This window comes from Shewanella atlantica, assembly GCF_003966265.1.
Lineage (GTDB): Bacteria > Pseudomonadota > Gammaproteobacteria > Enterobacterales > Shewanellaceae > Shewanella > Shewanella atlantica.
Genome location: NZ_RXNV01000018.1, coordinates 1 through 57671, shown reverse-complemented (window position 1 = coordinate 57671; position 57671 = coordinate 1). Strand labels below are relative to the sequence as shown.

The window sequence follows — 57671 nt, the reverse complement described above, 5'->3', positions numbered from 1 at the left end:
GATTTTGTACTTGAAGTGAAATTCAGTTTGAACATCCCCTCCCTGCAATATCCTTTTAAATTGACCTGAAATTGAAGTTAAGCTGATATCTCGCAATAATGATGATTTAAATACATCCTCACTCATCGCAGTTGAAATTATTTTTTCATTATTGACAATATCATTAAGAGATTTAAGGATATTATTCCTTAAATCAGGTTCTAACGATTGAACTGCTGAATAATACTCTTCTGACTGGCCTAAAGAAAAAAAGCCATTTTCTAGCTGTTTAAAGCGTTTAGATAGAAGATCAGCTGACCAGCCTTTATCTTGCTTTATTCGGCCAATCTTGACACTTCCAATATTATGGCTCTCACCATTACTATCAAATACAACTAAGGCAAAGATTGTTTTATAACTAAAATCATCCCAATCAGAGGCTTTTAAATATGCAGTATTAGGCTTCTGGCTTGGACTAGGTACACCGTTAGCTTTTCCCGTATAAAGTTCAAAAGTAATTGCCATGAAAATTCCTTGCCTTTTTAATTAACTTAGTTTTTATCTAACATGCTTGCTGGAAATTGAATATCTAAGTCTTCTACGGATAATTTACCAGAGATTAAGCGCTGTAATAAGTTGTCTTTAGTCGATTTAAGATTTCTATTTTGTGTAATTAAATTCTCTTTTTTTGAGTTAATAGAGTCGATAATATTAAAGAAGGAGGACAATATCTCCTGATTAGGCATAAGTATCTTAACTTTTTTTAATCCTGAAATTGTAAATGCTTGTTGAGACGAACCTATAGTGGTCTCAAGTAAGCTACCCTTACCGCTCGGAGTGTTTATCCAAAAAAATATAAACTTACTATTAATATCAGATTGAGATTTGAACCAAATTAAATTTCCATCTTTAAAATAAAAGCGATCATGTTTTTTCACTAAACATGGAATCCCTAATGTTCCAACAGAAGTAACTAATATGTCATTCTCTTTTGGGGAGCCAAATTTTTCATGTATTTCTAAAAACTTTTCTTCACTTATATATAATGGCGATGATGGTTCAGAACCTTTAGATCTTTCTATCACTTCTTTTGAACGATAAAATGGCACACCAACGTCAACATAATCACTCAAAAAAATACGCTTACTTGATGTAATTTCGACAAGTTGATCCAAACTAATTACATTCCAGTCTTCAGGTATCCCTTTTTCAAAGGTCGCTTTTTTATATCCTGGAAAACGAAAACGAACAAACCATTCACGATAAATTTCTTCAGCCACTTTTACTAGCAACGCAATACGTTTTTTGTTGTTTTCAATTAGATCATCATAAGATGAGAGAATAGCTGCTACTTTCCTTTGTTCATGCAACTCAGGGATTGGAAAGTCGATAGAAAGCAATTTCTCAACACTCATATTATCTTGAGTTGTACCCTGAGAAATCGATTGCATCTGCAACTTAAAGGTATCTAGACAATACTTTATATACTTTAATTCAGCCTTATCAGGATCGGGAATAAAGCCTATGATGCTATCAGGAAAACAGGCTGGATAAGTTAGTATTGCCGTTTCAGCAATATTTGCTGCAATTGTTATGCATAGTGTGTTTACGGGCCATAATTTACTTTGTTCGAGTCCTTTCTCATTATACGTTTGAGTATGCGAGGTTAAATAAAACGGGCTGTGTTTAACGTCACCCGTTTGAATGAATGGATATTCACCTCCATATAATGAGAGGTCATTTCTAGGGCGGTGCTTAGACTTACCTCGGTCTACAGAGCCTAATTCATTAAGCTTAAATTTTTTCATCATCACCCACCAAAGCACTCAAATTTTTTGAAATTAATGTTTGTAGAGCCTCCGCTTCTATTGCTAAGGCGGTAAGCTCATCATTATATTTATTTAAGCACTCTGTAAACTCCTCTTCAGTTCTACCATCTTCTTCAATCACAACCCCTACATAGCGACTTGGATTCAAAGAGTAATCTTGTTCTGCAACTTCTTCCTGACTCGCTAATTTGCATAAGCCTGTTACATCTTCATATTGCGCATTAGGAAAACGATCTTGTAACCAGTGAATGTGTTTGAAATATTGTTCTGCATTTTTCACTTCTTTATGTAACAGTTCCAACGCTTGTTTAAGTTTTTTGGTTTCTTTATCGGTTGTGGTACGTTTGCCCGATACTTTTGATACGTCTACTTTAGCTTTTTCATGTTTACGCACTATTTTATCTAATTGCTTTAAACCAAGGTGCAAAGAAGTAAAGAACGGATCAAATACTTCACGTAACTTATGCTGAGCAATATTAAGCGTTTTTATATCTGCTTTTTTAGTTAACTTACCGTTAGTTTCTTTTAAGTAATTAGCGAAACTCTTTTTTAACTTAGTTAGTGCTTTCCATTCACTGACCAAATCACCAACCGCAGATTTTCCTTGTTTATCATCCAACACTTCAATTAACTGTTCACTGACGGGTTGTATTTGATTGTAGTTCTCTTCGAGTAGTTCAACGCCTTTTTCAAAGTAACTGTCAATTGTGCGGATAAACGCTAAACGGTTACCTTTATGTAGTTTGCTGATGAGTGCAATATTTTGAATTTGCTCTTCATTAAATTCGCGATGAGCACGGTCAATTTGGGTGTAAATGTTTCGAGCATCAATAAATAGTAATTTATCGTCTTGTTTGTTTTTATCAAAAAACCACAAGGTCGCTGGTAAAGTAACGGTATAAAACATATTAGGTGGCAACGTTAGCATGCCATAAATAAGATTTTCTTTAATTAGTGTTTCACGAATACCTGCTTCAGAATGACGAGCATCAGAAGCTGAATTTGCCATTACCAATGCGGCGCGGCCTTTTTCTTTTAATGAAGTCGCGAATAGGTTAATCCACAAGTAATTTCCGTTAGGAACAGTCTCTTTGCCTTCATCACCTTTTTTCTTTTTGGTTTTGTTACGCGGAATACCATAAGTATTAAAACGTGCATCAGCTTCAACCGTTGCTACAGGCACATCGTCAACATTGAATGGTGGGTTCGCCATAACAAAATCAAATTTACCAAAAGAATCATATGGATCTTCAGAATATGTGTTCGCCTGTCTTACATCACCACGTAAGCCATTTACCGCAATATTCATTTTGGCTAGTTTTACGGTATCACCTGTTTTCTCTTGCCCATATACAAAAAGCTGGTTTTCATCATGGTCTTCACCAAGCTCTTCTAATTCAGCTCTGTGGTTCTCAATAAACTGTTGAGATTGTACAAACATACCGCCCGATCCACAGGCAGGATCTAGCACTGTACCTTTGTAAGGCTCGATGACTTCTACCATCAGTTTAACCACTGACGTAGGTGTAAAGAATGCCCCTCCGCCTTGACCTTCGGCTAATGCAAAGTTACCCAGAAAATATTCATAAATTTTACCTAATATATCGCCACTAGCATCACGAGGAATATCAGAAAAGGTTTTCAGTAGTTGAGCCGGTACAGTCGAGTCTGTGCGAGTTAACGGAATGTATTCATCTTTTGGTAATACCCCTTCAAGTTCTGGTTTATACCTTTCAATATCTTCCATCGCTTCTTTTATTCTTTTAGCGACGTTTTCACTTTCTTTAAGTTTTAATAAATAGTCGTAACGTGCGTGTGGAGGTAAATAGAAACCACATTTTTCAACCGCTATTTTATCAATCGACTTTTCACGACGAGTACCAGAAAATTTTGCAAACTCTTCATTAATTTCTTGTTCTTTACTAGCGTAGTTATTATCGGCAAACTTTAAGAAAATAAGCCCTAAAACAGGTGTCGCATATTCTGTCGATTTTAGATCGGTATTAGCTCTTAAGTTATCAGCCGCCGACCAAAGATTTTTCTCTAGTTGTTTTAATTGTTCAGTATTCATATTTTTAATTACTCTTCAAAAAACTCTTCGTCAATCTTCTTCAGGTGTAATACCTGTTCATCTCTGCTGCCGATGTTGTATCGCAACATAAGCTTGGATAATTCTTGGCCATTAATCAGCACGATACGCATACCTAAGTCTCTGGCTGTCTGCTGTGCCGACGATGTGAAGTCTGAGGTAGTGATGAATATCCCTTTCTGAGCTTTTTTAAGGTTTAACGCACCAAAGAAGTCTCGAATATCACTGGCACCAATATTATTACCTTCTGCATACCGTTTGGCTTGGATGTATATCTGATCTACGCCTAGTGGGTCTTGATCTATCACGCCATCAATACCATTATCGCCAGACTTTCCTAATGCATGTGCCGCGCCTTCACCTGTGCCGCCGTATCCCATGGCAAGAAGTAATTGGATCAATAGGTCTTCAAAAAAGGCTGGGGTGACCTTACGTGTACGAGAAAGCAGCTCTGACGTAAGCGCATCATTAATGGTTTTATAAGCTGCATTTAGTGCTTCATCAGGTGTTATCTCACTGGTTGAGTCGTCAGTACCAGAAGGTGTTTTAACCTGAGAGCGAGAAGTGTCATTCTTCTGCTCTTTGAAGGCGATAAACTCATCAAACTGCTTCAAGTAGTGGTTATTGATAACCGCATTAGGGTCTTGCAGCGCTTTAATGCCTCTATCAGAAATGACAAAGTGTGCTCGTCTGGTGACTTCAAGTAGACCTGCTTTAGTAAGGTAAGTACGGGCCCAGCCAATACGATTGTCTAGAATACTTTGTCTGCCACTAGGGAGGGTTTCGCTGCGTTCGTCTTCTGTGAGATTTAATTGGTCGGCAATTTGATTGATGACATCTCTAAGCTTGACCTCTGAGCCATCAGCAGCCTGAGCAATCTCTAAAAAGGGGCGCATGAATTGCTGATAATTTGGGATCATTTAAAACCTTTGTTATAGCTTGTTTTATTTGCAATTTTTTTGAGCTCTATAAACTTAAAAACTCATTTTTATCTTCAAAGCTTCTTAGATATTTTGGGACCCAAGCTGAGGGGGTTAAGAGTATGGTAAAACAAAGAGATAAACAAGAAATCAAGGGGGCTGACATCAAGAAACTGAAGAGCGATAAGTAGAGATTTGGGAGTGAAAGTTAGCTTTTTGTTAACCATAATCACGCATCAAAATATCTTTTAGTTTTCCTGATTGTGATTCAAGCTGCGTAATGAGTCTTTTGTAGCGCTTTCTATATTTGTCTGGTGACGAAGAGAGTGAATCTTGCTCTGACATTTCGACAAACGTCATCCCTTCCAGCTTATCCCAGAAACAGCGAATTTTCTTGTCGTTAAGCCCTGATTCTTTCAGGAAGTCATCAAGCTCTTGTATCGTATCGTGATGAAAGCTTTGCATATTCAAACCCGATGCTGCTATTGAAGAGAGCCAGGCATCCACTTGGTTTGCATCACCACTATAGTGTGTTCTTGCCGCTCTACCAGCCTTTCTCTCTTTGTGTTTTTCACCTTTTTCTAGTTTGGGTTTATTTTTGCCATGACCCCAATAGTACCTCTTCTTTCGGCAGAATGACTTCGTTGCTTCCAAGACGTATTTTTTGACGTAATTCTTGTCCTTTTTAAACTCAAAAAGCTTCCTTTGCCGCTCTTTTACTTTGCTTACCTCATTGGACTGGGCATTCAGCTGGCCAGTTAAAATGCGCTCAATATCTGCGATGCAGCCATAGGTCATGTAATCCAGATCTGCGGCTTCTGGGTATCGACCTATCCTTTGGCCTACCATGTGCCTGATGAGATTCCTATCCCGCCTTGTTACTACATAAAACTCAGCGAGAAGTGCTCCACTGAGCTCTTGCTTTTCATCATTGTCCATTTTGCATCAAAACCTTACTAGTCAGCACCTCGAAGCTTCCCGATTATTAGCGATTTGCACAGCTTTTCAAGCACAGACGTCAAGAAAATCATAATTCATAAAAATAATTTTGTCCGGTACAGCTAAAAAGTCCCCCTAACTATTCGTAAATGAAAAATATTTATGAATGCTTATCAATGATTTATTTATTTAATAGACATAATATATCGATAAATAATGATAAAAATCAATATCTTAACTGTGGTTTTGAGCTTGATTTTTACGACAAATTGCTCATTATTAGATTATTGGAATTTGTTTTATACGGAGTGGATATGGAAAAAGTTGGAATTGAAAAAAGTCATCAGTCTTTTGTTTCTTTGACGGAGGAACAATGGGTAAGAGCTTGAAGATGGTGACCGAAAAGCGGCAGGCAACTTGGTATCGTAAGCACCGAAAAAGTATCGATGACGGGTGCTATGAACCATTCTGGCGAGCTGAAGATGTGCGTTCGTCCGGTATCAAGGTAAAAGTTCGGCACTTCAAGGACCCTAATAGAGTGGTTCACCTGTTGTCGATGAATGAAATGTTCATGTATCAGCTCATTGCATGGGATACCAGTATATCTGAGGTGTATGAACAATTTGCCATTCCTCTTGAAGAGTCTATTGCTATCGCTGATCAGCTAGGGGTTAAGCACCCTGTTTATTTGGATTCAAGGACTCCTATCGTACAAACCGTAGATTTTATCTGTTTGCAAAACGACCAAACCAAGAAATGTATTGCTGTTAAGCAGAAGTCATGGCTGGAAGATCAACGAACCCAAGAAAAGCTGGCAATCCAAGAAGGATATTGCCTTATAAATGATTACGACTTTCAGATTGTTAGTTCCGATGAATTGAAAACCAATCGTTGTCAGAATCTCGAGTTTTTATTCAATCATGCCAATCTTGACCAATTGCTAATCGGCGTTTTTAGGGTTTGGATTTCCAACTTTTTTGGGACTATGGCTGACGATCGGGAGGACCGGGTTGCACACATACTGGAGCGTTCAGCTAAATTGACCGGTATTCCTTATAGGCGAGCAGCACATTTTTTCTTTCATGCAATCTGGGTCAGCTTGCTCGAATTCAACTGGCATCGCCCATTACTGTTAGAAGCATCCGCATCAGATCTGGAGTTAAAACCTAATGACAAATATTGCACCCGCTTACGCGGATAGGCGCTGTGAATTTAAAAATCAAAAAGTGATAGGACCTCATCCGGAATTGGAAGAGACGTTAGTCATTGGGGCGGAGCCCATTGATGAAGATTATTTAGTGATAATGGTTGATGTCGGTATGAATCAAGTGTTCATGATCAACCTAGATAGTACTGCTCGTTTCCCAATCAGTGTGCCTTATGATGAGCTCATGACAACCATTGATGATGGTTTGGTCATCATGGCGGATATGCAACTCGATCCTCGCTTGTTGATGGATGAAGAGAGTCTCAGCCCGGGGTTTAAGAAAAAGGCCAATCAGCGATACAAAGATATATTGCCATTGATATTGGACCTTGAAGCTGTACTGAGATGTAGATATGGAGATAAAGCTTTTAAAAAGGCCTGCAAAGATTCTGGGCGTTCAAAACAATACATCTACGATTCTTTCTATTCGTTTCTTCGCAATGGGTGTCGAAAGTGGGGGTTGGGTATACCTCAAGGAAAGGATGCCAATCATATTCCTAAACAGCGTAAGCTAATGGTCAAACAAGGCTCCTCAAATGAAGACATCCCTCGCGGTAAACTTCTTGATGAGCAAGACTATAAAATTTTCGAAGAAGGTAAGAAGCTCTACCAGAAAACAAGTGGACTCTGCATTCGAAAGGTTCTTCGTCGGTTATGGGAAAAATACTATTGGAGGACGCGTGTAAAGTTATCAGCGCAACAGCGAAGGCTATCTGGAGAAAAGTATGAAATTGAATTGCTTCCTCCTGATGAGCGTCCTACATATTGGCAATTCCATTACTGGTTAAGAAAAGAGTTTGGTGGCTCATTGCCTAAGCGTGACCGTTCACGTGCAAACGCGACCGAATATGCTGCTAATCAGGCCGGACGTCCAGGAGATAGCTTCGTACATGTCACTGCGCCGGGACAATGTTATATGCTCGATGAAACGCCTTTTGATGTGGAAATTGTCTCTATTTTTGACACGACCCGCAGCACTAAGCTGGGAAAGCCCACGTTGTATTTTGTAAGAGATACGTTTTCGTGGGCGATTGTCGGGTTGTATATAACGACACAGAATCCAAGTTATGCGACTGCAAAAGAAGCGCTTTTTAATGCGATTCGTGACAAAAAGGGCTTTTTAGAAGAAATAGGCAGCCCGGTAAAACCTGAAGAGTGGCCAATGCAAGGGGTTCCTCTTAGCCTGCTTGTTGATAATGCCGAATTTCGAAATACTCTGAGCGAAGGGGTTATTACGGACTTACCCGTAACGGTCAAATTTGGCCGTCCAGGGCGGGGAGATGATAAGGGACATGTCGAGTCTCTTTTTCATGCATTTAACAGCTTTTTCAAAGGCGACAGTAAATCACTACAGTCACAAAGTCCACGAGATATCGCGCTACAAACGGCACGCAAGCACGCCTGCCTGACCCTCAATGAACTCTACATAATCGCCAGTGTGTTTATCGTCCATTACAACGATAAACGCCTATCTGAAAACTACCCGATTAACAGGGTCATGGTTAAGGATGGTGTGCGTCCGACGCCGAATCAGCTACATGCCTGGGGAATGACATATCGTCCGGGTGGACTTATTGATATGAGTGAAGATGAGGCGTATCTACGGCTAATGGAGAAGGGGACGGTTTCTGTTCATAAAACTCACATTCTCTTGAAAGAGATAGGTCTTCACTACAACTGTCAGTGGATGATTGCTGAGGGAATACAAGATCGATTACCGAAAAAAAATTCGGCGAAGCCATATAGCTGTCGATACCATCGGGGCTTCTTGGATCATATTTTTATCTGTACACCCGATGGTCTACAAATGGCCACTTTAGATAACAAAGATCAGCGTTTTTCTGGCTTAAGCCTTGCCGAGATAAAGGACCAGAAGGCATGGGAGAAAAAAGATCACGCATTACTGCGAGAAGACGAATTGAATAGCTTAGTCACCGCAGAACGTTTTTTGCGAGATTGGTTGCAGTATGCTGCCTCGCAAAAGCATCCCTCCAGCATGCCAAGTATTTCGACAATTAAAGATAACCGCAAAAATGAATCCATTTTTGATCGAATCCAACAAGCTAATCGGATCGCTCAAGCATTTCAGCACGAACACCTTCAGCCATCAGAGGACCATTTCTCGCAGCTAGAGTCCGAACGAACCGGTACTTTTGGTGCTTGTAGTTTTCCTAGTGATTACTTCGATGATGATGTTGAAAATGCCGAACAAGATGATTTTTACGAGGATGAACCATGAGAAAAATTACCGTAGCCAATGCCCGTTACCGAACCCCTGCATTACCAGAACATCAGCGAAATCCATTGATCTCAGCTATGCCGGATTTGATCAATCCGGCAAGGTTGAGACAGGTACTCACCAGAGTTCCTGTAGTGCCTGAACTTGATGGTATGGATAATAAAAATCGTATGATTTTAGCCAAACGAATTCGAAATATTTTGGTACCAACTAATATCTTTCGAGATTTCTATCACGCACTCTATCACCTGATAATAGTGGGCTATGAGAGTCGTAACCCGCTAGATCCCCAAGTCGTCGAATGGCATTACGATGTTGCAGATCCCACCATCAGTCTAGAAACCTTGGTTGATGAAGATAGGCTGAACCAAAGTGATGTAGATACTACCTGTGAGCATCTGTTTCTGACTGGGTTGTCTGGCGTGGGTAAAAGCGCAATTAAAAACAGCATTTTGGCTACTTGCTTCCCTGATGTGATCATCCATAACAGAGAAGATTTTGATGAAATTCAAATTGTTCAGCTGCATTGCGAAATGCCCCATGATGGATCGCGTGGCACCTTGTTGAAAAACCTAATGGAAGGTTTTGATAATGCCTTGCGAAGTGTTGAGAAAACCAACTTTTTGGAGCAGGTGCAACCAAGCTTGGCGCGAAGTGCCACCATAGGTGCTATGGAGAGCTTTCTCAAATCGTTGTGCGTGAAATATCATGTGGGTGTCATCATTGTTGATGAGTTTCAAAATATAAATGTCGCTTCAGCGCCGGATAAAAACAAGATGCGCCAACTGTTCGATAACATGTCAAACATGTTAAATGTGCCATTTGTCAAAATTGGTACGACGGATTCATTGAGTCTTTTCCAGTCCAAGTTTCGTCATGGTCGCCGCGCAGGTGAAACACTCGAAGTCAGTCCTTATATTCGTATTCCTCAGAAAGTGGAGTCTGATGGAAAGCTACCGACTAAGGCGAATAACAAAGGGCGAGATTGGGATAATCTTGTTCATGCGCTTTTTCCATTCCAGGTTACCAAAAAACCAATTGAGTTTACCGAACGTTGGGATGCGGAGCTTTACCGTTTAAGTTGTGGGATCCCCTACGTGCTATTCACGCTCTGGCAGGAAGCACAGATCGATGCGATACGATCCGGTAGTGAAACGCTTACTATCAAGCGATTGAATTATGTTTTTCAACATCGTTTTAAGCTGATTAAAACAGCACTGAATGCCTTACGAAAACGAAAGATGGGTCAGTTCCAAGATCTGCTCACCATCAATCAGCTATTTGATAAAAATGAAGCGGATGCTGCGATTAAGCAACTAAGTATTTTTGTAGAAAAAGAGAACTTCTCTGGTCCGGCAGCGACTGAAATACTGGATGGTGTAGAGGTGCTGACAGAAGATTTTACCCTGAATCCTACCCAAAAAAGTCGCTTAGCAGCAGTGAAAGCGAAACTGGAACAACGAGCTCAGCCTGTGCTTAAAGGCCAAACCATCGAACATAAGGACTAGAATTATGCAGACAGTCCGCATGTCCTTTGCACCTGGTGAGCATTTGCTCAGTGCTTGGATGAGATACAACCTCAGGCTAGGCTTTGCTCATTTGTCCTTTGATCGCTGTTTACAGTACTGGAAGTTACCCAAGCAGCATTTGAAGTCGCAGCGTGTGTCAGGTGAGGTAACCGATACAATAGTAAGCCAGTTAGCAGGTTCTACTGAAGCACGTAGGTCTTTACTGATGTGCCACACCAATTATCGCTTGTGGCTCCTAAGTGATGATACCGGCATGCTCAATCAAAATCTAAGCGTCTCTACTGGGCGGCCAAACTTAGAAACGAATGTATTGGCATTTCCCGTTGGCTGGCAGTTGTGTTCAGAGTGTGTGGCTGAAAACCGCAGTGTATTGGGCTTTAGCTATTGGCAGCGTGATCACCAGTTGCCCTCAGTCACTCATTGTCTCAAGCATAAGGCACCTTTGCTGACACATGATTCTCTGAGAAAACTTCATAAATTATCGTTGCCTCAGAGCTATTTAAGTCTGCCTTTACATGCAGTTGATGAAGTCTCAGAGCTATTGGAGTGGAGTAGATTTGTTTCCCTTGTGGATAGACTAATTGCTGAAAACTCTACCTTCCCTTCACTTTGGCGAGAGCAAGTGAAAAAAAATCTTGAGTTACCCCATCCGGTAAAGCACACCCACCGTCCAATCTATAAGGCGTTGGGTGAGCAGATGGAAAACTCTTTGGGAGAAGTCTTACTCTGTCATCTATTTAAGGCCTGGAAAGCGCCACAAATGCGTAAACCTAACCTCTTATGGATGACGCTATCAGGTATGAGCTCATCAACACTGCGGCATCCAGTGTACTGGCTGGTGGTCTTGTATTGGCAGCGAGAAAAGCTAGCAGGACTTGGGGCTAGCTAATGAAAGTGCCTGTGCGACATAAAATTCAATCCGATGAAACTTTGTTGAGCTGGGTTGCTAGGTTGAGTCGTACTGGGGCACCGCTGAGGGAAAATGACATTATCAATGATTTGCTGGGTAGGCGGCGTGCTCGGTTGCACCCTTACTTACCGTCATACATTTCCAAACTCGCTAGTGCTATACACATCTCTGAGTGGGAATTACTCAACAACCATACGTTGTATCAATTTTTTAGATTCTTTGGCCTTGATACATTGGGCACTTTACGCGACTCGATGCTATCAGGCGATGCAACCAATACGGTGATATTCGCGGGGTTACCTCATACCAAGATCAGTTTCTTTGATGGACACAAATACTGCCCCATTTGTGTCCGGCTGGGGCGTTACGAATACGGATTTGGCTATTTTAAAATTCATCATCAGATCCCAGGTGTAGAAGCTTGTTCTGAGCATGGATGTGAACTGGTGGGGTTGATGGGTGGTAATTTGGGATATGACAGGCATTTAGTGCTGCCTTCATGTAACGACAGAATGATACTTGCAACAACTAAACAAATTGAGTTTGCTGACTTCGCCAACAAAATTTGGCAAATCACCCAGCACGCTGAGGAGCCCGTTGACTATCACTGGGTGTACCGCTCAGTCCTCAGTTCTCGAGGCTTCATTACGCAGGAACACCACCTTAGATTAGCGCCAATGCTTCAAGAGATGAATGCATATTACGAAGGATACTCATTTGGGCGAACTCTAGGGCTTCCTATTTCGCTTCAGTCATTCGAATTTATTGGGCCGCTGTTGCGGAACAAGACCCACTACCCGTGTCATCCAACCAAACACTTACTCTTTGCATTTTGGTTATTTGATGGTGATGCCAGCTTATATGCCAGTAAGCCAAGTGTTGAGCCTTTAGAAGAACCGCAGATTAAGACTAATTTGGAGCAGACTGCTCACGTGCTATCTCTGCTCAAAGAGGGCATGAGCATGAATCAGATTGAAACGGTCACAGGTAAAAGCCGTAGCTATATACGGCGTGTTGCTGAGCTTAATCACATTCCACATCAAAGCCATGCCACGAAGTATCCTCAGGGTCTTCGACAGCTGGTGGTGCTTCGAGCCAAGCTCGGACAACATCGACAAAAAATAGCGGATTTACTCGGGGTTGGCCTAGGCTATGTGGAACAGATTATATCGAGTACCAAAGGCCTGGTGCCGTGGCGTAAAGCACTTCGGGTCGAAGAAAGGGTGTATCTGGCGACTGAGGTGCTTAAGCGTACACGAGAACAGCATCCAGACTGGCTGCGGAAAGACATTAAAGCCGCTTATTCAGTTGAGTTTTTCTGTCTGTATCATCATGACCGAGCCCTACTTGAGCTGTTATTGCCGCCGAAAACCAAGCCTGTGCCACCAGGGAAAGATTGGGGTAAAGAAGATGCCAGATTGGTGAGCTCAATTCAGGCGCTAGCGCAGGTAGAAACCCTATCACTGAGTCAAATAGATCATGCTATTACTGGTCATGGCTTATTACGCAAATCCATCGATAAGTTACCCATGACTCGTAACTTATTAATTAAGTTAGGGAAGTTCAAGCTCAAAGCAGAGTGATATATAGAGATGTTCGGTTAGCTGTAATGCAGCGATGTGCATGAGATAGAGCGACTACAGATGGAGATTCGATCATGTTTAAACATGCTTATGAAATGTTGGGTGAAGAGAGTGTCACCTTGAAGACCCCGCAATCATCGTTGGACGTGATCGAAGTGCTCCGATCCGGTCTACCAGCCACTACGCTAGATAGCGCAGCGATGCTGCTCTGCACCTCAAAGCGGCAGCTCATTGCTTTACTGGGAATGGAACCGGGTTCTGGGCACTGGCATAGCAAGTTGCTTGATGACCGCCTGTCAGCAAAGCATACCGAACATCTGTTAATGATGATGGAGGTGCTTTATCTGGGGGGACGGTATTTTGGTGAACGTGCTGCGGCTTTGGATTGGCTCAATAAGCCCACCCCAGTCTTTGGTGGGGTAGCCCCCATGAGCTTGTTGGATACAGCAACGGGGATAAGCATCATCACTGACGAACTCAATCGACTCGCGCATGGCATGACTGCCTGATTGCTGAGCCGAATCGCAACATTATGTCTAAGCACGGCATTCTCTTAGTAACTCCCCCGAAAGTCTAGGGTGAACTGGGCTAGGCTTGTAAAAGCCACTCATCAAAACCGGAGGAAACATGCATCAAGCCTGCATTCTCCAGCAACGACTTAACCACCACTTCCCGCAAGTCCGGTTGCTCGATGAACTGTGCATGCAAGACCGCTATGTCTTTCCCTGCTACGGACTCCTCCAGACTCTGGCTGGGCTGGTGGATGCACAAGACGGCTACGTGGAGGTATTCAAAATAGATTATTGCCCTCTAAACGGGATCCCTACGCTCAATCTTATCCTCTCTGGAACGGTAGATATGTTGCTGCTTGATGCGGTGTTTGATCGTTATCAGGCGCTGCTACAGGCCGCTGCGGCTGGCCCCGGGGCTGATTACCAACCATGAGGCTGCTGAGTTGCGGTAACGCCATAAGCGGAGCCTGTCGCACGCAGATATTCACAATGACCTATGCGAATATGTTAAAAAGCCGTTCCCTGAAAGTGACCCGCAGGGGCGGCTTTTTACACATATTTCACTTTGTGCGAAGTAACTATTCCTCTTGAGTAATATGCCAATTCTCAAGTCCTAACACTTTGGGACTTTGTTGTTGTTCTAGATAATTTTCTTTAACTAACTTTTTTAAACCTTGGACAATTAACGCTATATCAGGCTTTCCTAAAAACTCTACCCTTTGGATGAAATCCACTATATCTCCAGTACTAAAGTAATTACTAAAGGGGGGGATTTTAGGTGCTCCTGACGGGTTATGATATTCGTTAACTAATTCAATAATGAATTTAAGTGTTTCTGTGGAGTAGTCGTTCATTTTCATTCCTTAAAGATTGAACGTTAGGGGGGCTGATAAAGTATAGGGGGTGAACACGACTTTCTTTCTACTGCTTGATTGAGTATTAACGGATTTCCGTTTAAGCCACTGTTTTTCATGATTTAATTGATTTACTTTTGTTTCGGCTTGAACTATTGTCTTTGTGTTTATGAAGCACTGAAAAGGTGATAATGATGAAATTAAAAGTGATTATTGAAAGCATAAGGAACTGGTATTTGGGGGAGTGGCGCGCTTATGAAAATGAACCTGGCGATATTGTTATAATGCCTGGTGGGAGACGATATCCACATTGGACAGCTACATTAGCTAGGGTGATAATTGAATTTTTAACAAAGCATGCTAAATGGGGTGGTGCGATTGTTTTATCCGCCTTATTAACTTACTTGTTAAAGAGATTTCTCGGCTAGATAGGGATTATTAAAGCGTAGCGTCACGCCTTGGCGGTGTAGTCCTTCATCCTGCCAGGCACTCCTTTAATTTTTTCTGCGGGATTTCGATGAGGTGCATATTTAAGAGGCCACATACTTTAACAGTGGACTCTACTCCCATATTGGGACTTTTACTTGGCATTGTGCAGAGATGGAAAGAGGGGGAGGCAAGCGAAGCGCCCCCAATAGAAATCGAACTTAAACTGTTTGGGTTACTGTTACACCCAAACTAACTTCGTACATCCGGAATCCTCAACGACTACTGATTGACCATATTTTCAATCTTCGGGTTGCCAATTGTCTAATGCAGACGCCCACATCCACTCTCACACAAGACTGCGCACAATTGGCAGTTATGGTAAATCGGGGAGTTTGGCAGTGGAAATGGCGCTTTGGCGGGGTTGGTGTGTATTAACGGGTATTTTTAATCGTTATCTTGTTGCTTCGGTATCGTTTTAGGGCTGAAAGTTTAATCCGGTTTTTGGTGTGTGGTTGATGACGATGCTGGTAGTTTGAGTTTAAGGGCGATTTGCTACTCAAAGCGCTGTTTATCATAAATTGCTGAGGAGAGTTGAGGTGAGTGAAGTAGGTAAAAAGCGGGTTTATTGTCTGAAGGTGAAGCCGCTCTTTGTTGAAACGCATTATGGTATGTATTACGCGGGGCGTGTCCAGCCGCTGTTTTGCCATTGCGCATTCCATGATGAGTTGGTGTCACTGATATTGAGCTTGAGGGAACGATTGATTGAAGAGGGCTTTCATCAAATTACTCAATGTTTACCAGAGGCGCGGTGGTTCTATGAGTTAAGCCGACGCTATCATCACGAGGTGAAGAGCTTCATTAACGTGACTGAAAAATCGGTGTTCTTGACTGGTTTTCTTTCGCCGTTTGATGAGCCCCATTTCCAGACAACTAAAATACCGATAGCTGAGTTGCTCCTTAATCCTGGTCAATTTAAGCTCGTTGATCCCGTGGTAGATGTTAGCCCGTCGGTAAAAAGTCTCATTGCGGAAATAGAAGCTAAAGATGCTGAACTTGAGCGTCGGCTTGAACAGTCTTATGCGCTGGATAGGCTTGCTGAGGCTATGAGTGAATTGGATGAGGTAACGGCGGTTATTAATGTCGATTTAGATACGCATCAGGATTTACTCAGAAAAGAGGTCGATAGTTTCACCCAGGCTGTTGAACAACTGGAGCAAGAAATAGAAGCGCTCAACATGAGGCTGCTTTATCAATGCCTGAAAATACAAAGCGGAGATTGGGTGTCATCGGATGTGGCAATACCTGGCAAGAAGATCCAGCTGGTGGTTGAGTCGGCCAGTTACTCTGATGGTTGGTTATCTATTCGGGGCACGAACATCACTCAGAAAGGAGAAGTAGGAAAGCGAGTTGAAAGCTTCAGTATAGAGGTGTTGCAGCATGAACATTGAAAGCAAACTGCAACAGCTAAGAAAGGCCAGGAAGCTCAGAGCAATCCTGCCGTTTCACTCAAGGCAAGTTGGTGGCATCGACGTTTCAAAAGAACAGTATTCTGATGTGCAGGCCTTTGTGAAAGTACTCTTTAAGCAGCTAAAAGCCAATAAATTTGATATTCAAGTGACGCATTGGGGCGAGATCTACCTTATTGAGCCAGTGCGGAGTATCCATGTTCTTTTGTCTATCAGCTCAAGAGCGAATGACGATGAGATTGAGCAGGTAAAGCTCGCGCTTAAGTCTAAAGATTATCTGACTAAAGAAGTCGATGGGTTTGCAGAGGAACTGCTTTGCGTGTCATTTTGCGCCTATCGGCCAGGAACAAAGTGGCGTCGCTACCCTCTTGATCTAACCTTGAGGAATTTTGATGAGCTAGTAACTCAAATCATTACAGCAATGAAGTTTAATGTGGCGCAATTATCCACGACAATTAAGCATGAACTGAGCAAAGATATCCATCAAGTGAACTTAGATGATCTGATGGCTTTAATCTGTTATGGCGCGGCAAGGCAAGGGCCTGACTCTCAACTCGCTCACTTAAGTAACAATAACGAGTTGAGATCTCCCACATCCTGCAAGCTGGTGGAGCATCAGTTGACGTTCTATGGATACTATTGCAAGCAACATCAGTTTTTTCTATCTCCGTCGTCTATGAAAATCTTTAGGATATTGCTTCCAGATGCTGGTGACATTGAAGCAGAGTTTGTAGCCTGAACGGCTTGCTTTACTAGGTATGTTGGTAGCATCGACACGTGGATTATCCCATGTCGAAATAATTGTGTTGTGTAAACATGAGGGGATTCTATGAGTCCTGCGTACGGTTACATTGACTAGGCTGTTGAAGCCAATGACAGCTGCGCTTTACTTACTCGTACATGGAGTGGTTATGTTTAATATTACGTTTTATGCTAGAGGGAAATCTATCTTTGACAAAAAAATTAGTGCAAATGAAGTAAAATTAGACTAAGTTTTAGCTCATAAGGATTAGTCCACATTTTCCGCAGACAAATGTTGACCAGGTTTTTTAGGTGGGTAAAATGTAACGCCTAAAATTTGAGGATGATCGTATGGTAGTAGAACTACAAAATAAAAAACAAAAATCAACTAGTAGCGTCTCTTCACCAGCATTTAACGGTAAGGTTGTCGAGTTCGGAACTGCCCGTAAAAAACAAGCGGAAAAAAAGGCACTGGCAAGCATTATGAACAGAGCTAACCGCCTTAATTGGTAGGATTTTTACCTCTTTTACAATATAGTAGAGTTCTTCATTAAATGTTATGGATAACTCTGCACTATGACAAGCAACGTAGCTAAAAAACACTCCTCTCCTGCTAGTAGTGGGCGGCGCTCATCTAGCACCTCCGATAGCATTAAGCTTATATCTGGTCGTCAATCCCAAGAGTTGGTAATTGGTCTATGTGGCCCTATTGGCGCAGGCATAAAAACCCTACGTACAGCTCTTGAAAAACAACTTAAAATTTTAGGCTATCAAGTTGAGCATATTTATGTCAGCAGCTTGATGAATGATATTGATACCGATAAATCTCCAAGTATAACAGGTTCTTACGATAGGTATGTAAAGCGGCAAGATCAGGGTGACAAACTTAGACATCGCTTTTCACATCAAATATTAGCTGAAGCAATAATTAGTAAAATAGCTACGCTAAAGCAACAGATTAAACTTAATTGTGAAATTGAAGAAGATGAACGATTTTCAGGTAAAGTAGCCTACATAGTAGATCAGCTTAAGAATCCTGCTGAAGTTGAGCTTTTACGTCTTGTTTACCAAAATAACTTTTACTTAATTGGTGTTCTTCGACATGAGTCAGAGCGGAAGCGAAATTTGAGGGATGAAAAAATCTCTCCCAAAGATATTGATGACTTGATTCATAGAGATAGAAAGTCAGCTCTAAAAGAAGGTCAGCATACTGAAAAAACTATTTTAGATGCAGATTTTTTTATAAAGAATAACCAAAGTCATATTTCTGAGCTAAATAAAAAAGTTGTCAGAATTTTACACTTAATTCACGGGAAGAATGGTCTTAGCCCATCTCTTTTAGAGAAGGGAATGTACAGCGCCTTTTCCTCTTCGTTGCAATCAGCCTGTCTTTCTCGGCAAGTTGGTGCATCAATTCTAGATATCAAAGGAAATATTGTAGCTACCGGACGAAATGATGTGCCTAAGTCTGGTGGAGGTCTTTACACTTTTGAAGATGATAATTCTGACTATCGATGTATTCATAAGGGGGGGAAGTGTTACAACGATGCACATAAAAATAAAATAAAAGAAGGTATATCACATGAGATAGCTGAAGGAATTATGGCTATTTTAAAGGAGGTAGCTCCAAAAGAAGAGAAGCTAGAACAATTGGTTTCTGAAATTTTTGATAATGGAGCAAGTCAACATATAGCTGATAATATTTTCAAAAACACCTCAGTAGGATCCTTAATTGAATATTCTCGATCTATACACGCAGAAATGGATGCGATTACGTCCTTGGCGCGAACAGGAGACTCTTCAACTTCAGGTAAAATATTATTTACAACTACTTACCCTTGTCATAACTGTGCAAGACATATCGTGGCGTCAGGAATAACTCAAGTTTATTATATTGAGCCATATGAAAAAAGCTTAGCACTAGACCTCCATGATGATGCTATTAATGATGGTGATCACACATCTTCTTTAAAAGTAAATTTCACTCAATTTGAAGGCGTATCACCAAGGCGATATCAGAAGTTTTTCTTTGCTACGGCAGAGCGAAAGTCAGATACAGGTGAAGCCGAAGAGTATGCTACTAAATATAATAATCATGTAGATATACAGTTCATTGATAGCTTCCAAGATTTTGAAGATAGAATAACTCAAGATTTTATACAAAAAACAAAAAAAGTTGATTTAGTTGAACAAAGTTAGAGGTTGGACTGTCCCCAGAACCTAAGGGGCTGGCAGCCTCATTTAGAGGTTGCTTCAGGTTTGATTAAAGACATGTTGAGCTTTGAATCCCTGTGTTGATGAAAAGCTCTTTGTGAGAGTTGAAATGAAGACTATCTCGCCCAACCTAACTCAACCAGAACAAACCATAGTGGTAAGCCCCTAGAACAGTTGGCACTTCACTAGATTCTATGGACTGCCCCGAGTGTTATGGACAAATTTCACCTAAGCTTTTTGCATAGGAGATATGTTTATGAGTGGACAACGATATACCCCAGAATTTAAAGAAGAAGCCGTCAAGCAGGTCATCGTTCGAAACTATGCCGTCACCGATGTAGTGGGGCAATCTAGTATGTAATAAGTTGAACAGACCAAGCCTTTGGATGTTTTCCGGTCATTCGCAAAGACATTCGCTTGGTACATCATTAGCGATCAGAACTGTTGGGTGAAATATGATTTCTGTAACATATCAGATTGATAGTAAGTCAAGTCGAAAAGGATACAAATCAGAAACCGGTGCTTTAAAAGCTATTTGGAAGTGGCTAAAAAAACATAATGGCAAAACAGACATGTCTGCAATTATTTATGTGCCAGGAAGTGAGCCTAGAGTATTCGATGACTGTGAGCAATTACCTTTTAAAGATCCAACGGAGTCTGATTTCTACTCAAGCGGAAAGTGGATGCGGTTACGCTATCAAGCATTTGAAGTATATGGAAATAAATGTGCATGTTGTGGAGCCAATCCTGAAAGCGGAGTAACCCTGCATGTTGACCATATAAAACCGCGTTCGACTCACCCTGAGTTGGAACTAGATATCACTAATTTGCAGGTCTTGTGTGAGCAATGCAATATTGGAAAGCTCAATAAATTTCAAACACAGTGGCGCAAGTCGTAGTGTAACCCTCCCCTAAAATAGCCCCATGCATAAGTTCTCCCGGTACCGGTGACCACTCCCCAGGCACAGGGAAGTGGTGGTGTAAACCTCCCTATTTTGTCCCCCCTGAAAGTGGAGTGGCCATGCATGAGACTATCTAGGGGGAGGTTTACAGTTTAGCTAATTTTGGGCGTCTCAAATGTTAAGAACCAATATTCAAACACTAGAATAAATACACAGAAATGGAGAGGGTATTGATACAAATTAATAGGGAGTAGCTATAAGGTAAAAATTAATGGGACAGGAGTATGCCTTTGTTTCCTATGTAAATCAATGCCTTCTAAACTGGTAAGCTTTCGATGACGATAAAGGAATGTGCGATGTGAGTCACGTTTTGATAAGGGAGAAACTTGTAACTTAACTGTTAATCAATAAGCAGAGAGCTCATTGAAAGCATCAAGTAAGGAGTTTATATGGGCAATAGAGTGATGATACTTACGCTAACAACATGTTTATTCTTTCAAGGATGCGCAACACATGCTGATGTCGACAGAAAAGTTGAATCTGCAAAAGCCGATAATTTTAGGAGTTTGAAAGAGGCTAAAGAATATTATGTTCAACTTGTGAGGACGTACAAGCAGAGCACAAGCGATAAGGTAGAAGCAGCCTTTGATGCTGCTGCTGAAGGAAAGTTAGAGCTTAGTAAAAAATTGGAAGCCGAAGCTAATGATCTAAAGCAGAAGTTAAAGTCAACACAAAGAGAGTTAGAGAAGATTGAAGGCCTAGTTCAGAATAATAGCGGTGATATAAAAATAAATAAAAAAAATATTGATAGCAATAGTGAGGCCTTAGGTGAGGTTAAAGAAAGCCTTGACTCTGTAAAAAGTGAAAGAGCCATTCTGCAATCAGATATTAATCAGCGACACGAAATGAGTGTGCGTATGTCTGAACTACAAAAAAAGGATCTAGACGATGAGCCAGCCAAACTATACTCCGAACTTGATTAATAAATCCCATATTCTTCTTGCTGCAATTTCGACTTTAGCTGCTGTTACAAGTCTTTCCCTAGCTTGGGATAGTATAGCGGAAACGGAGGAGCTGAATATACAAAAGTTGGCTAGGCAAAATATTGCTCTTTCCGAGAGAGTTTCTGCATTAAGCACTTCTAATGACAGGCTCAAGGATACGGTGAATTCTCTTAAAATCAAAATTGATTTTCTTCAGAAAACCCCAGCCACACTACTTAAAGACGTTGACTCATTAGAGGAAAAGGTTAGGTTGATTTGGAATAGTTCACAACAAAACTTTGAGCTAATTAACCGTGTGGACGAGAAGCACTCCAGACAATAATGATCGAGTTCACTTGGTTTGGGCTTTAGCTCATTCCAAGTGAATTGAGTTAATTGCAGTAGTGGACTGCTCCGAGTCATATGGACAAATTTTACTTAAGCTCTTTGTGTGGGTTGAAATGAGGGCTATCTCGCCCAACCTAACTCAACCAGAACAAACCATAAGGATGTAAGTGCTAAATCAGCATCTTTATCAGTAAGTCCACGTGTATTGTGTCTATGTTCTTCATTTGGTTTTCCGCGAGAGTGCAAACGTCTAACAATATCTGCATTTACAGTGATCAGGTCATGACCATCTTTACTAGAGTTACCATCTTTATTCTTATTTCTTCGCTTGGTTATTCCTGCACCTAAATCTAGTGATAAGTCATTTTCTAGTGCTCCAAAAACGATAGAAAGCAGATCTCGACACCTATCTATCGTATCAACAGGACCTAAGCGGTTAGCACTGTTTTCTACCTTTTCGAGTGATTGCCTTAATTGGTTAAGTGCATCACTTGGTACTTGGTTAGGTATTAACTCTGGAATGGTAGTAAAGCTATGTTTAGCTTTAAGAGTTAGTTGAGGACGTCCATTTGCCAAAGTTTCAACTGTTAATATTTGCCAGTATGAAGCAAATGGCTCTTGCCCGAGTTGCACTGTTGGAAGTTCTTTTACACTTCTTAAGTAAGATAGGCTGTCTTGTTGATATCCTACAGCTTCAAGTTTTGGAGCCTGCCCACCATTCCAGCTCTCACTTTTTAGGTCATTCCGAATAAAGTCATGTACGTGCCAGAATTGTGGTTGTGATCCATTCATGCGGTATACACGACCTCGGCGTACCTTTGTTATTGGATCGAAGCTGTCTTCACGAAAAAGATGACCGGAATAGCCGTTGAATTCAGGAAGAAGGTTTTGGATTTCGACACCTATAAACGATATTGGTAGCAGGTTTACAGATCCAATAGCAGGGGTGCCATTATTCGAGTTACCTTCATAGAGTCGACCTGATTGTTTACATATCCCAAGCTCATGCATATACACATCCCTTTCTAAGCATAATTTACATTGTTATTGATATCTTTGTTGAAATGATTGGTGTTAAGCCTTTGTATATTAATATCTTTGTTCTGTCTATCAATCTCGTTGTTTTACAGGCATTCAGGTGAAAAAATTAAGAGTTTGGCTTCGTGAGTTTAAGACCCGATTCAATATATCGGTTTATTTTACTTTGATTTTCGGTACTAACAGTACCTATATTGCAATAAATATAAACCGCTAGGGTTTTAACTAGGAGCATGTTTGTTCGCAAATGGAAGTGTCTGTCCATGAACCTTTTTAAGTCTTTAATCGTGACATGAGGGTTACATCTCCAAAAAGCGTATTCTTTTAGTAACTCCCCCGAAAACCTTGGTAGCTATGGACTAAGCTTAAGCTTTAAATTGATGTATCGAACTTTTTGAGTGCGATAAGTGAAGATTTATAGAGGTTGCCTTAATGACTCAAGTAAAACTAATCAAAACAGCTCAAGACTACGAACAGGCTTTAGCTCGTTTAACGGCGCTAATTGATCTAGATTTTGCATCAAAACTAGAAGACAGAGATGAAATTGAGATGCTTGTTTATGTGATTGATGAGTATGAACAAAGGATATTTCCAATTAACCCTCCGCACGCTATTGAAGCAATAAAATTCAGAATGGAACAAATGGGTCTAAATGAAACCGACCTGATTTATTATATCGGTTCTAAATCTAAGGTTGCTGAAGTGCTTAATGGTACGCGTAACCTTAGTCTCAATACTTATCGAAAGATATGTATTGGCTTAGGTATTTCAGCTGAAATGCTTGAAGAAATTGAAGAGCTCATCGAAGATGAACTTGATGCTAGGCTTGTTGATGAAAGGCGTGGCCAAGCTGAAATTGAGATTGAAATCGACGATCTTTAAACGCTTATCATGAAAGATTCAGAGGTGGCTTTGCAGCATCAGTTAAGTGACACTTCCCCTGTTTATATGTCTAAAATCTACTGAACCACTACACTTAACTAGATGAACGGTTACATATAAACGGTGGTAAGCTACTGTTAAATAAGAATTCACATGAATTCATATATGGTCTATGAATTCACATATGGCCTATGAATTCACATTCACAGCCAATGCACACATAACCGTGTTTTTATGAGCTGCGTCGTAATTGAGCACACGAAATCGTGTTTTTATGTGCTGCGTCGTAGTTGAGCACACAAAATCGTGTTTTTATGTGCTGCGTCGTAGTTGAGCACTCGAAACCGTGTTTTTATGCGCTGCATCGTAGAGTACACAAAACCGTTTTTTCTGTGCATTGTAAGCCACCTCTATAATAGGTCTCACATCCACAGATGTGACCTTAAGTTCAAAAGTTGCAACTTAAGATGTGTGCAGTATTTTTTCATTATAAACATAGGTTTAAGTTTGTCTTCGTTTTAATTCCATCTTGGGGTCTGAATATAGGCCTAAACAATGGGGCCTAGGTGGCAGCTTTGTCTTCGTTTAAATTACACCGATACATAATCCTTTGCTAAGGTCCTTGCTCATACTCTCGGCTATCTTGTTGCTGAGCGCCTGTGGGAGTCTTCCTCCCGAGCCAAGCACTAAAGCGTCGGCTCAGTTAGAGCGTCAGTTAATGGCATTTCATCAAGAGTGGCGCGGCACACCATATCGACTGGGTGGAATGAGCAAGCGGGGCATCGACTGCTCCGCTTTCGTTTATCTGGCCTATAAAGAGTTGTTGGGGGAGACGATAGCAAGAACTACGTCTGAACAATTAAACTCAGGTGCAGAAATATCTAAGGATAGACTCAAGGCGGGGGATCTGGTGTTCTTTAAAACTGGGTGGACGACACGTCATGTAGGCATCTATTTGAGTGATTCTAAATTTTTGCACGCATCGACGAGCCAGGGTGTGATGATTTCGACATTGGAAAACAGCTACTGGAAACGGAAATATTGGTTATCCAGGCGGTTATAACTTAGCTTTTTTGATCTATTAAATACCGGATTAGCTCCCACTTTTAACCCGCTTAAAGATATAATACGCATTAATTATGCTAGTTTAGACTCAACTAATATCCTCCGCTTCGATGCTGTATTGTGAATGAGCATCTGTAGGGGGATCTGCTTATTCGATAGGACTGAAGATGACCAAAGCAAAAATCGGTATTGTGACTGTAAGTGATAGAGCCAGCGCTGGAATTTATGAAGATCTTTCCGGTAAGGCGATTATCGATGTATTAAATGAATACCTCACTTCTGAGTGGGAACCGGTTTATGAAGTCATCCCTGATGAGCAAGATGTCATTGCTGCGACTCTGATTAAGATGGCCGATGAGCAAAACTGTAGTCTTATCGTGACGACTGGCGGTACCGGTCCTGCGAAACGTGATGTGACTCCGGAGGCTACCGAAGAGGTCTGCGATCGCATGATGCCTGGTTTTGGTGAGTTGATGCGTGCCGAGTCATTGAAGTTTGTTCCGACAGCTATCCTGTCTCGCCAGACTGCGGGTCTTCGTGGTGACTCTTTGATTGTTAACCTTCCGGGTAAACCTAAGTCGATTCGCGAATGTCTCGACGCCGTGTTCCCGGCAATCCCGTACTGCATCGATCTGATGGACGGTCCATTCCTCGAGTGCGACGAAGCTGTGATAAAGCCATTCCGCCCGAAGGCTAAGTAAGTTCTGCTTTTTCTGAATTAGAGTTAGTTTGTAGCCTGTATAGCGAGTGTCTCGACGCACTCGTTATGCCCCGCAATCCCATTCAACATCTCGATTTTGAAGATGGAAACAACCAAGTGCTATTTGGGCTTTTTCTTTTTTAACTCATCAGCTCCAAGCTTACATCTACAGTATCTGCTTAAAGATTCATCTCACTTGGCTCTTTAGATACATTTTCGGCCCTTTTTTATAACTTTTCACAAACTTTTAGACGTTATCCCCTCGCAGGTGTTAGTAACATTTTTTTAACTGTTTTATTCTCCTTCGCCAGTAAGTTAACTAGACTTGTTGTTAGTCATAATTGGTTTAATGGTGGAATTGGATGGATTTTTTATCTTCATGGAGCATTAAGCAGAAGCTCACTGCTGTCATGGTTGTTTTCGGTTTAGCGGGTTTGGTGATACTCGTGAATGTCATTATTAATACCGGATTTGTAGAAGACAAATTTAATGAGTATGACCAAGCCGGGGTGAGCAGTCAGAAATATATGCTGTCGATCAGCCGTGATATGAACTACTGTTCGCGTTTATCCAGAAGTATCATGCTCGGCGATGATTTCGAGAAAAACTTCGGCTTATTGGAAACCCGTATTGCAGATATAGACCGCCATTTTGAAGGACTCGAATCTTCATTAAGTCTAATCAGCGAACCAGATGTAAAAGCCAACCTGAGACAGCTGGCCTCAAATTCAAAGCAAGCGACTAAAGCCTTTCTTGAAGATGGACGTCAGCGCATGTCTAAGCTGAGATTGATCGAGCGTACTCCCGATGTGTTACAGGCTGCCTGGGCCTCTTATCGTAAAGGCGCATCTCCATATGCGAATAAGGCGAGAGCGAGCTTTAAAGCGTTAGCTCAGGCCGAAGAGAGTGCAAGGAGTGATACCCAGGAGGTCGCGCTTACCTCTATGGCAGATATGAAACAAGAGTTAATCGCCATTACCCTTATTTCATTCTTTCTGGGTGGCGTGATTTTATTCCTTGTTGCTCGCATGATTTTGAGCTCAGTTAAGACACTAAATCAATCTGTAAATAATATAGAAAAAAACTCAGATCTTACCCAACGTATCGAATGCAATTCAAAAGATGAACTCGGAGAGCTTTCTCTCTCATTTAACCTTATGCTCGATAAGTTTCAAGCCAGTATTAATAGTGTCTCAGACACTTCACAGCAGCTTGCTGAGTCTGCCCAGGGCATGGCTCAGGTAACTTCAGAGACTGCCACTTCTGTGCAAACGCAGCGACATGAGCTGGACATGGTGGCAACGGCGATGAATGAAATGACAGCCACGGTTGTGGAGGTCGCAAAAAATGCTAACGATGCCGCCGATGCCGCCGTTGAAACCGATAACCAGTCCAAAGAAGGTCTGAATGTTGTAACCAATACCGTGGATATGATCGTTGGTTTGGCTGCAGAAATTGAGAGTGCGGCGGAGGTGATACTGGACTTAGAAAAGGACAGTAATCAGATCGGTTCCATTTTAGATGTGATCAAAGGAATTGCCGAGCAGACTAACCTGTTGGCACTCAATGCAGCTATTGAGGCTGCGAGAGCGGGTGAGCAGGGTAGAGGCTTTGCCGTTGTGGCTGACGAGGTGCGTACTTTAGCAAGCAGGACGCAAGCATCGACCGAAGAGATTCAAAAGATGATTGAGAAGTTACAGGGTGGGGCTAAGGTCGCAGTGAATGTCATGTCTGATAGTCGTAAGTATGCCGATGATAGTGTCAGCAATGCTAAATCTGCGGGTGAAGCCCTACAGATGATCACACAGTCTATAGGTAAGATCACCGATATGAATACTCAGATAGCCACGGCCGCCGAGGAGCAAAGTGCGGTATCTGAAGAGATCAATGCCAATATCGTTAATATTAACCATGCTGCAGAAGAGGCTGCACAGGGCGCTAATGCGACTTCCAGCGAGAGTGAGAGGTTGGCCGAAATGGCCAAGCAGTTAGAACTTCTGGTGCAGCAGTTTAAGATTTAACGCCCTGCTTAATACCACTGATTTATCGCCACCTTGTAGCTCCTTGCTTAAAGGTGGCATTTTTCATTAATCCTGCAATAGACGTCTTTTATCTGGTATCTCTAACCCTCAGATTTCGTGCGATTCGAATATTTCTCGACGACCTTTCCCGTAGTCGCCCATACCATCACCCCACCCCATGCAATCAATGAAAATCCGGCCGGAATACAAGCCAATAGAATGAGCTTGAAGTGCTTGCGGTTAAACATCAGTGCCAATATTGCAGGAAGAAACCAGAGGGCAACTACCACAAGCATTAATAGTGATATAAATGCATAATTTTCACTGGCTACAATTTTATCTATAAATTCCATTTCTCTTCCTTCCTTTAGTTACGATTACTATGTTTATAAGCCGAAAACTATTTTCTCGCTCTTGAGTGATTTCTCCATAGCAAATGTCAGTCCCAGTGCGATAACCAGTGTCGTCATTGATGAGAGCAGTAACTGCAGCATAGGGATCTCTCTGCCCTTGATAAAGGCGATTAAAGCCTGCTGCTGGCCGGATACGGGTAACCACTGCAAGGTGTCCGGGGCTATGTTGTAGCTGGCGGCCATCGAAAGCATCATGGGCACTATCAACACTAAGGTCAGATAAGATTGCGCCTCTTTAAATGTCTTAGCCATAAACGAGACAAACAGCTGTAGGCTGGCGGCCATGATAGCTATCGGAAGTCCAATTAAGAGCATTAACAGGATGAAGTTAGTGCTGATTGAAACCGTGAATCCCAGTTCCTGCCAGGGAACGAAGGAGTAGGAGAGCTTAGAGATGATCAGGGTTAACAGGAGTCCCAGCATGGCGAAGATAGTGACGGCCAAGACCTTCGCTAAGACAATATTGCGTGTGGAAACCGGATGGCTTAGCAGCAGCGCCAACGAGTTACGCTCACGTTCGCCGGCACTGGTATCGATGGCCAGGTTCATGCCGGAGATAAATACCGCATAGATCATGGTCATCGTCGCCACGCCTAAGATCACCCCCCCCTTAGAATCCGGCGTCGCCTGATCTTCAACATTGACCTTAATGGGTTGAACCACGCGGGGATCGATACCTCTGGCAATGAGCCTTAAGCTGCCCATTTCGGCGCTGTAGGTCTGCAGGTTCTTCTCCAGACGTCTTATTGAGTTTTGTAGCTTCTCATTTGAATTATCGGCGACCAGCGTCACTTCGGCACTTAACCCCTTCGCCATCTGTGCTGCATAATCATCGCTGAAGATTAAGCGAATATCTTTGACATCAAGACTCTTGTCCTGTTCGTCGCCATGGGTGATCCCCTGACTGGATAGGTATTTAACCAGATCCGGTGCCCGCTCCCCATTTTCAATCTTGATGTTGAGATCTTCCGGGCTCGATATCTGCCCGATTAGCAGCATAAACATGCCACACATCAACAGAGGCGTACCGATTGCGTAATAGAGGCCCGCCATAACGGATCGCTTGTCTCTTGCCGCATCGATTAGCTCTTTTCTGACCATAGTCATTATGTTACTTATCATGCTGCTATTCCTTTACTCGCGCAGATTGGTTGATATGAAAATAGCGCGTATTCCGATGTGCTTTCTGAAAGAGCTATCATGCAGCTATGCCCTCATCTGTGCCGATCAAGTGAATGAAGGCGTCCTCGAGTGAGTCTTTTCCGGTTTGCTCACAAAGCTCATCCGGACTGCCTACTGCGACCACTTTACCTTGGGCCATAACAATAACCTGATCGCACAGGGCGGCGACCTCCTGCATGACATGGCTGGAGAACAGTACGCAGTGTCCATGTGCTTTTAACTCTTTTAGCAGATCTCTGAGTACCCGGGTACTCATGACATCTAAACCTCGGGTCGGCTCATCGAGAATTATGTTGGTTGGCTGGTGGACTATTGCCTGTGCCAGTGCCGTTTTCATTCTCTGGCCTTGAGAGAAGCCTTTACAGCGTCGGTCGGCAATGTCATCCATATGGAGCTGGCTGAGTACTTTAGCCGTGGCGGCTTTGGCATCGACGCGTGATAATCCATTGAGTTCGGCAAAATAACTGACATATTCTCTCGGGCTAAGTCGTTCATAGAGCCCAAACGGATCTGGGAACAGGCCGAGTTGCTGTTTGGCTTCGATAGGAGATTTAGCCACATCGATACCATCGATCTCGGCACTTCCCATGTCGGCCTGCAGTAATCCAAAAACGGTTCTTAAACAGGTGGTTTTTCCTGCACCATTGGGCCCAAGCAGGCCGGTTATCTGGCCATCTTTAGCAATAAAGCTTAAGTCATCCAGGGCTTGCACCTCACCGATACGCTTAGACAGGTTAGCAACCTTAATCATGACTATCTCCTTGCTCTGCTGTATGGCGAGTATCCGCTTGTTTCGTTTCTTTTGGCGCATCGGCTTTATCCGGTATGGCTTCGACCGTACTGGCATTGAGATAAAAGTTACGTCGTACATCTTTGTCGAGACAACTCCTGTCTAACCCTTCCACGCTACCACTATCGACCAGTTGGGCGATAAGGTCGTTACCACAAGATTGGTTAGCCACGCCATGGGTGGCATAAGGCGCGATAAAATGTTTCGCATTGGTGAGCTCTTCCATGGCTAACTCTCCCCAGCTAGGTGGTGTCGCCGGATCTATCTGTCCCGACAGGGCCAGGGTGGGGATATTACTGCTAATCGGTGCAGAGAAACTGGATTCGACAGCAGGCATATTCCAGATGGCACAAGACTTCTCGAAGTTAGTGATCATCTCCTGGCCGAAATAGGTTTGATTAGCTGCATCTCTCTCCTCTTGTGTGAGTCTCTGCCAATCTTCGCCACATACGACGGAGGCGTGCATGCCCATGGCTATGCCCGTACTATCTATTGTGAGGGAATAGAGCCCCATAACGGGTTGGAAGTTACCTTTGGCCGCTTCGCTGATGGCGTGGGGGATCAGCGCACGTACGTTTGGCATATAGAGTGCCATTCGAATAGCGCCCATAAACTTAGAACGCGTCATTGTGAGTTGGGTGGACTCACCGGTTAACGGATCCCGTACCTGACTGATTGCAGGTTTCAAAGTCAGCTCAGCATCTACCTTATGCAGGTCACCTTTGAGGTTCGGAAACTGTTTGCCGCAGAGCTCATTTTCATCACAATTCTGAATGAGTAGCTCGAAGGCCCTGTTGATGGCATTGCCGATAGCGAGCACACTTTGCTGCATGGGTACCACGCCATCTATGGTGACGGTGGATAATACCTGTGGATACTTGCGCATATAGAGTTGTGCCATACGGGTACCGTAAGAGATCCCGTATAGGTGTAGTTTCCGGTAACCAAGGTGCTGGCGGACAGACTCGAAGTCTTCCAACGCATTCAGGCTGCCATACTGGGTTACATCGGCATCGAGTTTATCGAGACAAGCCTGAGTTTCTTTGGTGACATCGAAGTCGGCTTCATTAATGGACAGAGCCTCCTCAAAACCTTCCCCTTCACAATTGAGAACATTCGAACGACCTGTACCGCGCTGATCTATGAGTAAAATATCTCTCTTCTGTCGCACCTTACTAAACATACGACTGAAACCTGCCGCATTATCTATGGCCGATTGTCCCGGCCCTCCGGCAATGGCAAGAAAGGCTTCTGAGTTTGCGCCGTTCTTGATGGCAGGGAGTACAACATAATGAATGTCTATCTGCTTACCGTTTGGCTTAGTGCGATCTTCCGGGACGCTAATAAAACCGCATTTCAGGCGCTCGGCCAGATCGTCGACATAGCAGTGGTTGACTCTACTCTCATCGATTTTTGAATCTTGTTTGGCAAAGACACTGGGGCTTAGAGCCGACAAGCTAATGATTATCATGCCGATAAGGAACTTTAGAGGTGAGGTTGTTGTAATTATGTCGGCCATGCTTATTTCCGACTCGTTCGCCTTTCCATGAAACATGAGACCTAAATCCTTTCTTAAATTTATCATGTAAATGATAAATATATTGTGTATCAATACGTTAATATATTGTCGAAGGCTAATGTTAGAGGCCATAAATGTCAACCCCGGTCAATTACCCCGCTAACCCTTGAAACTGCTTACTGCAAGTGTTTGTGAAGGTCCGATATGGGAACTTCAATAGATATATATGATTCTATGATTGTAGGTAAAGCGCCAGTTTAGTGAAAGTGGCCTCATTATGTAGAGAAGGGTGTAGATAATTAGAGGGGATTACCGCAGAAAGTGAAATTCAGTTGAAACCGCTTATTGTCTCAATAATCGTACTTTATCCTCTATAACTATATGTTAACAAAGGGTAAGGTTACAGGTGTAAGTTCCAGCTTGGTCGCTAAGTTTCTGTAAAACTGTGCGCGGCCTAACAAAGTTTGAGCAATTGCTCTTATTTTTTTGTATTTATTAACGTAAAATACCAAAAAAGAGGAACACCTGTACGCTTAAAAGGCCCTGAATTATGTCACTCGAGCAGTATCATTTAACACGTTTAATCAAGCAGCAGAGCCAGGAACTTGGCGAAGCTATCGCGCTCGAAGGATTCGAAATGGAGGCCCCATGGGATCAGGTGAGTTGGAGTTCATTCGATAGCATCAACTCCAAGGTTGCTCAGGCCTTGATTCAGTTTGGCATTGAGGCTCAGGATCGCACCGTGATTTTGTCACAAAACTGTCCCCAGTGGGCCTGTGCCGATATTGGTAGTCTTAAGAGCCGTGCCGTCGTCGTGCCAATTTACCCGACGAGTACTTTTGAGCAAGCCAGCTATATTGTGAACGATGCAAGGGCTAAGCTGATATTTGCCGGCGATAAAGCACATTATGAGATGGCCTGTCAGCTGGTTCAGCATTGTGAGAGCTTAACCCATATCGTGGTATTCGATAAAAGTGTTGTCCTTCAGGAGTTTGAGAACCATATCTACTTTGATGATCTTCTCACCAAGACTCATACTGATGAAGTTGTCGCCGAACTGGAAAAGCGTACAGATGAAGCCAGTTTGGATGATCTTCTGACACTCATCTATACCTCGGGAACGACGGGTAATCCAAAAGGTGTGATGATGGATTACCGTAATATCGCCTCTATGGTCTACCAACATGACAAGGTGCTGGCATTTACTCCCGGTGATGTCTCCCTGGCCTTCCTGCCGTTGAGCCATGTATTTGAACGTGGTTGGAGCTTCTATGTTTTGAGCCGGGGTGGTCAGAACGTTTATCTGCAAGATCCTATGGCTGTCAAAGAGGCCATCGTCAAGGTTCGTCCCCATACACTATGTGTCGTGCCCAGATTCCTGGAGAAGGTCTATAGTGCGGTGCAGGATAAGGTGATTAAAGCACCGGAACTAAGACAGAAGATGTTTACCTGGGCGATGTCTGTCGGGCACCGTCAATCAGAAGTTGGCCAGGGACGTCATAAAGCGTCACTAGGTTTGAGCTTGCAGTGGAAACTGGCCGACAAGCTGGTCTTCAGCAAACTCAAGCAGGTACTGGGCGGGCGCCTTAAGTTTATGCCATGTGGTGGTGCCGCTTTAGACCCTAACGTCAGCGCCTTTTTCCAGAGTATCGATGTACCCGTACTGTGTGGCTACGGTATGACTGAAACCAATGCGACTATCACCTGTAATACTCTATCTAACCGAGTGCCTGGCTCTAATGGTAAGCCGTTGCCGGATATGGAGATTAAGTTAGGCAAAGATAATGAGATCATGGTTCGCGGTGAAACTGTGATGCGTGGTTATTACAATCGTCCTGAAGATACCGCCGAAGCATTCGAAGATGGCTGGCTAAAAACCGGCGATGCGGGTCGTATCGATGAAGAGGGTAACCTGTTTATCACAGACAGAATCAAAGAGTTGATGAAAACCTCAAATGGTAAGTATATCGCTCCTCAGCGCGTTGAAGGTAAGGTGGGTTGCTGTCCTTTCATCGAACAGGTTGCCATCGTTGCCGATGCGAAAAACTATGTGACCGCCCTGATTGTTCCAGCCTTCGAAGCACTAGAAGAATGGGCGAAAGAGAAGGGCATTCACTACGACTCACCAATGGAGCTGTTGCGTAACAGTCATGTGGTTGAACACTTCGATAATCGTCTTAAGACACTGCAGGCAGATCTGGCTGGTTTTGAGAAGATTAAGAAGTTTACCTTGTTACCCGAAGCTTTCTCAATGGAAGCGGGTCTTATCACTCCGACGATGAAGTTACGTCGTAAGGTGATCTATAACAAGTATGCCCGTGAGATCAATGCGATGTACGCGAGATAACTGTTAGCTCTGTAGGCTGGAGAAATAAAGGGATGTTGAGCATCCCTTTTTTGTACATGGATGTACTAGGAGAGGGTTTATGCTAGAACCTAGGGCCTAGGGCCTAGGGCCTGATATATAGCCGAAAAATTGCATCCCGGCGGGTTCTCGGTTAACGTCTTAGCCAAAATGAAGATCAATAATAACAATAAGGGTATTCAGACGTGTCAGAGACTTTCTTTAGCTTAGAGATCCATCCCCGATTCAATGAAACGGATGCATTAGGGCATATCAATAACACCATCATTCCCGTTTGGAATGAGGCGGCAAGAAAGCCAATATTTGAGATATTTAACCCTACGCTTAATCTGGACAAGTGGGATCTTATCGTTGCCGGATTTACTATCGCTTTTCTCTCGCCGACTAACTATGGCAGCCCTGTCAGCATCAAAACCTGGATAAGTCGTGTCGGTAATAGTAGCTTCGAAGTGACGCAACAGAGTTGGCAGCTGGGTAAGCAAACCTCAGAGACCAAGACGACCATGGTGCATTACGATTACGGCATAGATAAGAGTCAGCCACTTTCTGAGGAGATTAAGCAGCGGCTCTCGGCACTAACTGGCGAGTAGTAATATCTATTACAATCATGGGCTGCGGGGGCGGTAAAAGCTGAAATTACAAAAATTTCTGCACGTACCAGCAGCTTGTCTCGATGACAAACTTTTCTGAATTGGCCCAGCTGAGCCCATGGCGAACCAGCTTCTCGGCTAAGCCCTTATTCCTGAGTTCTGTGGGCACGAAGGTGTGAGTAAAGTTAACCCTGCCGTCAAAAAGCTCATAGGAGAGGCTAGCTTGTGCTTGTCCTACATTAATAACAAATTCATGTTCATCGATGAGGTGAATGATCTCAATGTCATTTGTATTCATAAGCATGCCTTTTTTCTTTGTTTCCCCGGATTAAGCATCCGCCAGTTCATGGGACTTGAGGGCATCGAGGAGTGCGGGTGTCAGCTCTGCTTTCTTACCGGTTTTAAAATTAAACATCACCACCTGCGAGCTGCCTAAGGTCGTTACAGCTTGTTGTGCCTGACTATAGACACTGTAATGCATCATAAAGCGGTCTTGCTTGATGTCACTGATGGATACACCGACGAGTAAGGTGTCAGGGAAGGTGACCGGACGCTTGTAGCGAGCCGTATTTTCACTTATCACCGGACCGATCTGAGTACTTTGAAGCTCATCGAGCAGGTTTATTTGATTGAAAAAATCGATTCGGGCGGTTTCGAAATAGCGGAAGTAAACAACATTATTCACGTGTTGCAGTGCATCCATCTCACCCCAGGCTACCGGTATCTCGGTATAGATTGGGTATTGCTTGATAAAACGTTCCATTTTCAGCCTTTATTCAAACAGTCGTTTAACTTGTGACTCAGCATAGCAGCATGTCATAGTAGCAACAAGCTCATAGACCTTAGACATTAGACATTAGACATTAGATTCGAGATTTGAAATGAAACAGATACTCCTCGCCGCTATGTTGGTGCTTGTTCCGGCTTGTTTTTCCTGTGAAGTGGCTGCCCTCACTCAGCTGCAATTTCTTCCAGCCGAGAATCTTGAAGATAAGCAAGCTCGGGTCATAGTCGAGTCCGTTTCTGAGCAGATGCAGATACTGTTCGATGAGCAGCTTCCTATTAAGCAGAAGTTAACGATTCAGTTTGGTGCAGAAGAGGGGCCCCTGTTCGATCCCGGGAAGGTGCAGATACTGATACCCTACCAGTTTATCACCGAGGTGCTTAAACGCTTCGAAGGGGACAACTATCAGCAAACCGGTGTAACAGCAGTAGAAGCGACGCAAGATGCACTTATGCATACTCTGGCCCATGAATATGGGCATGCTTTTATCTATAGCAACCAGGTGATAGTACTTGGCAAGGAGGAGGACGCCGTCGATTCTCTGGCCACGCTTCTCCTGCTTAACTCTTTTGATGAAGGCGATGAGATAGCCCTGAGCGCCGCCGATCTCTTCGCTCTCGAGGATGAAGATATTGATAATTTCGATGACGATCATTTTTGGGACGAACACAGCTTAGATGCACAGCGCTACTTTGCGACGCTATGTCTTATCTATGGCAGTGATCCTGAAAAGAACCGGGAGATAATCTCGAAAGCACAGCTGGAGATGGAGAGAGATAGCTACTGCGAGGAGGAGTATCTTCGTCAAGCGGAAAACTGGGACAGGCTAAAAGAGCTGTATCGCATCAAGTAAATCTTCATAACTCTCTATTACAAGAAGTCCAGACACAACGAAGATTTAATACCATCCATGGCAAATCTTCATAAGTGTTCCAGACACAAAAAAGGCACTCTCATGGAGTGCCTTTAGCTTATTTAATATGAAAAATCTTAGAGAGTGAGCTCGGCGAAGCTGGAGATCTGCTTAAAGCTGCCGGTACGCTGGCCCTCTTCCCGAACCATCTGCATGGTGCGCATGCCAGCTTCCTCTGCGGCTTTAAGCTCTTCGACGACATCCGAAATAAACAGCACCTGCTTAGGCGCTAAGCTGATGGTGTTGATGATGTTGCAGTAAGCCTGCTTAAACAGCTTATTGCCGGTACGGGTGTCGAAGTGACCGTCGAACTTAGATGTCAGGTCACCAGCATCACTATGACTGAAAAGTAGCTTTTGCGCTTCGGCCGACCCTGATGAGAAACTATAGAGGCGCATATTTTGTTGCTTGATACCTTCGATAGCGTCGATAAAATCAGGGAAAATATGTCCGGTAAATTCACCCTTGGCATAACCTTGCTTCCAGATAAGGCCCTGCAGGGTCTTAAGTGGTGTCGATTTACGGTCTTCGGCAACCCATTGTTGCAGGATCTCTATGACCCGCTCCAGTGAAGCTTCTGGCTCTAACGCGATATCTCTCACGTCACAGATGCAGTTTTCTACCAACACATTGTGTTCATTTTCTTTAAGAAAGTCGGGTAAGGCTTTGGCTGAATAAGGAAAAAGTGTGTCCTTAATAAAGCTAAGGTCGGTTGTCGTACCTGCTGTATCTACAACTATGGCTCTGATACCCATAATGTCTGCTTACTCCACAATATCTTGGCTAAAAATGCATCTGCAAAATTTCAATTCAGATCCTATGCTGAAACGCATAATTTGGCTAGTTAATTATCATCTTCGTTCCAGTTAGATTTGGCGGATATTGATGCTGCAATTGATACGAACACCACCCTATATAGTGCACCTTAGTTGAATTGACTAAAATACAAACAAATACCATACTGCTAAATTGTTTATTACTTCAACGGAAAGGGGTAACAATTATGAAAGGAAGCATTTCAACTTATACATTAGGATTGCTAGTACTGCTGTGCAGTGGAGCCGCATTGGCTAAGCCGGCGGTTCAATCCTTGTCAGCTCAAATCATTCCATGTGATACCTCTGATTGCAGCAAGACATTTCAGGAGTACAAAACATTAGCCCGTTATGGCCACTCCGATGCAATGTATACCCTGGCCGAGCTTTACCGAAACGGTTACGGCACTGAAGTTGATATGCGCTTAGCAACCAAGTGGTATCGGCGCTCCGCAAAGTATGGCAACCCATTTGCCCAGTATAAGGCCGCCATCATCTACCTGCAGGAGAGTGAAAATCAGGATATTGATAAAGCGATGAGGTACCTGAGAGCCGCAGACAGAGAGGGGCTCGATGAAGCAACACATCTGCTCGGCTTGATCTATTTAGAGGGGGAGCTGATAGAGACAGATCGAGTCAAAGCGAAGGAGTACCTGTCCAAGTCATTCGAACATGGCCATAAGGACACCATCAATGTGTTAGCTAATATCAGCCTGATAAAGTTAGATCACAAAGATAAGAATTCCGCCCCAACCAAGCTTTCCGTTTCGCAACCAGCCCCCGTTGGCGAGATGGAGGTCATTGAGGTGAGCGCTCCATCGATGGAGGAGGTGCTCACCTATCATATCACTATGCTGAGGGGGGGGACCCCGGATGCCCGAGGGACGACGGGAACCATGTTAAGAGGGCGAACCTGTTCAGAGATGATATCTTGTAACACCGAATCCGATAGTGAGCGAATTCGAGAGTTTCTGATGTCGACCTGGTAGTAAAGTGCGCTGCACCAACACCAGGGTCATCAAAAGCTTGCTGTGAGGGGCTTTTTCAATGTGATAAGAGGCTGACACCTTGTGTCAGCCTCTTATATTTTCAGGCGCAATAGTCGTGAATTGAGATTGCTTGAAATCAGCGCTTCACTTGCCGGTTTGTAATCATTTTGTGCATGTTGTAGGTTTGTTAAAGGTTTTCAGATAAGAAAGCGGTTATCAAATTAATACAGGGAAGGCCCATGCTCAGAAATACCTTTTATCTTATTGCTTCGTCTATAGCAGGCTTGGTGTTCAGTTTTAACCTCTACGCTCAGGATGACCGGGAGCTCACCCACTTGAGTAAGGTGGAGAAACTGCTCGTCCCATCTAAGCTGCTTAAAGTGCCTGCCGAATTTATCGTTACCTTGCCACCCAGTTACAGCAAGAGCAGTGACAAAGAATACGTGGTGCTGTTGGACTTTCATCCGCGAAGCCAGGCTTACCTTAGCGGTATGCATGACTGGATGAGCCATAACGGTGACTGGCCCTGGCTCGAAACTATTATCGTGACCGCGCCCGATGGCCACAAAGGACTGGGTAAGTTAAAAGAGCAAGCCATCGAAGAGCAGGGCAATGAGCTGCTGCTGGACTTTATGGGGCAAGAGCTGCTCCCGGCAATTGATAACAAGTACCGGACCAATGGATTTCGTATTCTCAATGGTTTCACCGGTAATGCGGGATTAAGCCTCTACACCTTACTTAATCGTCCCGATATGTTTAATGCCTATTTCGCCGCCAGCCCTGTACTGAGCAAAGATTTTGCCTACGTCATCAAGGATGCCCCCAAGAAACTGGCTGGTATGAAAGGCAAGCCTAGGTTTCTGCTGATGAGCACCAGTGACAGCGGCTTCGAGAAGCGACAGCTGGCAAGCTTTGCCGAGATGGAATCAATCATAAAGGCCAATGCTACAGAGGTGCTTGATTACCGTATTAAGCGCTTCGATGGCACTTACTATATGACTCAGCCTATTCTGGCAACCGCCTATGGCATCGAGCTATTGTTCAATGATATCCATCAAGTACTAAAACCAGATTCCGAGATCTCAAGCCAGGGCGCGCAGGCGATACTGGCACACTACCGTTATCTGTCTGAGGAGAAGTATGGCTTCGAGGTCCCCGCCACCGACTCCCTGATAGCTTTAGCGCAGGCAGAAACAGCTAAGGACGGTGAACAGGCTGTAAAGCAAGGCTTAGCCATCTATAAGCTCGCGGTGAAGGCGGCGCCCGATTCTCACACGGCTCACGATGCATTGGCCGGTGCCTATGCCGAGGTGGGTGAGTTCGAGCAGGCCATCAAACATGAGCAACTGGCATTGGATAACACCAAACATCCGTTCTGGACTAAGAAATATTCTGAGAGCCTGGCCGCATTTGAGGCTAAAAAACGGCTTTAAATTGCTTTGCCTGAGCCGAATAGGGGAGTCAGCTCTCCCCTAAAACCCGTTTATCTCTTTTTAAAAGCCTCACTCCCTCTACCATTTAGCCTGACAGTACTTTCAGGATAAATGTTAGAGCAGACATTTTGTCTTTGCGCTAGTAACAGGTTAATATATCACCGATTTTTAAGGACTTTTACTGTTATTAATTTATGGATGCAGTAAACACAAATATAGGGACAGCAATGAAACTCAATTCTCTGTTAACCGCAGGCATGTTACTGGCTGCGTCGACACCTGCTTTTGCCGCCGACGATCTGGGTTTTTACCTGGGTGGTCAAGTTAATCACACCAGTGTAGAAGACAATATTGGTACCTTAGATGAGTCTGCCATAGGGGGCGGCGTCTATGGTGGTTACAACTTCAATGAAAGCTTTGGCATTGAGGCAAGCTTTTTTATGACCGATAGTTTTGTCGATGAGATGGACTTGAGGATAGCGGCGGTGACCATCTCCCCCGTGATTCGACACGCCTTTACCGACAGCGTCACTGGCTATATGAAGGCGGGTTTGGTAGTCAACAAGACTTACAGCAACGATGACGGTGTTGACGACGACTATCGCGGCACAGGTTGGCTGTTTGGCGCCGGTGTGGATGTGACCCTGACAGAGTCTCTGGCGTTACGAGTGTCTTATGAGATGAGTGAAACAGAGCCGGAATACAGCGAGCTGGATAATTATTACGCCGATATCAGCCTGAAACAATTTGGCGTCGGGTTGCATTATAGATTCTGACGCTCTGCCAGCTTGAAGCAACTTTGTGAGGTCACTGCTTTGGATAAGAGGCATGGCCTCAGTAGTCAGTACAGCTTAAGGAGTTAGCAGGAATGGATGAGCTGAAAAGACTAATCTCATGTCGAGGTTATCGAGTCTCAGAAGAGAGTGGAAAACTAAAGGTAAAACTCGGTGGGATATCTAACGAAGTCGTAATCGAGAAAGATATACCCACTGGATTACTTGTCGTTAATACCAGTGAAATGAGAAAGGCATTACTGTACGGACTGATGCTGTTTATGGGGTTGAGTATTCATGAACATTCAAATCATTATGGTAGTGCGATGATAATTTCATTTACTGTCGTTGGTTTACTTGGTGTCGTGCTAACAGAGCTCAAAGTGCAGAAAATAAGAGAGCTGATCTACCAATTTAACAAGAATGAAAGCACTTAATAAGGGACTGAATCCAGGTACAACAAGGCTGGAATAACATCTTCAGCTCCACCTCGCCGACAGCATTTGGTTCATCTACCTAGCAAATCACTAGATTTCTAAATACTAAGCAACGAAGCTCAATCGAAGAGATAGATAACTCAGTGTAAATACGGCTGCGACCTTTGACAGCAAGGATGCTGTCGTAGAGCCTACAGGGATTGTGCTCACAACGATATCCTTATCTAAAAGCCAGTTCAGCATCCATGCTTCTCGTTCGTAACACGAAGCTTCGCTTCACTCACCGTGGCACAGAAGTACCTGCACATCCCCCGCCGGGAGGCGATTGATAACCATGAAGCCATGGTTATCAATCAAGCCTGCTAAATATAAACACCCTTGAGGGTTACGATAAATAACGATGAGTCAGCCTCATCGCTCAGGCTACCTGCTTCTGATAGAGAGAGTTACTGATGGACCAACTGTCCTGCCTTCACTACCTCAAGGCACACACCTACGCCATATGAGTAGGAAAGCTGAGCTGGTGTCGTAATATCCCACAAACAGAAGTCTGCCTGCATCCCTTCGGCTAATACGCCGACATTATCCTCAATTCCCAGCGCCTTGGCGGCATTGCGCGTCATACCCGCAAGCGCCTCCTCTGGCGTCAGGCGAAACAGGGTGCAACCCATGTTGAGCATCAACAGACTCGAGCAGAGTGGCGACGAGCCCGGGTTGTAGTCACTGGCCAGAACCATGGGTACCTTATGTTTACGCAGCAGCTCAATCGGTGGCATCTGAGTTTCACGCAGGAAGTAGAAGGCACCGGGGAGCAGGGTGGCGCAGGTGCCACTTTGACTCAGGGCTTTTACTCCGGCCTCGTCGAGGTATTCGATATGATCCACCGACTTGGCACCGATCCCGGCGGCCATAGCCGATCCTCCCAGGTTAGAGAGTTGCTCCGCGTGAAGCTTAATATCTAGTCCGGCATCTTTCGCCGCAGTGAGTACCCGCTCGGTCTGTTCGACACTGAAGGCGATATTTTCACAGAAGACATCGGCCGCATCGGCAAGGTTTTCCTCGATAACGGCGGGTAGCATCTCGTTTATGACTAAGTCGACATAGCCTTCGGCATCATCTTTGTACTCTGGCGGGATGGCATGGGCACCTAAGAAGGTGGTTTTCACATCGACGTGATGATGTTTGCCCAGCTCGCGGGCGACGCGCAGCAGTTTGAGTTCAGTCTCTGTTTCCAAACCATAACCTGATTTGATCTCGACCGTGGTGACACCTTCTTTCGCCAGGGCGTTGAGACGTTTTCGGCCCAGCTCAAAAAGTTCGCCTTCGCTGGCTTCACGGCAGGCTTTTACGGTAGATATGATGCCACCACCGCTGCGGGCAATCTCTTCGTAACTCGCGCCTTGCAGGCGAAGCTCAAACTCGTTTGCCCGGTTACCTGCGAACACTAAATGGGTATGAGCGTCGATGAGTCCCGGTGTGATCCAGGCGCCTTTTCCTCTGTAAACCGGCGTTGACAGAACATCGAATTCGGGGAGTTCGCAGCGCGGGCCAATCCAGGCAATCCGGCCCGCTTTTACCGCAACGGCTGCATCGGTTATCGCTCCGTAAGGCGCTGATACAGAAGGAGACATAGTCGCTACGTTGACGTCAATCCAGACCTGATCCCAAGACATATTTTTCCCTCACTCTTAACGTGTTCATGTTCGTTCGGAAATAAAAGTTGTGATCCAACTTGTATTTACTTGTATATACAAGCTAGGATTATAGCGGTAATTTTCATCGTTTGAAAAGCGTTATTGGCCAAAGAGAGGTTTCTAGATTCTAGAACCTAGCTCCTGATACCGCAAAAGAAAGAGCAAAGGATTGGTATGGCAACGCCCAAGTTTGCAGAGATAAAGCAGTATATTTTAGCCCGCATCGAATCCGGTGAGTGGGAGGAGCATAGCCGTGTTCCTTCAGAAAACCAGATGGCAGAACTGTTTGAGTGCAGCCGAATGACGGCGCGCCGTGCATTAACGGAGTTGACCGATGATGGTGTGTTAGAGCGCTCTCAAGGCTTGGGCACCTTCGTCGCCGAGCTTAAATCTCAGTCCTCTATGATGGCTATTCGTAACATTGCCGATGAAATTAAAGACAGGGGCCATGGCTACAGCGTTAAACAACTTGAGCTGACTCAAACCGAAGCGACAGCACCGATAGCCATCGCCTTAGGACTGGAGACGGGAAGTCCGGTTTTTTACTCGGTACTGGTACATTGCGAGCAGGGCATACCTCTGCAGCTGGAAGAGCGTTTCGTTAACCCCAAACTGGTACCGGATTACCTGCAGCAAGACTTCACGCTACAGACTCCCCACGAATATTTGTCACAGGTTGCCCCCCTTACCGAGGCGCGTCATACCTTAGAAGCCGTGGTGGCCAACGAACACAATCAAGAGCATTTAGCGATAGAGTCGAGCGAGCCCTGTTTACAGATAATTCGTCGTACCTGGTCGCGAAAGGGCGTAGTAAGTTACGCCAGGCTGATCCATCCGGGGACTCGATTCCGACTAGGTGGTCATCTGACTTTCTAAAAATATATATCGATGGCTTGGTTTCATTTCTGAGCCATTCAAGCAACACAAGTAAAGCAATAAAAATAACAGCAATACGCCTCTCTACTCCCAATGGGGAAAGAGAGGACAAAAATAAGCACCAACAAATTGAAATGAGGTTACGCAAGATGGATAAGAGACACGACCCAAGCCGTCGCATCATAGCGCCACACGGCACAAAGTTAAGCTGTAAGAGCTGGTTAACCGAAGCGCCTATGCGTATGTTGATGAACAATCTGCATCCGGATGTTGCCGAGCGCCCGGAGGATCTGGTGGTCTACGGCGGTATCGGACGAGCGGCCCGCGATTGGGAATGCTACGACAAGATCATCGAAGTGCTGCAGCGTCTGGAAGAGGATGAAACCCTGCTGGTTCAGTCGGGTAAACCCGTTGGTGTATTCAAGACTCACAGTAATGCGCCACGTGTGATCATCGCCAACTCTAACCTCGTACCACACTGGGCAAACTGGGAACACTTCAACGAGCTTGATAAGAAAGGTTTGGCCATGTATGGCCAGATGACAGCGGGCTCCTGGATATATATCGGCTCTCAGGGGATCGTGCAGGGCACTTACGAAACCTTTGCCGCCATGGCGAAGAAGCACTTTGGTGGCTCATCAGAGGGTAAATGGATCCTGACTGGTGGCTTGGGTGGCATGGGTGGTGCTCAACCACTAGCCGGAACTATGGCGGGTTACTCGGTATTGACCTGTGAAGTGGATGAAACCCGTATCGATTTCCGTCTGCGTACTAAGTATGTGGATAAGAAAACAGACTCCCTCGATGAAGCTCTGGCGATGATCGATGAGGCGAACAAGAGTGGTAAGCCTGTGTCTGTGGGTCTGCTTGCTAATGCGGCCGATGTGTTCGCGGAGCTGGTAGAGCGTGGTATCACACCGGATGTGGTGACCGATCAGACATCGGCACACGATCCTCTGAATGGCTACCTGCCACAGAACTGGACTCTGGAATACGCCGCCGAGATGCGTAAGAAAGATGAAGCGGCGGTGGTTAAGGCGGCCAAGCAATCTATGGCAGTACAGGTCAAAGCTATGCTGGCTCTACAAGCCGCAGGCGCCGCGACTACCGATTACGGTAACAATATCCGTCAGATGGCGTTCGAAGAGGGAGTTGAAAACGCGTTCGACTTCCCAGGTTTCGTACCAGCCTATGTACGTCCGCTCTTCTGTGAAGGTATTGGACCGTTTCGCTGGGCTGCACTATCCGGCGATCCTGAAGATATCTATAAGACAGATGCCAAGGTTAAAGAGCTTATTCCGGATAACCCTCAGCTGCATAACTGGCTGGATATGGCCCGTGAACGTATCGCATTTCAGGGATTGCCATCGCGTATCTGTTGGGTTGGCCTGAAAGACCGTGCTCGCTTGGCATTAGCCTTCAACGAAATGGTTAAAAGTGGCGAACTTTCGGCGCCGGTTGTTATCGGTCGTGACCATCTGGACTCCGGCTCTGTTGCCAGCCCTAACCGTGAAACTGAATCTATGCTCGACGGTTCTGATGCGGTTTCAGATTGGCCATTAATGAATGCACTTCTTAATACGGCGAGTGGCGCGACTTGGGTTTCGCTGCACCACGGCGGTGGTGTGGGCATGGGCTTTAGCCAACACTCGGGTGTGGTTATTGTCGCAGACGGTAGTGATGAGGCCGCGGTTCGTTTAGGCCGCGTGCTATGGAATGACCCTGCGACTGGTGTGATGCGTCACGCCGATGCCGGATACGATATCGCTAAGAAATGTGCCAAAGAGCAGAATCTAGATCTGCCGATGCTGGAGAAGTAATTCATGAGTCATTTAGTTTTAAAACCGGGCACCCTGACCCTGTCTCAAATCCGCGAGATCAGCCGCAGCAAGGTAAGCCTTGAGCTTGCCGATAGCGCCATTGCCGACATCAATACCAGTGCCGGCTTAGTTCAGCAAGTGTTGGATGAAGGCCGTACGGTTTATGGCATCAACACCGGCTTCGGTCTGCTGGCTAACACTAAGATCGCGGCCGATGACTTGCAGTTGTTGCAGCGCTCAATCGTGCTGTCACACGCTGCCGGTACCGGCCAATATATGCAAGATGCTACCGTGCGCTTGATGATGGTGCTTAAGATCAACTCGTTGAGTCGTGGTTTTTCGGGTATTCGTCTCGAGGTGATTAACTTTCTTATCGCACTGGTTAACGCCGAAGTTTACCCTTGTGTGCCGGAAAAAGGTTCTGTGGGGGCGTCGGGTGACTTGGCTCCTCTGTCTCATATGTGTCTGCCGTTACTCGGTGAAGGCGAGATGAGCTACAAGGGAGAGATCCTGAGTGCCAAAGAGGGTCTCGAGATAGCCGGTCTTAAGCCTATCGAACTTGCTGCTAAAGAGGGCTTGGCTCTGCTTAACGGTACACAGGCATCGACGGCGTTAGCCTTAGAGGGTTTGTTTAACGCCGAAGATCTATTTGCGGCCAGTTCAGTGGTTGGTGCGATGAGCGTCGAAGCCGCTATGGGCAGTCGAAGCCCGTTCGACCCCCGCATTCATGCGGCCCGTGGTCAGAAAGGGCAGATCGATTCCGCTGCCGTATTCCGTCATATCTTAGGTGAAGAGTCTGAGATCAGCTTGAGCCATGTGGATTGCGAGAAGGTGCAGGACCCATACTCACTGCGTTGTCAGCCACAGGTACTCGGTGCGTGTTTGACTCAAATCCGTCATGCAGCAGAAGTGCTGGGCACAGAAGCGAACGGAGTTACCGATAACCCACTGGTGTTCCAGGATACCGGAGACATCATCTCGGGTGGTAACTTCCACGCCGAGCCGGTGGCTATGGCGGCCGATAACTTGGCGATTGCCATAGCCGAGTTAGGCTCTATTGCGGAGCGTCGTATCGCACTGCTTATCGATTCTAACCTTTCTAAACTACCGCCTTTCTTAGTCGAGAATGGCGGAGTGAACTCAGGCTTCATGATCGCTCAGGTGACCGCCGCGGCATTGGCATCGGAGAATAAGACCTATGCTCATCCGGCGTCTGTCGATAGCTTACCGACATCGGCAAACCAGGAAGACCACGTGTCTATGGCGACGTTCGCGGCGCGCCGTCTGCGTGATATGTCTGAAAATACCCGCGGTGTCTTAGCCGTCGAGTTGCTTGCATCGGCACAGGGGCTGGACTTCCGTCGTCCGCTGCAGCCAAGTACTGCCGTTAGCCAGGCGAAAGCCGAGCTACGTGAGTTGGTGACCTACTACGATAAGGACCGTTTCTTCGGCCCGGATATCGAAGCGGCGACCGACCTGCTTATCACGGCAAGCTTCAACGCTTACCTGCCAGCAGGAATTCTTCCAAGTTTGTAATTAAACTTGATTGAAATTTCTGTGTGCAGGTTTGATTGATTTGAGTTTTTTATCAATCGGCGTGCGGTAATGAAAGGGCCTTAGGGCCCTTTTTTGTTGCCTGCGGCAAGCTTTTATCCTAATACTCCATAGGTCTTAAGTCTTTTGTCTGTGTTGTACCTGGTTGGAGATTACATTAGCTTAGGTTGATGAAATTTGTTAATTATTGGAGTACAGGATGAGTAATCTTGCCTTTCAGGATAGCTATCCGGAGGAGCTGAGCCACTGCTATGGCTGTGGAAAGAATAACTCCCATGGTCATCAATTGAAAAGTTATTGGGATGGTGATGAAACCCGGGCCGTGTTTATGCCGCAAGCCTTTCATACCGCTATCCCGGGGTTTGTCTACGGTGGGCTGATTGCGTCGTTAATCGATTGTCATGGGACCGGTAGCGCATCGGCCGCGGCTTATCGGGAGCAAGGGAGAGAGTTAGGCTCTCTTCCTGAGCAGCGTTTTGTCACCGCCGCACTCAATATCGATTATCTTGCGCCCACGCCTATGGGAGTCGAGCTTGAGCTTCGCGGAGTGATCCGTGAGGTGAAGGCGCGAAAAGTGGTCGTGGATATTACATTGAGTGCCATGGGAAAGGTCTGCGCCAAGGGGCATATGGTGGCTGTAAAGATGCCTGAAACCATGATGAGTTCAGTTGTAGTTAATGAAGATGCATTGAAGGCTATTTGATAGAAGATTCTCTGATAAAAGTCGCCCCCAAATGTGAACATTCAGGGGCGCTTTCTCAGATTAAAAAGATAGAGTAAAGAGGCTGAGTAACAGATATGAGCTAACAAACTGAGCCTGACAGGTAGACTACATGCGTGAGTCCATCTCGCCAATCTTGAGACTCATTAACTCTTTAGTCCACTGAGACTTGTCTATGCCCTCTATCCAGAAGGTCTTACTCTGGCGTTGTTCACCATTACGCAGATAGGTGTTGGCCATTCTGAATATAGCCTTCCATACCTTGACCGTCTCGGTTTTCAGCTGTTTGCCACTGTCATCGAACAGGGTGATATCCATCTCTATCACAACGTAATTTTCTGAGCTGGTACTGGCAAGGTCGAAAGTAAGTCCGAGTCTGTTATCTGCGTCCCACTCACTCTTGAGTAAACTGACTTTAACGCCGGATTTTGCTGTGTGATTTAACAGAGCCGAGTTTTCCATCGCACTCGCTGTTAATGTGTTGGTCGTTACGACCGCAGCAGTCGTTTTAGTTGCCGTCGAGCTAACTTCTGAAGCTGTTTGAGCCGTTACAGAAGCCCCCGTAGATGCAGACTCCTGACTCTCGAGTATGACGTATTCCCAGGTGAAGTCGTCATTCAGGCGGACTGTAGTGCCATTTTCCAGAGTGATTTTAGCGACCTCTTCGGCCATGACCGGAACCGTAAATAACAACAGTGCCAGTGAAGTGTATACCCGCAGTAGTTTATGCATCAGATTGAACCTAATAAAGGAGATGACTCTAGCATATACAAAAGGTGAGCAAATTTCATATAGGGCGAAGGGTTTTAAGATCAATATCGCCCTGAAACTTAGCTTTGATGAGCAATATCTATTTACATCGCATAACCTATGCTGATCACCGCTGATTCGGAGGCTGAGTTATAACCGGCGCCAATCATCAAGCCAAAATCCATCATATATCGTAGACCGATTTCGGCTCCCCAGGAGGTATCGGACTCCTCTTCCCAGACGGGCTCACCATCGACAATGAAGGGAACGATATTATTGGTGTAGTGAGATTCATGGTTATATGAGACTGCGCCGCCATAGAGGCTGAAGTTGCTGGTCAGGCTATAGCTGAGTCCAAAGCGCCACATCGTGTCTTTGGTGTAACCCTCCCCGGGTTCCTTAACATCCATGTCGTCTTTTTGACTGGCGGCATAACCGATATAGTAACCCCAGTTCGCGTAGTCCCTGTCGTAGTGGTAGGGAGCGAAGGTGACGCCGTACATGTTATTTGCCGCAGGAATATAATCCAGGCTGACACTCATTTTAGGCTTAAAGGCGGAATCGGTCTCTGGTGCTAATTGATTCGCCGTTGCCGTTAAGCTGGTGAGAATGAGGCCTGAGGCGAGTAAATATTTTTTCATCTGCAGCATCCGATTTCGACTTTAAAAGCGGATTGTTGTTAAACTTTTAGCCGTAGTCAATCAAGAGTGCTAAAATTTCTTTTAAAATAGATGCTTGTAACTTGATTGTGTCATTTTATGTACTCTATTGTTTCGGCTTGCCAGCGATGATTTAACAAACAAGTATCCTGGCTCCTGTTTTTAAGGAAGGTAATTGTGGATCAAGAATTAAGGTTACAGATCTCTCAGTGGTTATCGGACTGGGGGGTCAACAGCACGCCATCGGACGGTGTTTCCACATCGGTATTGGTTTTTGCCAGCTTGGTGCTGGCAATGATTGCCTACCTGATTGTCAGGAGAGGTGTCGTCCGTACGATGAATATCGTCATCCAGCGCTCTAAAGTGAACTGGGACGATATCTTCATGGGGCACAATGTGTTGGAGAAATTCTCCTATATCGTGCCGGCGCTGGTGCTCGACCTTCTGTTACCCATCGCGCTCACAGAACATCATCTGATGAGCTCTTTGATCGATCGCCTGCTGAGTGTCAGTATCGTTATCATACTTATCCGCGCGGTATATAGCGCTCTGGATGCTTTCAATGAGATCGCCGATGTAAATCTGGTCAGTCGACGGCTTCCCATAAAGAGTTTCGTGCAGCTGTTTAAGTTATTTCTCTTCTTTGTGGCCGTCATAATCTCCATTTCGGTGATTGCGGATCAGTCTCCGGTCTATTTCCTCAGTGGTTTAGGTGTCGCAACCGGTTTAGTTATGTTGGTCTTCAGGGACACCATCTTAGGTTTTGTTGCAGGTATTCAGTTGGCGGCGAATCGTATGGTGAGTACCGGTGATTGGATCCAGATGGATAAATATGGTGCCGATGGAGCGGTCGAAGAGGTCTCTTTGACGACGGTGAAGGTACGTAACTGGGATAAGACAATTACTATGATCCCCGCCTACGCCTTGGTATCTGACGCATTTAAAAATTGGCGCGGCATGTCTGAATCCGGTGGGCGACGCATTAAGCGCTCCGTCTCTATCGACATTCACTCAATTGGCTTCCTGTCTGAAGAGGATAGAGTTCGCCTCAGTAAGATCAATTACCTTAAAGATTACTTTGCGGCTAAGAATGAAGAGTTAGCAGACTTCAACAGTCTGGTTGATGATGCCGACATGCCAGTTAATAGCCGGCATTTAACGAACATCGGTACTTTTAGGGCCTATTTGAAGGAGTTCGTGAGTAATCACGACAAGATCCATAAAGATATGACCTTGCTGGTGCGTCAGTTAGCGCCGACAGCGGAAGGGGTACCGATAGAGATTTATATCTTCACCAACGATACACGCTGGGCATTCTATGAAGGCATTCAGGGGGATATCTTCGATCATGTCTTTGCCATATTACCCGAATTCGGTCTGCGCGCTTTCCAGGGCCCGACGGGCTCAGATATCAGGAGTTTGAAAGCCGATAAATGCTGAAGCTGGGTTGGGGCGCTTTTATGTAGGAGCGGCTTTAGCCGCAGCAGTTAGCTATAAGTTTTAAGTCGTAAGTAAGAGCAAGCTGGTTATGAGCTGTATATTCAGAGCTACCTAAATGGTTTCAGAATACAGCTTTTGGCTACTGCTTTTTCCCGGAACTTATAACTTACAGCTCTCTCAGCCCTGTCTTGAGCTTATCGCTGCTTTTACCCTTCCCTCGTTACCAAGATTGCGGCCAGCGTGATAAAGACGCCACCGCTGGTCCGGTCAAACCAATGCAGTTTATTACTGGTCTTAAGTGTCGGAGCCAGTACGTTGGCCATGCTGGCATAGAGCATAACAAAACTGAAATCGACTACCGCCCAGGTGATTGCAAGGGTCGCTAGCTGTGGTCCTTGAGGGGCTGAAATATCGATAAACTGCGGAAACAGGGCACCAAAAAACAGCAGATCCTTGGGGTTGCTTATTCCGACTAAGAAGGCCTGTTTGAACATCTGCTTAGGGCTGCCCTTGCCCTTGATGTGTTGCAGGTCCAAGCCTTGCGCACTGGCCTTGGTGAGAAGGAGCTTTATGCCCAGAAATATCAGATAGGCTGCACCACAGTATTTTAAGATCGTAAAGCCATACTCGGTTGCGCTCAGCAAGGCGCCGAGACCCGCGGCCGATGCCGCCATTAAGATAAGGGCCGAGGTGACGCTACCTAATGCCGTGGCTAAACTGCGACTCTTGCCATAGTGAATGCCATGACTCATCGATAGTACGGCCATGGTGCCGGGAGCGATGGCAATGAGAAGTACCGCAAAAAAATAGAGCAGCCAGGTATCGAAGATCATAGATTGTATAAAATCGTGGGTGATGACCGCACTATAGCGGCCAGTCGTTTAATAGGCAATCCTGGTGTTTAAAAACTAATCCATATCAGGGTTGAAAGTCGGGTATAACCTTAGTGTGACGCCCTTTAATCCCACGGTAAAACGCAATAATCTGATCCATATCCTGCTGAATATCGTCGGTAGTCGGGACGCCTTGCGGGATGATCACCGTCTTGTTGCCAAAGTCTAACCCTACAGTAATGATGGGAACTCGTGCCTTGCTGGCAATGTGGTAAAACCCGGTTTTCCAACGTTTTACCGGGCTTCTGGTTCCTTCAGGCGCTAACGCCAAACTAAAGTCGGGGTCTGAGTTGAACAGTTGTACCACGGCATCGACTAAATTATTGCTCTTGGTTCGGTCAACCGGTCTGCCGCCGACGGCCTTAAAAAACCATCCCCAAGGCGGCATAAATAGCTGATGTTTACCCAGGAAGTTGACCTTAGCTCCCAATGCGCCACGCGCCAATACGCCTATGATAAAGTCCCAGTTGCTGGTGTGCGGACCCACGATAGCGACAAACTGGCTGTCGGTGGGGAGAGCCCCCGATATAGTCCAGCCGGTTAACTTTAAAACTAATTTGCAAAATTGTTGGAACATATAAAAACTCAATGCTATTTCATGAAGACCACCACAAATGGTGGGAATGTTGTTAATACAGGAGCTGTTAACTACCCTGAACTCTGTTGTTTTTCGACATGTCGAATCCTGCATTTCGAGGTCGTTTGGGTATATAATCAATAATACACCCAATCGTGCACTTTTGGAGAAAAGCATGTTTAAAAAGGGATTTTCAGCTTTATTGATGCTACTTGCGTTTAGCGCTACCGCTGTGCCGACTGATGATATTGCTCAGATATTGTCGATGCAGGAGGATGCCTGGAATCGTGGTGATCTCGATGGCTACATGCAGGGGTATTGGAATAGTGACAAGATGCGTTTCGTCTCGGGGAAGAAGTTTCGCTATGGCTGGGAAGAGACGCTGGCGGCTTATAAGAAAAACTACCCGGATAAGGCGACTCTGGGCACCTTGAAGTTCACCATCAAAGAGACCAAGATGCTCAGCAATTATGCCGCAATCGTAGTTGGGCGTTGGCAGTTAACCCGGGTAAAAGATCAACCTAACGGTGTGTTTACCCTGCTGGTTGAGAAAATTGATGACCGCTGGGTGATCACCCACGACCACACCTCCAACTAGACTTCCCCGTAACAAACAGGGCTTGCATCAATCATTAGTTTTATCTAATATCTTTAGCGATTAGAAAAAACTAATGGAGTAGTGCGCAATGAATCATACCCGCTATCTGGCCTTTCTGGCTATAACCCTCACCATCTCTTCATTCTCGTTGAGTGCCTCTCAGGAGTTACATCGGGAAGCGGTGGGGCTGGTTAAACAGTTTGGTGCCACTTTGAAACCTCAGCTTATACAGGCTATGCAACAGGGAGGGCCAGTGAATGCCGTCGATGTCTGTGCAGCTAAGGCACCTCAGATAGCTTATGAACTCTCCGAGCAATCCGGTTGGAATATCCGTCGGGTCAGCTTGAAGAGTCGTAATGCCAGTGCTGTCGCCGATGCTTGGGAGCAAAAAGTACTGAAGGAGTTTGAATCGCAACTTGTTGCCGGAAAACCGGCGAAAGCGTTAGAATATGAGGAGTTTATTGCCGGAGAGTATCGCTTTATGAAGGCGCAGGTCACGACGCCTCTCTGTCTCAAGTGTCATGGCAGTAATGTCGCTCCTGCTCTGCAGGAGAAGATCGAGATACACTACCCCAATGATCTCGCCTTAGGTTATCAGGCTGGTGACATTCGCGGGGCATTCAGTCTTTCATTTAAGCCTGAGTAGGCTCCACAGTAAACATCTGGCGGCCAAGGTTTCTGCCTTTACCGTCATATCTAACCTCGACGAAGCGAGTCTTGCCCTGCTGATCCTGCAATATGATGCTGGTGGATCGGGTACCGTACTCTTCGTGGCGAATAAATATCGAAGAGAGGAGCCGCTCCCATTCGACGCCTATGCCGGTTTGAGGGAGTTCCATGTCGCTGGCCCTGGTTTCATCCTTCATGATACTGATCAACTCATCAATATCGGGCTCTGCCGATTCGGTGATCAGCTTTTCCAGTGCCAGGCTTCCCCTTGCCATCTTGGGCCAGATATCGTCGAGGGCCCCGTTGCTGATCGAGTGAAAACCTGAGGTTAACAGGGTTGGCTCTTGTGTGACGCTGTTAAAGCAGTAAAGCTCATTCGCATGGCCGAAGACTAAGTTGAAAGGGTTGTAGTTCTCGCTGTGCTCTCTAAGCCAGCTCATTGTGAGCGGCTCATGTCGTTTCAGCGCCTTAACAATCAATTCGCCACGACTTCTCATATTACTCTTTTGCTTCATCGGGTCACGCAGATTGGTCAAGGCTGAAAAATCTCCCTGCCTGTTGATCCCGAGCCAGCTGCCTCCCGCTTCAAGATCTTTACCCGCTAACAGTTCATTACCGGGTTGCCAGAAATGCGCGGGCTCGGTGGGGCGATGATGAAACTCGTCTCTGTTCGCACAGACTATCAAGGGATACTCAGGATGTTGATTCAGAGCAATAAAGAGAATGCACATAGTTAGTCATATCTGACAGAGTGGTAAACCCAAGTTAACTCTGAATACGAATTAATGCTATGGGAAATGATGAAACTCATTTCCCCGCTTCCGCACAGACTATCAAGGGATACTCAGGATGTTGATTCAGAGCAATAAAGAGAATGCACATAGATTTCGGCTTTAGAGGAGAATGGTTACAAGTTAGTCTCTATGCCGTTTAAAAGCTATTAGAAAACCCAGATGTGCTAGTGATAAGTGTGAAGTTATAAGCTGTAAGTAAAATCAATATCGTAAAAGTTTATAGATGGGGTTAGAGGCTCCCCACTGTAGGAGCGGCTTTAGCCGCGAATTTTTCATGGAAAAAGCTGTAAGTAAGAGCAGGCAACTCGCAGCTATCTCTGCTCCGTCTTGAGCTTACAGCTTAACACTTATGACTTAAAACTATCTCAGCCTTAATGCTTGTGCTCATGGGTCTTAGGCTTTAACAACATGATCCTCGCCATAAACTTTCTCGGGCCTAAACGTAATAAACTTGCCGCGAACAGGGTGGCCAGGATTATCAGCGATACCGTATTTATCGGGTCAGGCAGGGTCATCATGGCATGCCATTGAGGCGCTATCATGGCCGTTATCAGTGAGCAGCCAAGTACCAGAGTGATAACGAGCGCCCTGAGTGTCCAGTTCATCAGCTTCAACTGAGCAAGATTAAAGATAGGTGCGGCGATCAGGGCCAACATTACCGCTGGCATACTCCAACCGCTATAGGCTAAGGACAGAGCCAATACCGCGCCGCCTAAGTTACAGAAACGCATTGGCAAAAATAGCACTAGCAGCACGGCAACTTGAATTGCCGGATTAGCCAAGGGCACAGCAGGGTGACCAATTAAGTTGGCGAGAATTAAGCTTAATAGTATCCATGGGGCACTCCGATCAACGAGATGAGCGAAACCGAAGCGCCAGGGCGATTTGGGCAGGGAGAGATGCGGATCGGTAGGCTCAACCTTGGTCAGCGTCAATAACGTTCCGAGAAGCGAGAGGCCGATAAGCTGAAACAGGGCAACCAAAGGGCCCAGTAAGAGCGCGGTAATAATCAGGGCTTCCGGCCCGGCTAATCGCTGTAGCCATCTTTGACCCAGCTCCCTGTTGTGTGGAGATAAGCCGAAATTGAATCTGATGGCGGCAAAGGTATAGCTGAGCAGCAATACAGGTGCCAATGTCAGCATCCAATCACTCAGCTGTTCAGTGCTGTGACTGTGGTGGTGATGTTCGTGTCCGCCAGAGTCCATCATCAGCAATACAAACAGTAGGCCGATACCGAGCAGACTGCCGATCCCGGCATGGTATTCATATCTGCCTTGTTTATCTTCATGACTCTGACCATGGGGTTGGTGCAAGACAACATGAAGAATAGAACCTGTGACAAAGGCCTGCAGGTATACGGTATTATCCAGACTCAAATGAGCCAGTAGTTGCTCGCCGGCGAAGTACCCTACGCTGGTCAACAGCATCATGCAGCCCAGTACCACCATGGCCCAACGTGCTCCAACCTGTGGTTTTAACAGCCACCATATGGCTAATCCAACAGGGAGTCGATGAAGTATGACCCCTAAGGCCAGTAAAATTGAGTTCTCATCTTGCTGAGCCAATACCATGGCTCCGCCGTCTGTGATGGTATGCAGCAGCAGTCCGCCAATCCCGAGAATAAGTGTCAGGTTATGGGTGACTTCAGAATATCGATGGAAGAGTCGTTCACTGGCTGTGGGCCCCCAGAGTCCTATGATGACAAAGATGATGGCAAGAAACCCGCCATGTTCCAGGAGCTCGGGTAAAATATGAACCAGCACTAAGCCGCCTAAGGAGACGAATATAAATCCATCCAGGCCTTTCTGGAGTCCGTTTTCTGCCGTGAAAAAACGATAGAAAATAGGACCTAACAATAGTGCGATACAACTGGCTAAAAGATAGAGCATGATTTCTTAAGAGGAGGCCTTGGAAAAACGACACATAGTATACCAGTCTTGAGACGAATAAGTAGAATTTACACACAGAGCAAAAAAACAGCTTTTTCGGAGTGATTGATGAGCTTGGTCACACGGGGATGACGCCTGTTTTCGTGACTTGTGAACCTGCTGATGAAATTTGTCTATGGAAGTGTTTGTAAAAGGTTATAGAATATAGGGATATATTGTCCTCTCACTAAGCATCTTATATGGATACCTTTTCCGCCGCAGTTATGCTGTTTCTCATCATGGATCCCTTGGGGAATCTACCTATTTTTGCGTCGATACTGCGTCATATTGAGCCCAAGAAACGCCGTCGGGTGCTGATCCGAGAGCTGACATTTGCGCTCGTCATTATGCTGTTATTCCTGTTTGCCGGTGAAGCGATTCTAAACTTCCTGAACTTAAAATCTGAGTCGGTGAGTATTGCCGGTGGTATTATTTTGTTCCTTATTGTTATGACTAACAGTTTTTTATAATAATCCCTCCACTTTTTTACCATCCTGAGCTTCAAAAAACTCCCTTCTAAATATTTTTACCAAATAAGTGTTAACATCTTTACAAGCTGAGAAATATGCCTAAGATAATAATATAACATATAATAATTCAAAGCGAGCTAGTAATGTTGGCGATGGCGATAAAACAACCTCTAGTTACTAAAAAAAAGGAGGAATTAACGGTTCCGCTGATAATGGTAAGTGACGGCTCTGATATTGTTGTTTTGTCTAGTTATGCTCGCTATGCAGCCGACAATGCACACAAATCACTAACTTGGCACGAAGGTTCTGCACGAGCTATCGAACTTCTATTCGCATATAAGTTAGCGACGGAAGGCCAGTTTCTGTCAGTAAGGTCTATGTTTGAACATTTTACTCAATCCTTACTTGATGGCACTCATAAGAATGGAGAGGATAAAACGGGACTGTGGTGGAAGCCTTATTCCGCTATGCAAGTAAGTAGATTTATTTACTATTTAACGTCTTACAGTGAATGGCTTTATGTTGATACTGAGCAAAAAACTGAGTTATTAAATCCCCAAATTGCATCTTCACAATCTGAATACTTGATGAACATGGCAGCATACCATCATCGAAAAAATAATAGCTTTTATAAACATCTTAAAAATGACAAACAAGCAAGCCAAGATGCGAAAACTACCTATTCAGTCAAAGTAAGAAAAAATCGACATAGCAATGCAACTAGCCCAGAGTATTGCTTCCCTTCAGAAATAACGAATGACGTTATTCAAGGATTTACCCTTCCTGGCTCAAGGCCGCATGATCCGATTTATAAACGCTTAGATTTGGCAAAGGTTTTGATCTTTATGTTAATGCGCTTTGGCGGCGTTAGGGTTTCTGAACCCTTTCATTTATATATTAATGATATCCAGCCATATCCAACCGAAGACAAGCAAATGATAATTAAGATTCATCATCCATCTGACAGCGTGGCTCCTGAGAAGTGGGCAGAACAGTGGGTTACAAGAGAGGTTTATCTTCGAGAGAGTTTTGGTTTAACACCGAGACATCTAAAAAAAACGACAGGCTGCTATAAAGCGGGTTGGAAAAACCCTGCACTCCATAAAGTTTCTCATGGGAATCAGAAAACAGAGCTTTTCTTTTATGTCGAATTTCTCAATGCAAGTGAGCGTGAATTATTTTATCACTTGTGGTTCTTGTACCTAAAGAAGCAAAGGCCAAGAAACAATTACTCTCCTTTTGCCTTTTTAAGTAAAAAGACAGGAATGCCACTCACTATGAGTGCTTACGATGCAAAACTTAAAAAGGTGATCAATAAATTGGGATATGAATATTCTAAAGCCGCAGGCACTACGCCCCATGGTTGTCGGCATTTGTTTAAAGCAGAAGCCAAAGCGCGTGGCATTAGTACACAAGTCATTAGAGAGTTGCTTCATCATAAATCGCTGATGAGTCAGGAAGAATACGCAAAACCATCTATAGAGCAAGTACGACAAGTAATGAAAGATAAAGAAAATGAAATGAAGGCAATAACGCAGGCGCAAGATAATCAGCTAATGGAACAGCTTAAATTAGAGGTGGATAATAATGACAACTAAAAAATATTCAACTCTCGCAGAAGCCAGTGCTGCGGCAATTAAGCTACTGAATAGCAGAGGTGTTGAGCTAATAGGCCCAAATTATAAGAAACGCTATAAGGCAGACCCAAGACTGCCATCGAACCCCAGCGCCGCCTATAAAAGCGATTGGGTGGACTGGTATAGCTTCTTTGGCACGACCGCGCCAGAAGGTAAGTACCCAACCCTTGCAGAAGCCAGTGCTGCGGCAATTAAGCTACTGAATAGCA

At 44.8% G+C, this 57671-nt stretch carries 56 protein-coding genes and 1 pseudogene (1 of these 57 running past the window's edge); 36 read left to right on the top strand and 21 right to left on the bottom strand.

Going from position 1 to position 57671, the window contains the following annotated elements:
- From EKG39_RS21180 to EKG39_RS21160, 5 genes are all read right to left on the bottom strand, one after another.
- Positions 1–504 carry the 5' end (the start) of an AAA family ATPase gene (locus tag EKG39_RS21180; RefSeq protein WP_126508002.1) on the bottom strand. It extends 1068 nt beyond the left edge of the window, so the window shows 504 of its 1572 coding nt (coding positions 1–504); the start codon lies at positions 502–504; its stop codon lies off the left edge, out of view.
- A gap of 26 nt (positions 505–530) precedes the next feature.
- Positions 531–1787 carry a restriction endonuclease subunit S gene (locus tag EKG39_RS21175; RefSeq protein ID WP_185817677.1) on the bottom strand — a complete coding sequence of 419 codons (1257 nt, stop codon included), beginning with the start codon at positions 1785–1787 and terminating at the stop codon, positions 531–533.
- Positions 1774–3879 (bottom strand): type I restriction-modification system subunit M, encoded by a 2106-nt coding sequence (locus EKG39_RS21170; protein ID WP_126508000.1) that lies wholly within the window; start codon positions 3877–3879, stop codon positions 1774–1776. The genes EKG39_RS21175 and EKG39_RS21170 overlap by 14 nt, the downstream gene beginning before the upstream one ends.
- 8 nt (positions 3880–3887) lie before the next feature.
- Positions 3888–4817, bottom strand: coding sequence for a restriction endonuclease (locus tag EKG39_RS21165; RefSeq protein ID WP_126507999.1), 930 nt, complete (start codon positions 4815–4817; stop codon positions 3888–3890).
- A gap of 219 nt (positions 4818–5036) precedes the next feature.
- Entirely contained in the window at positions 5037–5756 is a 720-nt protein-coding gene (locus EKG39_RS21160) for a hypothetical protein (protein WP_126507998.1), read from the bottom strand.
- Positions 5757–6129: 373 nt separating this feature from the next.
- Here EKG39_RS21160 and EKG39_RS21150 point away from each other — a divergent pair, with 373 nt between their 5' ends.
- From EKG39_RS21150 to EKG39_RS21120, 7 genes are all read left to right on the top strand, one after another.
- On the top strand, positions 6130–6957 hold the full coding sequence (locus EKG39_RS21150) for a TnsA endonuclease N-terminal domain-containing protein (protein WP_126507996.1): 828 nt from the start codon (positions 6130–6132) through the stop codon (positions 6955–6957).
- Positions 6926–9202, top strand: coding sequence for a DDE-type integrase/transposase/recombinase (locus EKG39_RS21145; RefSeq protein ID WP_126507995.1), 2277 nt, complete (start codon positions 6926–6928; stop codon positions 9200–9202). Before EKG39_RS21150 ends, EKG39_RS21145 begins: the two co-directional genes overlap by 32 nt.
- Positions 9199–10710, top strand: coding sequence for an ATP-binding protein (locus tag EKG39_RS21140; RefSeq protein WP_126507994.1), 1512 nt, complete (start codon positions 9199–9201; stop codon positions 10708–10710). Before EKG39_RS21145 ends, EKG39_RS21140 begins: the two co-directional genes overlap by 4 nt.
- A gap of 4 nt (positions 10711–10714) precedes the next feature.
- Positions 10715–11620, top strand: a complete 906-nt coding sequence (locus tag EKG39_RS21135) for a TniQ family protein (RefSeq protein WP_126507993.1) — start codon at positions 10715–10717, stop codon at positions 11618–11620.
- On the top strand, positions 11620–13224 hold the full coding sequence (locus tag EKG39_RS21130; protein ID WP_126507992.1) for a TnsD family Tn7-like transposition protein: 1605 nt from the start codon (positions 11620–11622) through the stop codon (positions 13222–13224). Before EKG39_RS21135 ends, EKG39_RS21130 begins: the two co-directional genes overlap by 1 nt.
- A 74-nt stretch (positions 13225–13298) precedes the next feature.
- Positions 13299–13733 carry an antitoxin Xre/MbcA/ParS toxin-binding domain-containing protein gene (locus EKG39_RS21125; RefSeq protein ID WP_126507991.1) on the top strand — a complete coding sequence of 145 codons (435 nt, stop codon included), beginning with the start codon at positions 13299–13301 and terminating at the stop codon, positions 13731–13733.
- Positions 13734–13983: 250 nt separating this feature from the next.
- On the top strand, positions 13984–14169 hold the full coding sequence (locus EKG39_RS21120) for a hypothetical protein (RefSeq protein ID WP_126507990.1): 186 nt from the start codon (positions 13984–13986) through the stop codon (positions 14167–14169).
- 145 nt (positions 14170–14314) lie between these two features.
- Here the strand turns inward: EKG39_RS21120 and EKG39_RS21115 are convergent, their stop codons facing one another.
- A complete protein-coding gene (locus EKG39_RS21115; RefSeq protein WP_126507989.1) occupies positions 14315–14590 on the bottom strand; it encodes a hypothetical protein in 276 nt (91 codons plus the stop codon).
- 194 nt (positions 14591–14784) lie between these two features.
- Between EKG39_RS21115 and EKG39_RS21110 the strand changes: the two genes are divergently transcribed.
- The 8 genes from EKG39_RS21110 to EKG39_RS21080 all read left to right on the top strand — a co-directional run bounded on the left by EKG39_RS21110 (position 14785) and on the right by EKG39_RS21080 (position 21668).
- Positions 14785–15018: a hypothetical protein gene (locus EKG39_RS21110; protein WP_126507988.1), complete on the top strand. Its 234-nt coding sequence runs from the start codon at positions 14785–14787 to the stop codon at positions 15016–15018.
- Between the two features lie 597 nt (positions 15019–15615).
- On the top strand, positions 15616–16467 hold the full coding sequence (locus EKG39_RS21105; RefSeq protein ID WP_126507987.1) for a hypothetical protein: 852 nt from the start codon (positions 15616–15618) through the stop codon (positions 16465–16467).
- Positions 16457–17224, top strand: a complete 768-nt coding sequence (locus tag EKG39_RS21100) for a hypothetical protein (protein ID WP_126507986.1) — start codon at positions 16457–16459, stop codon at positions 17222–17224. The genes EKG39_RS21105 and EKG39_RS21100 overlap by 11 nt, the downstream gene beginning before the upstream one ends.
- 353 nt (positions 17225–17577) lie before the next feature.
- Positions 17578–17739, top strand: coding sequence for a hypothetical protein (locus EKG39_RS23470; RefSeq protein WP_185817676.1), 162 nt, complete (start codon positions 17578–17580; stop codon positions 17737–17739).
- A gap of 63 nt (positions 17740–17802) precedes the next feature.
- Positions 17803–19425 carry an anti-phage dCTP deaminase gene (locus tag EKG39_RS21095; protein WP_126507985.1) on the top strand — a complete coding sequence of 541 codons (1623 nt, stop codon included), beginning with the start codon at positions 17803–17805 and terminating at the stop codon, positions 19423–19425.
- Between the two features lie 470 nt (positions 19426–19895).
- Positions 19896–20339, top strand: coding sequence for an HNH endonuclease (locus tag EKG39_RS21090; protein ID WP_126507984.1), 444 nt, complete (start codon positions 19896–19898; stop codon positions 20337–20339).
- Between the two features lie 452 nt (positions 20340–20791).
- A complete protein-coding gene (locus tag EKG39_RS21085) occupies positions 20792–21325 on the top strand; it encodes a hypothetical protein (protein WP_126507983.1) in 534 nt (177 codons plus the stop codon).
- Positions 21291–21668, top strand: coding sequence for a hypothetical protein (locus EKG39_RS21080; RefSeq protein WP_126507982.1), 378 nt, complete (start codon positions 21291–21293; stop codon positions 21666–21668). Before EKG39_RS21085 ends, EKG39_RS21080 begins: the two co-directional genes overlap by 35 nt.
- 125 nt (positions 21669–21793) lie before the next feature.
- Here the strand turns inward: EKG39_RS21080 and EKG39_RS21075 are convergent, their stop codons facing one another.
- Entirely contained in the window at positions 21794–22684 is an 891-nt protein-coding gene (locus tag EKG39_RS21075) for a hypothetical protein (RefSeq protein WP_126507981.1), read from the bottom strand.
- 459 nt (positions 22685–23143) lie between these two features.
- Between EKG39_RS21075 and EKG39_RS21070 the strand changes: the two genes are divergently transcribed.
- From EKG39_RS21070 to EKG39_RS21055, 4 genes are all read left to right on the top strand, one after another.
- Positions 23144–23593 carry a helix-turn-helix domain-containing protein gene (locus EKG39_RS21070; RefSeq protein ID WP_126507980.1) on the top strand — a complete coding sequence of 150 codons (450 nt, stop codon included), beginning with the start codon at positions 23144–23146 and terminating at the stop codon, positions 23591–23593.
- A 610-nt stretch (positions 23594–24203) separates the two neighbouring features.
- Positions 24204–24656 carry an NlpC/P60 family protein gene (locus EKG39_RS21065; RefSeq protein WP_126507979.1) on the top strand — a complete coding sequence of 151 codons (453 nt, stop codon included), beginning with the start codon at positions 24204–24206 and terminating at the stop codon, positions 24654–24656.
- Between the two features lie 169 nt (positions 24657–24825).
- Positions 24826–25359 (top strand): molybdopterin adenylyltransferase, encoded by a 534-nt coding sequence (mog, locus tag EKG39_RS21060; RefSeq protein WP_126507978.1) that lies wholly within the window; start codon positions 24826–24828, stop codon positions 25357–25359.
- A gap of 361 nt (positions 25360–25720) precedes the next feature.
- Entirely contained in the window at positions 25721–27379 is a 1659-nt protein-coding gene (locus tag EKG39_RS21055) for a methyl-accepting chemotaxis protein (RefSeq protein ID WP_126507977.1), read from the top strand.
- Between the two features lie 101 nt (positions 27380–27480).
- On the opposite strand, the gene EKG39_RS21050 is transcribed toward EKG39_RS21055, so the two are convergent.
- The 4 genes from EKG39_RS21050 to EKG39_RS21035 all read right to left on the bottom strand — a co-directional run bounded on the left by EKG39_RS21050 (position 27481) and on the right by EKG39_RS21035 (position 31283).
- Positions 27481–27732, bottom strand: a complete 252-nt coding sequence (locus EKG39_RS21050; protein WP_126507976.1) for a superinfection immunity protein — start codon at positions 27730–27732, stop codon at positions 27481–27483.
- Between the two features lie 33 nt (positions 27733–27765).
- Complete coding sequence (locus tag EKG39_RS21045) at positions 27766–28914, bottom strand: ABC transporter permease (RefSeq protein WP_126507975.1); 1149 nt, start codon at positions 28912–28914, stop codon at positions 27766–27768.
- Positions 28915–28990: 76 nt separating this feature from the next.
- Positions 28991–29725, bottom strand: coding sequence for an ABC transporter ATP-binding protein (locus EKG39_RS21040; protein ID WP_126507974.1), 735 nt, complete (start codon positions 29723–29725; stop codon positions 28991–28993).
- The gene (locus EKG39_RS21035) at positions 29718–31283 is read right to left on the bottom strand and encodes an alpha/beta hydrolase (protein WP_246028586.1); all 1566 of its coding nucleotides are present in this window, start codon (positions 31281–31283) and stop codon (positions 29718–29720) included. The genes EKG39_RS21040 and EKG39_RS21035 overlap by 8 nt, the downstream gene beginning before the upstream one ends.
- Positions 31284–31833: 550 nt before the next feature.
- On the opposite strand from EKG39_RS21035, the gene EKG39_RS21030 reads away from it, so the two are divergent.
- Positions 31834–33630, top strand: coding sequence for an AMP-dependent synthetase/ligase (locus EKG39_RS21030; protein WP_126507972.1), 1797 nt, complete (start codon positions 31834–31836; stop codon positions 33628–33630).
- 203 nt (positions 33631–33833) lie between these two features.
- Positions 33834–34238, top strand: coding sequence for an acyl-CoA thioesterase (locus EKG39_RS21025; RefSeq protein ID WP_126507971.1), 405 nt, complete (start codon positions 33834–33836; stop codon positions 34236–34238).
- Between the two features lie 46 nt (positions 34239–34284).
- Here EKG39_RS21025 and EKG39_RS21020 read toward each other — a convergent pair whose 3' ends face one another.
- Together EKG39_RS21020 and EKG39_RS21015 are read right to left on the bottom strand one after the other, a co-directional pair.
- Positions 34285–34542, bottom strand: a complete 258-nt coding sequence (locus EKG39_RS21020; RefSeq protein WP_126507970.1) for a GNAT family N-acetyltransferase — start codon at positions 34540–34542, stop codon at positions 34285–34287.
- Positions 34543–34566: 24 nt separating this feature from the next.
- Positions 34567–35001 carry an acyl-CoA thioesterase gene (locus EKG39_RS21015; protein WP_126507969.1) on the bottom strand — a complete coding sequence of 145 codons (435 nt, stop codon included), beginning with the start codon at positions 34999–35001 and terminating at the stop codon, positions 34567–34569.
- 118 nt (positions 35002–35119) lie between these two features.
- Here EKG39_RS21015 and EKG39_RS21010 point away from each other — a divergent pair, with 118 nt between their 5' ends.
- Positions 35120–35875: a DUF4344 domain-containing metallopeptidase gene (locus EKG39_RS21010; RefSeq protein WP_126507968.1), complete on the top strand. Its 756-nt coding sequence runs from the start codon at positions 35120–35122 to the stop codon at positions 35873–35875.
- A 137-nt stretch (positions 35876–36012) separates the two neighbouring features.
- Here the strand turns inward: EKG39_RS21010 and mtnC are convergent, their stop codons facing one another.
- Positions 36013–36690: an acireductone synthase gene (mtnC, locus tag EKG39_RS21005; RefSeq protein ID WP_126507967.1), complete on the bottom strand. Its 678-nt coding sequence runs from the start codon at positions 36688–36690 to the stop codon at positions 36013–36015.
- Positions 36691–36938: 248 nt separating this feature from the next.
- On the opposite strand from mtnC, the gene EKG39_RS21000 reads away from it, so the two are divergent.
- From EKG39_RS21000 to EKG39_RS20985, 4 genes are all read left to right on the top strand, one after another.
- Positions 36939–37739 carry a tetratricopeptide repeat protein gene (locus tag EKG39_RS21000; protein WP_126507966.1) on the top strand — a complete coding sequence of 267 codons (801 nt, stop codon included), beginning with the start codon at positions 36939–36941 and terminating at the stop codon, positions 37737–37739.
- 239 nt (positions 37740–37978) lie between these two features.
- Positions 37979–39172: an alpha/beta hydrolase-fold protein gene (locus EKG39_RS20995; protein WP_126507965.1), complete on the top strand. Its 1194-nt coding sequence runs from the start codon at positions 37979–37981 to the stop codon at positions 39170–39172.
- A 227-nt stretch (positions 39173–39399) separates the two neighbouring features.
- A complete protein-coding gene (locus EKG39_RS20990; RefSeq protein ID WP_126507964.1) occupies positions 39400–39948 on the top strand; it encodes a porin family protein in 549 nt (182 codons plus the stop codon).
- A 92-nt stretch (positions 39949–40040) separates the two neighbouring features.
- A complete protein-coding gene (locus tag EKG39_RS20985; RefSeq protein WP_126507963.1) occupies positions 40041–40382 on the top strand; it encodes a hypothetical protein in 342 nt (113 codons plus the stop codon).
- A gap of 446 nt (positions 40383–40828) precedes the next feature.
- Here EKG39_RS20985 and hutI read toward each other — a convergent pair whose 3' ends face one another.
- The gene (hutI, locus tag EKG39_RS20980) at positions 40829–42055 is read right to left on the bottom strand and encodes an imidazolonepropionase (RefSeq protein WP_126507962.1); all 1227 of its coding nucleotides are present in this window, start codon (positions 42053–42055) and stop codon (positions 40829–40831) included.
- A gap of 195 nt (positions 42056–42250) precedes the next feature.
- On the opposite strand from hutI, the gene hutC reads away from it, so the two are divergent.
- The 4 genes from hutC to EKG39_RS20960 all read left to right on the top strand — a co-directional run bounded on the left by hutC (position 42251) and on the right by EKG39_RS20960 (position 47029).
- Entirely contained in the window at positions 42251–42952 is a 702-nt protein-coding gene (gene hutC, locus EKG39_RS20975; protein WP_126507961.1) for a histidine utilization transcriptional repressor HutC, read from the top strand.
- Between the two features lie 149 nt (positions 42953–43101).
- Positions 43102–44772, top strand: a complete 1671-nt coding sequence (gene hutU, locus EKG39_RS20970) for a urocanate hydratase (RefSeq protein ID WP_126507960.1) — start codon at positions 43102–43104, stop codon at positions 44770–44772.
- A gap of 3 nt (positions 44773–44775) precedes the next feature.
- Positions 44776–46308, top strand: coding sequence for a histidine ammonia-lyase (gene hutH / locus EKG39_RS20965; protein ID WP_126507959.1), 1533 nt, complete (start codon positions 44776–44778; stop codon positions 46306–46308).
- A gap of 217 nt (positions 46309–46525) precedes the next feature.
- Positions 46526–47029 carry a PaaI family thioesterase gene (locus EKG39_RS20960; RefSeq protein ID WP_126507958.1) on the top strand — a complete coding sequence of 168 codons (504 nt, stop codon included), beginning with the start codon at positions 46526–46528 and terminating at the stop codon, positions 47027–47029.
- A 126-nt stretch (positions 47030–47155) separates the two neighbouring features.
- Here the strand turns inward: EKG39_RS20960 and EKG39_RS20955 are convergent, their stop codons facing one another.
- Together EKG39_RS20955 and EKG39_RS20950 are read right to left on the bottom strand one after the other, a co-directional pair.
- The gene (locus EKG39_RS20955; protein WP_126507957.1) at positions 47156–47779 is read right to left on the bottom strand and encodes a DUF3157 family protein; all 624 of its coding nucleotides are present in this window, start codon (positions 47777–47779) and stop codon (positions 47156–47158) included.
- 122 nt (positions 47780–47901) lie between these two features.
- Positions 47902–48438 (bottom strand): outer membrane beta-barrel protein, encoded by a 537-nt coding sequence (locus EKG39_RS20950; protein WP_126507956.1) that lies wholly within the window; start codon positions 48436–48438, stop codon positions 47902–47904.
- Between the two features lie 195 nt (positions 48439–48633).
- On the opposite strand from EKG39_RS20950, the gene EKG39_RS20945 reads away from it, so the two are divergent.
- The gene (locus EKG39_RS20945) at positions 48634–49896 is read left to right on the top strand and encodes a mechanosensitive ion channel family protein (RefSeq protein ID WP_126507955.1); all 1263 of its coding nucleotides are present in this window, start codon (positions 48634–48636) and stop codon (positions 49894–49896) included.
- A gap of 206 nt (positions 49897–50102) precedes the next feature.
- Here the strand turns inward: EKG39_RS20945 and EKG39_RS20940 are convergent, their stop codons facing one another.
- Both EKG39_RS20940 and EKG39_RS20935 read right to left on the bottom strand, forming a co-directional pair.
- Positions 50103–50729, bottom strand: a complete 627-nt coding sequence (locus tag EKG39_RS20940) for a LysE family translocator (RefSeq protein ID WP_126507954.1) — start codon at positions 50727–50729, stop codon at positions 50103–50105.
- Between the two features lie 85 nt (positions 50730–50814).
- Entirely contained in the window at positions 50815–51366 is a 552-nt protein-coding gene (locus EKG39_RS20935; RefSeq protein WP_126507953.1) for a lysophospholipid acyltransferase family protein, read from the bottom strand.
- A gap of 175 nt (positions 51367–51541) precedes the next feature.
- Between EKG39_RS20935 and EKG39_RS20930 the strand changes: the two genes are divergently transcribed.
- Positions 51542–51964 carry a YybH family protein gene (locus EKG39_RS20930; RefSeq protein WP_126507952.1) on the top strand — a complete coding sequence of 141 codons (423 nt, stop codon included), beginning with the start codon at positions 51542–51544 and terminating at the stop codon, positions 51962–51964.
- 88 nt (positions 51965–52052) lie between these two features.
- Complete coding sequence (locus EKG39_RS20925) at positions 52053–52610, top strand: Tll0287-like domain-containing protein (protein WP_126507951.1); 558 nt, start codon at positions 52053–52055, stop codon at positions 52608–52610.
- Here the strand turns inward: EKG39_RS20925 and EKG39_RS20920 are convergent.
- Both EKG39_RS20920 and EKG39_RS20915 read right to left on the bottom strand, forming a co-directional pair.
- Complete coding sequence (locus EKG39_RS20920) at positions 52597–53364, bottom strand: NRDE family protein (RefSeq protein ID WP_126507950.1); 768 nt, start codon at positions 53362–53364, stop codon at positions 52597–52599. The two genes, EKG39_RS20925 and EKG39_RS20920, sit on opposite strands and share 14 nt — an antisense overlap.
- Before the next feature lie 434 nt (positions 53365–53798).
- The gene (locus tag EKG39_RS20915) at positions 53799–55316 is read right to left on the bottom strand and encodes a metal transporter (RefSeq protein WP_126507949.1); all 1518 of its coding nucleotides are present in this window, start codon (positions 55314–55316) and stop codon (positions 53799–53801) included.
- A 239-nt stretch (positions 55317–55555) separates the two neighbouring features.
- On the opposite strand from EKG39_RS20915, the pseudogene EKG39_RS20910 reads away from it, so the two are divergent.
- The 3 genes and pseudogenes from EKG39_RS20910 to EKG39_RS20900 all read left to right on the top strand — a co-directional run.
- A pseudogene (locus tag EKG39_RS20910) lies at positions 55556–55819 on the top strand (MarC family protein); the annotation flags it as partial.
- Between the two features lie 149 nt (positions 55820–55968).
- The gene (gene gmtY, locus EKG39_RS20905; RefSeq protein ID WP_126507948.1) at positions 55969–57423 is read left to right on the top strand and encodes a gamma-mobile-trio recombinase GmtY; all 1455 of its coding nucleotides are present in this window, start codon (positions 55969–55971) and stop codon (positions 57421–57423) included.
- The coding region (locus tag EKG39_RS20900) for an integrase repeat-containing protein (RefSeq protein WP_148103065.1) at positions 57413–57671 on the top strand (259 nt) is incomplete at its 3' end. The genes gmtY and EKG39_RS20900, both read left to right, overlap by 11 nt.

Bases quoted from the DNA above. Each gene is read 5' to 3' on its own strand.
- EKG39_RS21075 (WP_126507981.1), bottom strand. From the start codon at position 22,684: ATGCATGAGCTTGGGATATGTAAACAATCAGGTCGACTCTATGAAGGT.
- EKG39_RS21080 (WP_126507982.1), top strand. From the start codon at position 21,291: ATGAGCCAGCCAAACTATACTCCGAACTTGATTAATAAATCCCATATT.
- EKG39_RS20990 (WP_126507964.1), top strand. From the start codon at position 39,400: ATGAAACTCAATTCTCTGTTAACCGCAGGCATGTTACTGGCTGCGTCG.
- EKG39_RS21140 (WP_126507994.1), top strand. From the start codon at position 9,199: ATGAGAAAAATTACCGTAGCCAATGCCCGTTACCGAACCCCTGCATTA.
- mtnC (WP_126507967.1), bottom strand. From the start codon at position 36,690: ATGGGTATCAGAGCCATAGTTGTAGATACAGCAGGTACGACAACCGAC.
- EKG39_RS20915 (WP_126507949.1), bottom strand. From the start codon at position 55,316: ATGCTCTATCTTTTAGCCAGTTGTATCGCACTATTGTTAGGTCCTATT.
- EKG39_RS21100 (WP_126507986.1), top strand. From the start codon at position 16,457: ATGAACATTGAAAGCAAACTGCAACAGCTAAGAAAGGCCAGGAAGCTC.
- EKG39_RS21165 (WP_126507999.1), bottom strand. From the start codon at position 4,817: ATGATCCCAAATTATCAGCAATTCATGCGCCCCTTTTTAGAGATTGCT.
- EKG39_RS20920 (WP_126507950.1), bottom strand. From the start codon at position 53,364: ATGTGCATTCTCTTTATTGCTCTGAATCAACATCCTGAGTATCCCTTG.
- EKG39_RS23470 (WP_185817676.1), top strand. From the start codon at position 17,578: ATGGTAGTAGAACTACAAAATAAAAAACAAAAATCAACTAGTAGCGTC.
- EKG39_RS20930 (WP_126507952.1), top strand. From the start codon at position 51,542: ATGTTTAAAAAGGGATTTTCAGCTTTATTGATGCTACTTGCGTTTAGC.
- hutI (WP_126507962.1), bottom strand. From the start codon at position 42,055: ATGTCTTGGGATCAGGTCTGGATTGACGTCAACGTAGCGACTATGTCT.
- EKG39_RS21020 (WP_126507970.1), bottom strand. From the start codon at position 34,542: ATGCTTATGAATACAAATGACATTGAGATCATTCACCTCATCGATGAA.
- EKG39_RS21135 (WP_126507993.1), top strand. From the start codon at position 10,715: ATGCAGACAGTCCGCATGTCCTTTGCACCTGGTGAGCATTTGCTCAGT.
- EKG39_RS21030 (WP_126507972.1), top strand. From the start codon at position 31,834: ATGTCACTCGAGCAGTATCATTTAACACGTTTAATCAAGCAGCAGAGC.
- gmtY (WP_126507948.1), top strand. From the start codon at position 55,969: ATGTTGGCGATGGCGATAAAACAACCTCTAGTTACTAAAAAAAAGGAG.
- EKG39_RS21085 (WP_126507983.1), top strand. From the start codon at position 20,792: ATGGGCAATAGAGTGATGATACTTACGCTAACAACATGTTTATTCTTT.
- EKG39_RS21040 (WP_126507974.1), bottom strand. From the start codon at position 29,725: ATGATTAAGGTTGCTAACCTGTCTAAGCGTATCGGTGAGGTGCAAGCC.
- EKG39_RS20960 (WP_126507958.1), top strand. From the start codon at position 46,526: ATGAGTAATCTTGCCTTTCAGGATAGCTATCCGGAGGAGCTGAGCCAC.
- EKG39_RS21160 (WP_126507998.1), bottom strand. From the start codon at position 5,756: ATGGACAATGATGAAAAGCAAGAGCTCAGTGGAGCACTTCTCGCTGAG.
- EKG39_RS21150 (WP_126507996.1), top strand. From the start codon at position 6,130: ATGGGTAAGAGCTTGAAGATGGTGACCGAAAAGCGGCAGGCAACTTGG.
- EKG39_RS21055 (WP_126507977.1), top strand. From the start codon at position 25,721: ATGGATTTTTTATCTTCATGGAGCATTAAGCAGAAGCTCACTGCTGTC.
- EKG39_RS21175 (WP_185817677.1), bottom strand. From the start codon at position 1,787: ATGAAAAAATTTAAGCTTAATGAATTAGGCTCTGTAGACCGAGGTAAG.
- EKG39_RS21115 (WP_126507989.1), bottom strand. From the start codon at position 14,590: ATGAACGACTACTCCACAGAAACACTTAAATTCATTATTGAATTAGTT.
- EKG39_RS20935 (WP_126507953.1), bottom strand. From the start codon at position 51,366: ATGTTCCAACAATTTTGCAAATTAGTTTTAAAGTTAACCGGCTGGACT.
- EKG39_RS20940 (WP_126507954.1), bottom strand. From the start codon at position 50,729: ATGATCTTCGATACCTGGCTGCTCTATTTTTTTGCGGTACTTCTCATT.
- EKG39_RS20955 (WP_126507957.1), bottom strand. From the start codon at position 47,779: ATGCATAAACTACTGCGGGTATACACTTCACTGGCACTGTTGTTATTT.
- EKG39_RS21015 (WP_126507969.1), bottom strand. From the start codon at position 35,001: ATGGAACGTTTTATCAAGCAATACCCAATCTATACCGAGATACCGGTA.
- EKG39_RS20925 (WP_126507951.1), top strand. From the start codon at position 52,053: ATGAATCATACCCGCTATCTGGCCTTTCTGGCTATAACCCTCACCATC.
- EKG39_RS21070 (WP_126507980.1), top strand. From the start codon at position 23,144: ATGACTCAAGTAAAACTAATCAAAACAGCTCAAGACTACGAACAGGCT.
- EKG39_RS21095 (WP_126507985.1), top strand. From the start codon at position 17,803: ATGACAAGCAACGTAGCTAAAAAACACTCCTCTCCTGCTAGTAGTGGG.
- mog (WP_126507978.1), top strand. From the start codon at position 24,826: ATGACCAAAGCAAAAATCGGTATTGTGACTGTAAGTGATAGAGCCAGC.
- EKG39_RS21000 (WP_126507966.1), top strand. From the start codon at position 36,939: ATGAAAGGAAGCATTTCAACTTATACATTAGGATTGCTAGTACTGCTG.
- EKG39_RS21170 (WP_126508000.1), bottom strand. From the start codon at position 3,879: ATGAATACTGAACAATTAAAACAACTAGAGAAAAATCTTTGGTCGGCG.
- hutH (WP_126507959.1), top strand. From the start codon at position 44,776: ATGAGTCATTTAGTTTTAAAACCGGGCACCCTGACCCTGTCTCAAATC.
- EKG39_RS21130 (WP_126507992.1), top strand. From the start codon at position 11,620: ATGAAAGTGCCTGTGCGACATAAAATTCAATCCGATGAAACTTTGTTG.
- EKG39_RS20950 (WP_126507956.1), bottom strand. From the start codon at position 48,438: ATGAAAAAATATTTACTCGCCTCAGGCCTCATTCTCACCAGCTTAACG.
- EKG39_RS21145 (WP_126507995.1), top strand. From the start codon at position 6,926: ATGACAAATATTGCACCCGCTTACGCGGATAGGCGCTGTGAATTTAAA.
- EKG39_RS20985 (WP_126507963.1), top strand. From the start codon at position 40,041: ATGGATGAGCTGAAAAGACTAATCTCATGTCGAGGTTATCGAGTCTCA.
- EKG39_RS21110 (WP_126507988.1), top strand. From the start codon at position 14,785: ATGAAATTAAAAGTGATTATTGAAAGCATAAGGAACTGGTATTTGGGG.
- EKG39_RS21090 (WP_126507984.1), top strand. From the start codon at position 19,896: ATGATTTCTGTAACATATCAGATTGATAGTAAGTCAAGTCGAAAAGGA.
- EKG39_RS21045 (WP_126507975.1), bottom strand. From the start codon at position 28,914: ATGATAAGTAACATAATGACTATGGTCAGAAAAGAGCTAATCGATGCG.
- EKG39_RS21035 (WP_246028586.1), bottom strand. From the start codon at position 31,283: ATGGCCGACATAATTACAACAACCTCACCTCTAAAGTTCCTTATCGGC.
- hutC (WP_126507961.1), top strand. From the start codon at position 42,251: ATGGCAACGCCCAAGTTTGCAGAGATAAAGCAGTATATTTTAGCCCGC.
- EKG39_RS20995 (WP_126507965.1), top strand. From the start codon at position 37,979: ATGCTCAGAAATACCTTTTATCTTATTGCTTCGTCTATAGCAGGCTTG.
- EKG39_RS21050 (WP_126507976.1), bottom strand. From the start codon at position 27,732: ATGGAATTTATAGATAAAATTGTAGCCAGTGAAAATTATGCATTTATA.
- EKG39_RS21125 (WP_126507991.1), top strand. From the start codon at position 13,299: ATGTTTAAACATGCTTATGAAATGTTGGGTGAAGAGAGTGTCACCTTG.
- EKG39_RS21010 (WP_126507968.1), top strand. From the start codon at position 35,120: ATGAAACAGATACTCCTCGCCGCTATGTTGGTGCTTGTTCCGGCTTGT.
- hutU (WP_126507960.1), top strand. From the start codon at position 43,102: ATGGATAAGAGACACGACCCAAGCCGTCGCATCATAGCGCCACACGGC.